The 57,671-nt window shown below is 60.5% G+C and carries 34 protein-coding genes and 28 pseudogenes (2 of these 62 only partly in view); 48 read left to right on the top strand and 14 right to left on the bottom strand.

Going from position 1 to position 57,671, the window contains the following annotated elements; all coding sequences use genetic code 11:
* Together uraH and katG are read left to right on the top strand one after the other, a co-directional pair.
* Positions 1–298, top strand: the 3' portion of a protein-coding gene (gene uraH, locus EIO60_RS06805; protein WP_258576271.1) for a hydroxyisourate hydrolase. Its footprint begins 38 nt before the window's first position; only the last 298 of its 336 coding nucleotides appear in the window; its start codon lies off the left edge, out of view; the stop codon is at positions 296–298.
* 202 nt (positions 299–500) lie between these two features.
* A pseudogene (gene katG / locus EIO60_RS06800) lies at positions 501–2,503 on the top strand (catalase/peroxidase HPI); the annotation flags it as partial.
* 46 nt (positions 2,504–2,549) lie between these two features.
* Here the strand turns inward: katG and EIO60_RS06795 are convergent.
* Positions 2,550–2,873, bottom strand: a pseudogene (locus tag EIO60_RS06795) (carbon-nitrogen hydrolase family protein); the annotation flags it as partial.
* Positions 2,861–3,979: pseudogene (locus tag EIO60_RS06790) on the bottom strand (pyridoxal phosphate-dependent aminotransferase). The pseudogenes EIO60_RS06790 and EIO60_RS06795, both read right to left, overlap by 13 nt.
* A gap of 241 nt (positions 3,980–4,220) precedes the next feature.
* Here EIO60_RS06790 and mtnC point away from each other — a divergent pair.
* Together mtnC and EIO60_RS06780 are read left to right on the top strand one after the other, a co-directional pair.
* Positions 4,221–4,639, top strand: a pseudogene (gene mtnC / locus EIO60_RS06785) (acireductone synthase); the annotation flags it as partial.
* Positions 4,636–5,178, top strand: a pseudogene (locus tag EIO60_RS06780) (1,2-dihydroxy-3-keto-5-methylthiopentene dioxygenase). The pseudogenes mtnC and EIO60_RS06780, both read left to right, overlap by 4 nt.
* 115 nt (positions 5,179–5,293) lie before the next feature.
* On the opposite strand, the pseudogene fadE reads toward EIO60_RS06780, so the two are convergent.
* A pseudogene (fadE, locus tag EIO60_RS06775) lies at positions 5,294–7,715 on the bottom strand (acyl-CoA dehydrogenase FadE).
* A gap of 236 nt (positions 7,716–7,951) precedes the next feature.
* Here fadE and lpcA point away from each other — a divergent pair.
* Together lpcA and EIO60_RS06765 are read left to right on the top strand one after the other, a co-directional pair.
* On the top strand, positions 7,952–8,530 hold the full coding sequence (lpcA, locus tag EIO60_RS06770) for a D-sedoheptulose 7-phosphate isomerase (RefSeq protein WP_258576270.1): 579 nt from the start codon (positions 7,952–7,954) through the stop codon (positions 8,528–8,530).
* A 53-nt stretch (positions 8,531–8,583) separates the two neighbouring features.
* Positions 8,584–9,144, top strand: a pseudogene (locus EIO60_RS06765) (class II glutamine amidotransferase).
* On the opposite strand, the gene dpaA reads toward EIO60_RS06765, so the two are convergent.
* A complete protein-coding gene (gene dpaA / locus EIO60_RS06760) occupies positions 9,115–9,858 on the bottom strand; it encodes a peptidoglycan meso-diaminopimelic acid protein amidase (RefSeq protein ID WP_258576269.1) in 744 nt (247 codons plus the stop codon). The pseudogene EIO60_RS06765 and the gene dpaA overlap by 30 nt on opposite strands.
* 325 nt (positions 9,859–10,183) lie before the next feature.
* Between dpaA and dinB the strand changes: the two are divergent.
* A pseudogene (gene dinB, locus EIO60_RS16625) lies at positions 10,184–11,228 on the top strand (DNA polymerase IV).
* Positions 11,229–11,466: 238 nt separating this feature from the next.
* Here the strand turns inward: dinB and EIO60_RS06745 are convergent.
* From EIO60_RS06745 to mutH, 3 genes and pseudogenes are all read right to left on the bottom strand, one after another.
* Positions 11,467–11,925 (bottom strand): annotated as a pseudogene (locus tag EIO60_RS06745) (aldo/keto reductase); the annotation flags it as partial.
* A gap of 194 nt (positions 11,926–12,119) precedes the next feature.
* Positions 12,120–12,820: pseudogene (locus EIO60_RS06740) on the bottom strand (TerC family protein).
* Between the two features lie 72 nt (positions 12,821–12,892).
* Positions 12,893–13,570, bottom strand: coding sequence for a DNA mismatch repair endonuclease MutH (mutH, locus tag EIO60_RS06735; RefSeq protein WP_374058146.1), 678 nt, complete (start codon positions 13,568–13,570; stop codon positions 12,893–12,895).
* 685 nt (positions 13,571–14,255) lie between these two features.
* Between mutH and rppH the strand changes: the two genes are divergently transcribed.
* The 11 genes and pseudogenes from rppH (at position 14,256) to recD (ending at position 31,415) form a co-directional block, all read left to right on the top strand.
* On the top strand, positions 14,256–14,786 hold the full coding sequence (gene rppH / locus EIO60_RS06730) for an RNA pyrophosphohydrolase (protein ID WP_258576265.1): 531 nt from the start codon (positions 14,256–14,258) through the stop codon (positions 14,784–14,786).
* Between the two features lie 12 nt (positions 14,787–14,798).
* Positions 14,799–16,113, top strand: a pseudogene (locus tag EIO60_RS06725) (putative PEP-binding protein).
* A gap of 118 nt (positions 16,114–16,231) precedes the next feature.
* Positions 16,232–17,113 (top strand): prolipoprotein diacylglyceryl transferase, encoded by an 882-nt coding sequence (gene lgt, locus EIO60_RS06720; protein ID WP_258576310.1) that lies wholly within the window; start codon positions 16,232–16,234, stop codon positions 17,111–17,113.
* Positions 17,110–17,904: a thymidylate synthase gene (gene thyA, locus EIO60_RS06715; RefSeq protein ID WP_258576264.1), complete on the top strand. Its 795-nt coding sequence runs from the start codon at positions 17,110–17,112 to the stop codon at positions 17,902–17,904. The genes lgt and thyA overlap by 4 nt, the downstream gene beginning before the upstream one ends.
* Before the next feature lie 191 nt (positions 17,905–18,095).
* Positions 18,096–18,458 carry a prepilin-type N-terminal cleavage/methylation domain-containing protein gene (locus tag EIO60_RS06710; protein WP_258576263.1) on the top strand — a complete coding sequence of 121 codons (363 nt, stop codon included), beginning with the start codon at positions 18,096–18,098 and terminating at the stop codon, positions 18,456–18,458.
* Positions 18,455–18,980 (top strand): annotated as a pseudogene (locus EIO60_RS06705) (prepilin peptidase-dependent protein). The gene EIO60_RS06710 and the pseudogene EIO60_RS06705 overlap by 4 nt, the downstream one beginning before the upstream one ends.
* 26 nt (positions 18,981–19,006) lie before the next feature.
* Positions 19,007–19,420 (top strand): annotated as a pseudogene (locus EIO60_RS06700) (DUF2509 family protein).
* A 232-nt stretch (positions 19,421–19,652) separates the two neighbouring features.
* The gene (gene recC / locus EIO60_RS06695; protein ID WP_258576262.1) at positions 19,653–23,030 is read left to right on the top strand and encodes an exodeoxyribonuclease V subunit gamma; all 3,378 of its coding nucleotides are present in this window, start codon (positions 19,653–19,655) and stop codon (positions 23,028–23,030) included.
* A gap of 122 nt (positions 23,031–23,152) precedes the next feature.
* Positions 23,153–26,044 (top strand): pitrilysin, encoded by a 2,892-nt coding sequence (gene ptrA / locus EIO60_RS06690; protein WP_258576261.1) that lies wholly within the window; start codon positions 23,153–23,155, stop codon positions 26,042–26,044.
* Entirely contained in the window at positions 26,041–29,577 is a 3,537-nt protein-coding gene (recB, locus tag EIO60_RS06685) for an exodeoxyribonuclease V subunit beta (RefSeq protein ID WP_258576260.1), read from the top strand. Before ptrA ends, recB begins: the two co-directional genes overlap by 4 nt.
* The gene (gene recD / locus EIO60_RS06680; protein WP_258576259.1) at positions 29,574–31,415 is read left to right on the top strand and encodes an exodeoxyribonuclease V subunit alpha; all 1,842 of its coding nucleotides are present in this window, start codon (positions 29,574–29,576) and stop codon (positions 31,413–31,415) included. Before recB ends, recD begins: the two co-directional genes overlap by 4 nt.
* 240 nt (positions 31,416–31,655) lie before the next feature.
* Here recD and argA read toward each other — a convergent pair whose 3' ends face one another.
* Positions 31,656–32,984: an amino-acid N-acetyltransferase gene (gene argA, locus EIO60_RS06675; protein ID WP_258576258.1), complete on the bottom strand. Its 1,329-nt coding sequence runs from the start codon at positions 32,982–32,984 to the stop codon at positions 31,656–31,658.
* A gap of 296 nt (positions 32,985–33,280) precedes the next feature.
* On the opposite strand from argA, the pseudogene EIO60_RS06670 reads away from it, so the two are divergent.
* The 3 genes and pseudogenes from EIO60_RS06670 to EIO60_RS06660 form a co-directional block, all read left to right on the top strand.
* A pseudogene (locus tag EIO60_RS06670) lies at positions 33,281–34,095 on the top strand (AMIN domain-containing protein).
* On the top strand, positions 34,088–35,239 hold the full coding sequence (mltA, locus tag EIO60_RS06665) for a murein transglycosylase A (RefSeq protein WP_258576257.1): 1,152 nt from the start codon (positions 34,088–34,090) through the stop codon (positions 35,237–35,239). The pseudogene EIO60_RS06670 and the gene mltA overlap by 8 nt, the downstream one beginning before the upstream one ends.
* A 65-nt stretch (positions 35,240–35,304) precedes the next feature.
* A pseudogene (locus tag EIO60_RS06660) lies at positions 35,305–35,968 on the top strand (ThiF family adenylyltransferase); the annotation flags it as partial.
* Positions 35,969–36,031: 63 nt separating this feature from the next.
* Here EIO60_RS06660 and EIO60_RS06655 read toward each other — a convergent pair.
* Positions 36,032–36,774, bottom strand: a pseudogene (locus EIO60_RS06655) (aminotransferase class V-fold PLP-dependent enzyme); the annotation flags it as partial.
* A 199-nt stretch (positions 36,775–36,973) separates the two neighbouring features.
* On the opposite strand from EIO60_RS06655, the gene EIO60_RS06650 reads away from it, so the two are divergent.
* The 8 genes and pseudogenes from EIO60_RS06650 to EIO60_RS16600 all read left to right on the top strand — a co-directional run bounded on the left by EIO60_RS06650 (position 36,974) and on the right by EIO60_RS16600 (position 40,006).
* The gene (locus EIO60_RS06650) at positions 36,974–37,195 is read left to right on the top strand and encodes a YgdI/YgdR family lipoprotein (protein WP_258576256.1); all 222 of its coding nucleotides are present in this window, start codon (positions 36,974–36,976) and stop codon (positions 37,193–37,195) included.
* Positions 37,196–37,552: 357 nt separating this feature from the next.
* Positions 37,553–38,463 (top strand): annotated as a pseudogene (locus EIO60_RS06645) (transcriptional regulator GcvA).
* A 50-nt stretch (positions 38,464–38,513) separates the two neighbouring features.
* Positions 38,514–38,909, top strand: coding sequence for a DUF423 domain-containing protein (locus EIO60_RS06640; protein WP_258576255.1), 396 nt, complete (start codon positions 38,514–38,516; stop codon positions 38,907–38,909).
* Positions 38,902–39,108 (top strand): hypothetical protein, encoded by a 207-nt coding sequence (locus EIO60_RS16620; protein ID WP_374058145.1) that lies wholly within the window; start codon positions 38,902–38,904, stop codon positions 39,106–39,108. The genes EIO60_RS06640 and EIO60_RS16620 overlap by 8 nt, the downstream gene beginning before the upstream one ends.
* A complete protein-coding gene (locus EIO60_RS16615) occupies positions 39,109–39,435 on the top strand; it encodes a hypothetical protein (protein ID WP_374058144.1) in 327 nt (108 codons plus the stop codon).
* Positions 39,417–39,575, top strand: coding sequence for a hypothetical protein (locus EIO60_RS16610; RefSeq protein ID WP_374058143.1), 159 nt, complete (start codon positions 39,417–39,419; stop codon positions 39,573–39,575). The genes EIO60_RS16615 and EIO60_RS16610 overlap by 19 nt, the downstream gene beginning before the upstream one ends.
* 70 nt (positions 39,576–39,645) lie before the next feature.
* Positions 39,646–39,777 (top strand): hypothetical protein, encoded by a 132-nt coding sequence (locus EIO60_RS16605; protein ID WP_374058141.1) that lies wholly within the window; start codon positions 39,646–39,648, stop codon positions 39,775–39,777.
* Between the two features lie 7 nt (positions 39,778–39,784).
* Positions 39,785–40,006, top strand: coding sequence for a hypothetical protein (locus EIO60_RS16600; RefSeq protein WP_374058140.1), 222 nt, complete (start codon positions 39,785–39,787; stop codon positions 40,004–40,006).
* A 15-nt stretch (positions 40,007–40,021) separates the two neighbouring features.
* Here EIO60_RS16600 and xni read toward each other — a convergent pair whose 3' ends face one another.
* A complete protein-coding gene (gene xni / locus EIO60_RS06630) occupies positions 40,022–40,789 on the bottom strand; it encodes a flap endonuclease Xni (protein ID WP_258576254.1) in 768 nt (255 codons plus the stop codon).
* A 39-nt stretch (positions 40,790–40,828) separates the two neighbouring features.
* Positions 40,829–42,188 (bottom strand): annotated as a pseudogene (ppnN, locus tag EIO60_RS06625) (nucleotide 5'-monophosphate nucleosidase PpnN).
* Between ppnN and EIO60_RS06620 the strand changes: the two are divergent.
* Complete coding sequence (locus EIO60_RS06620; protein ID WP_258576253.1) at positions 42,177–42,305, top strand: hypothetical protein; 129 nt, start codon at positions 42,177–42,179, stop codon at positions 42,303–42,305. The pseudogene ppnN and the gene EIO60_RS06620 overlap by 12 nt on opposite strands.
* 52 nt (positions 42,306–42,357) lie before the next feature.
* On the opposite strand, the gene queF is transcribed toward EIO60_RS06620, so the two are convergent.
* The gene (queF, locus tag EIO60_RS06615) at positions 42,358–43,203 is read right to left on the bottom strand and encodes an NADPH-dependent 7-cyano-7-deazaguanine reductase QueF (RefSeq protein WP_258576252.1); all 846 of its coding nucleotides are present in this window, start codon (positions 43,201–43,203) and stop codon (positions 42,358–42,360) included.
* A 65-nt stretch (positions 43,204–43,268) separates the two neighbouring features.
* Here queF and syd point away from each other — a divergent pair, with 65 nt between their 5' ends.
* The 4 genes and pseudogenes from syd to EIO60_RS06595 all read left to right on the top strand — a co-directional run.
* Positions 43,269–43,832 carry a SecY-interacting protein gene (gene syd, locus EIO60_RS06610; RefSeq protein ID WP_258576251.1) on the top strand — a complete coding sequence of 188 codons (564 nt, stop codon included), beginning with the start codon at positions 43,269–43,271 and terminating at the stop codon, positions 43,830–43,832.
* A 563-nt stretch (positions 43,833–44,395) separates the two neighbouring features.
* Positions 44,396–44,723: pseudogene (locus tag EIO60_RS06605) on the top strand (YqcC family protein).
* 29 nt (positions 44,724–44,752) lie between these two features.
* Positions 44,753–45,496, top strand: a pseudogene (truC, locus tag EIO60_RS06600) (tRNA pseudouridine(65) synthase TruC).
* Between the two features lie 11 nt (positions 45,497–45,507).
* Positions 45,508–45,861, top strand: a pseudogene (locus EIO60_RS06595) (flavodoxin); the annotation flags it as partial.
* Between the two features lie 4 nt (positions 45,862–45,865).
* Here the strand turns inward: EIO60_RS06595 and garD are convergent.
* A pseudogene (garD, locus tag EIO60_RS06590) lies at positions 45,866–47,370 on the bottom strand (galactarate dehydratase).
* A 327-nt stretch (positions 47,371–47,697) separates the two neighbouring features.
* Between garD and EIO60_RS06585 the strand changes: the two are divergent.
* The 5 pseudogenes from EIO60_RS06585 to EIO60_RS06565 all read left to right on the top strand — a co-directional run.
* Positions 47,698–48,497, top strand: a pseudogene (locus tag EIO60_RS06585) (MFS transporter); the annotation flags it as partial.
* Positions 48,498–48,506: 9 nt separating this feature from the next.
* Positions 48,507–49,659 (top strand): annotated as a pseudogene (locus EIO60_RS06580) (enolase C-terminal domain-like protein).
* Between the two features lie 84 nt (positions 49,660–49,743).
* Positions 49,744–50,476: pseudogene (garL, locus tag EIO60_RS06575) on the top strand (2-dehydro-3-deoxyglucarate aldolase).
* Positions 50,477–50,513: 37 nt separating this feature from the next.
* A pseudogene (locus EIO60_RS06570) lies at positions 50,514–50,588 on the top strand (hypothetical protein); the annotation flags it as partial.
* Positions 50,589–50,723: 135 nt separating this feature from the next.
* Positions 50,724–51,748, top strand: a pseudogene (locus EIO60_RS06565) (glycerate kinase).
* Between the two features lie 115 nt (positions 51,749–51,863).
* On the opposite strand, the gene pepD reads toward EIO60_RS06565, so the two are convergent.
* Entirely contained in the window at positions 51,864–53,318 is a 1,455-nt protein-coding gene (pepD, locus tag EIO60_RS06560) for a beta-Ala-His dipeptidase (protein ID WP_258576249.1), read from the bottom strand.
* A gap of 254 nt (positions 53,319–53,572) precedes the next feature.
* Between pepD and gpt the strand changes: the two genes are divergently transcribed.
* The 9 genes and pseudogenes from gpt to EIO60_RS06515 form a co-directional block, all read left to right on the top strand.
* The gene (gene gpt, locus EIO60_RS06555; protein WP_258576248.1) at positions 53,573–54,034 is read left to right on the top strand and encodes a xanthine phosphoribosyltransferase; all 462 of its coding nucleotides are present in this window, start codon (positions 53,573–53,575) and stop codon (positions 54,032–54,034) included.
* 277 nt (positions 54,035–54,311) lie between these two features.
* Positions 54,312–54,920 (top strand): annotated as a pseudogene (locus tag EIO60_RS06550) (alpha/beta hydrolase); the annotation flags it as partial.
* Between the two features lie 58 nt (positions 54,921–54,978).
* Entirely contained in the window at positions 54,979–55,380 is a 402-nt protein-coding gene (gene crl, locus EIO60_RS06545) for a sigma factor-binding protein Crl (protein WP_258576247.1), read from the top strand.
* A gap of 500 nt (positions 55,381–55,880) precedes the next feature.
* Entirely contained in the window at positions 55,881–56,309 is a 429-nt protein-coding gene (locus EIO60_RS06540; RefSeq protein ID WP_258576246.1) for a hypothetical protein, read from the top strand.
* A gap of 27 nt (positions 56,310–56,336) precedes the next feature.
* Positions 56,337–56,681, top strand: coding sequence for a hypothetical protein (locus tag EIO60_RS06535; protein WP_258576245.1), 345 nt, complete (start codon positions 56,337–56,339; stop codon positions 56,679–56,681).
* Between the two features lie 33 nt (positions 56,682–56,714).
* A complete protein-coding gene (locus EIO60_RS06530; protein WP_258576244.1) occupies positions 56,715–56,900 on the top strand; it encodes a hypothetical protein in 186 nt (61 codons plus the stop codon).
* A gap of 19 nt (positions 56,901–56,919) precedes the next feature.
* On the top strand, positions 56,920–57,072 hold the full coding sequence (locus EIO60_RS06525) for a hypothetical protein (protein WP_258576243.1): 153 nt from the start codon (positions 56,920–56,922) through the stop codon (positions 57,070–57,072).
* A gap of 42 nt (positions 57,073–57,114) precedes the next feature.
* Positions 57,115–57,240 (top strand): hypothetical protein, encoded by a 126-nt coding sequence (locus EIO60_RS06520; protein ID WP_258576242.1) that lies wholly within the window; start codon positions 57,115–57,117, stop codon positions 57,238–57,240.
* Between the two features lie 258 nt (positions 57,241–57,498).
* Positions 57,499–57,671: the 5' portion of a hypothetical protein gene (locus tag EIO60_RS06515; protein WP_258576241.1), read on the top strand. 331 nt of this gene lie beyond the right edge of the window; only the first 173 of its 504 coding nucleotides appear in the window; its start codon is at positions 57,499–57,501; its stop codon lies off the right edge, out of view.

The raw sequence follows: 57,671 nt of genomic DNA, 5'->3' as shown, positions 1-57,671 counted from the left end.
GGGTAAACCGGCGGCCGGCGTGGCCGTCTCGCTGGAGCAGCGCTGCCCGGAAGGCTGGCTGCCGGTGGTGCAGGGCTGCACCGACCGCGACGGCCGGATCGGTGATTTTACGCCAACGCCGCTGGCGCCGGGCCATTACCGCCTGACGGCGGAGATTGGCGACTACTTCGCCGAAGGCGGACGCGACGCGCTCTACGTCTCGGCGCAGATCGACTTTGTTATTCCCGCGACGGGCAGCCATTTTCATCTGCCTTTTCTGATTTCACCCTGGTCATGGTCTACCTATCGCGGCAGCTAATTTTGCAAGGCAACGACTATCAATATCTTCGGTTTATCCAGATCGTGTTTCCTCAAGCGCACCACTATCGTAGCCGAGTAACGTAAAGCCAACGGAGCCGATAATGAGCACACCAGAAAATAACGATAACGCCGCCGCCGCAGGTAAATACCTCTTTAATCACGCCGCACCGGAAGAGACCAGCGGCTACGCTGGTCATGCCAATCACGCTGATGCAGGCAAATGTCCTTTTGGCCACGGCGCGTCAGAGGAAAAAAAGCGTTTTAGCGTGCGGCGCAGGTAGCGGTACCACTAACCGCGACTGGTGGGCCCAATATGCTGCGCGTAGACCTGCTGAACCAGCACTCCAGCCGTTCCAACCCCCTCAGCAACGATTTTGACTACCGCACAGAATTCAGCAAGCTCGACTCAGCGCTGAAGGCGGACATCCGCGCGCTGCTGACCGATTCGCAGTCCTAGTGGCCGGCCGACTGGGGCAGCTATATCGGCCTGTTTTATCCGTATGGCGTGGCACAGCGCAGGCACCTGCCGCACCGTTGACGGTCGCGGCGGCTCTGGTCACGGACAGCAGCGTTTTGCGCCGCTTAACTCCTGGCCGGACAACGTCAGCCTGGATAAAGCGCGTCGCCTGCTGTGGCCGGTGAAACAGAAATATGGTCAGAAAATTTCTTGGGCCGAACTCTACATCCTCGCGGGCAACGTCTCGCTGGAGAACGCCGGCTTCCGCACCTTCGCCTTCGGCGCCGGACGCGAAGACGTCAGGGAACCGGATATGGACGTGGACTGGGGCAACGAAACCGAGTGACTGGCGCACCGCCATCCGGAAAGTCTCGCCAACGCGCCGCTCGGTGCCACCGAGATGGGACTGATCTACGTTAACCCAGAGGGCCCGAAAGCGAGCGGCAACCCGGCGTCGGCCGCGCCGGCCATCCGCGCCACCTTTGGCAACATGGGCATGAACGACGAAGAGATCTTGGCGCTGATCGCCGGCGGCCATACACTGGGCAAAACCCACGGCGCGGGCGCGGCCAGCCACCTCGATGTCGATCCGGAAGCCTTGCCGATTGAGGCGTAGGGTTTCGACTGGCGCAGCAGCTACGGCAGCAGTGTGGGCGCGGACGCGATTACTTCCGACTTGGAAGTGGTCTGGACGAAAACCCCGACCCAGTGGAGCAACTACTTCTTCGAGAACCTGTTCAAATATGAGTGGATGCAGGCACAGTCCGGCAGGCGCGATTCAGTTCGAAGCCAGCAACGCCGACTCGATTATCCCCGACCCCTTCGATCTGGAGAAAAAGCGTAAGCCGACCATGCTGGTCACCGACCTGACTCTGTGCTTCAACCTGGAATTTGAAAAGATTTCGCGCCGCTTCCTTAACGATCCGCAGGCGTTTAACGAAGCCTTTGCCCGCGTGTGGTTCAAGCTGACCCACCGCAATATGAGGCCGAAAGCGCGCTGCCTCGGTCTGGAAGTGCCGAAAGAAGATTTGCTGTGGCAGGATCCGCTGCCGGCGGCGATTCACCAGCCGCAAGTGGCCGACATCAGCGAGCTGAAAGCGCAAATAATAGCTGCATGCGGCCTAAGCGTCAGCCAGCTGGTTTCCGCTGCCTGGGCCTCCGCCTCGACTTTCCGCGGCGGCGACAAGTGCGGCGGTGCGAACGGGCGCGCGTCTGGTGCTGGCGCCGCAGAACACGTGGGCGGTGAACGCCAGCGTGATCCGCGACGTGCTGCCGGTGCTGCAGGATATTCAGCGCGCGTCCGGCAAGGCTTCGCTGGCGGACGTCATCGTACTGGCGGGTAACGTCGGCGTCGAGATGGCTGCCGCAGCGGCAGGTGTCGCGGTGCAGGTGCCCTTTACCCCGGGCCGTGTCGATGCGCGTCAGGATCAGACCGATGTGGACTCTTTCGCGCTGCTGCAGCCGCTGGCGGATGGTTTCCGCAACTACCGTCGCGTACAGGGCGGCTCGTCGACCGAAACGCTGCTGCTGGATAAAGCGCAGCAGCTGACCCTGAGCGCGCCGGAGCTGACGGTGCTGCTGGGCGGTCTGCGCGTGCTAGGCGCCAACTACGACGGCAGTCAGCACGGTCTGTTCACCGATCGTCCTGGCGTGCTGAGCACAGACTTCTTCGTCAATCTGCTCGATATGCGCACTGCCTGGCGCGCCATCGATGAGAGCGTAGAGCTGTTCGAAGGACGCGATCGTTAGAGCGGCGAAATGAAGTACAGCGCGACGCGCGCCGACCTGGTATTAGGGTGACGTCCGGCTCCACCAGCAGAAAGCGGTTCACCGCGCCGTTTTCGGTCTGGATCGCCGCACTGCCGCCCACCAGTGCGTTGCTCGCCGCGGTGTGTTTGTGCAGCCACGCTACTACCTGCGCCTGCGCCTGCGCCTGCGCCTGCGGCAGCGAGCGCTGCGCCGCCTCCATGGCGAAGCCGGTGGTGAACATCTCCGGCAGCAGGATCAGATTGCAGCCGGTTATGCCTGCAAGCACAGCGTCGAAGTGGCACAGGTTCGGCTCGCCATCCATCCAGTGCAGGGTTTCCTGTAAAACCGTGATGTTTAAATCTGACATAAGTGCTCCGCGGCGGCGTCGAGTGTCGCCTCCTGTTTGGCAAAGCAGAGGCGGATTAGCCTGTGCGGGAAGGGGTCGGCGCAGAACACCGACAGCGGGATCGCCGCCACGCCCACCTCTCTGGTCAGCCACTAGCAGAAGCTGACGTCGTCGAGATCGGAGAGGGCGCTGTAGTCCGCCAGCAGAAAGTAGGTGCCTTCGCATGGCAGCACCTTGAAGCGGCTCTTCTTCAGCGCCTGCGCCAGTCGGTCGCGGCGCGTGCGATAAAACGCGGGCAGCTTGCGGTAGTGCGCCCGGCTCATGGCGCAGCATATCGGCGAGCGCCAGCTGCGCGGGGGTGTTGGCCGCAAAGGTCAGATACTGATGCACCTTGCGCAGCTCGGCGCTGATGGCGGCGGGCGCCACGCTGTAGCCGACCTTCCAGCCGGTCATATGAAAGGTTTTGCCGACCGAGGAGACGGCAACGGCGCGCTGGCGCAGCCCGTCTCATCGAAGCAGATATGCTCGTAAACCTCGTCGCTCAGCATGTAAATCTCCCGATCGGCGATCGCCTGCCACAGCGCGGCGAAATCCGCCTGACGCCAGACGGTGGCAGAGGGGTTGTGCGGCGCATTCAGGATCACCAGACGGGTTTTGCTGGAGAGCAGGGCGGCGAATGCCGTCCAGTCGACGCGAAAGCCCGGCGGCTGCAGTGCGATGCGCTTCAGCACACCGCCCGACAGCTCCACGGCGGGCGCATAGCTGTCGTAGCTCGGATCGAAGCAGATCACCTCGTCGCCCTGACGCACCAGCGCGGTGATGGCGGCATAGAGCGCTTCGGTGGCGCCGGCGGTGACGGTGATATCGCTGTTGATGTCGGGACGATAGCCATACAGCTCGGCGGTTTTCTCGGCGATCGCCTCGCGCAGCGGTAGCACGCCGGTCATCGGCGCATACTGGTTCGCGCCTTGGCTGACGTGGTATGCCAGGCGTTCCTGCAGATAGCGCGGGCCGTCGAAGTCGGGGAAGCCCTGCGGCAGGTTGATGGCGTTATGCTGCTGCGCCAGCGCGCTCATCTGGGTGAAGATGGTGGTGCCGAGGGCGGGAAGCTTGCTCTCCGGCGTCAGGTTGTGCTGCGTCATTGTTAATTGCCTTAAGCGCGAATGTCGTTGCGAAGTAACCCTGTGTTGAAGCCACTATAAACAGGATGTTGATACTTGGCAATCTAGACGCTTAGAAGTCTAAAAACACCCTACAGGAAGTTTAAAACGCCACGTCTGAATGCTCTCCGCTCGACCAGCGGGTGGCGACCTGCCGCTGCATCGGCGCCAAAGGCTGGGCGCCCGCCACCGGCCTGAAGGCGCTGCAGGAATGATCTGGCACAACGGCTACCTCAACGGCAGCTTGACCGGCCATCGCTGTCCCGACGTGCTGCCCTCGCTGCCGCCTGGCGCGAGCAGGGTATTGCGCTCTACGTCTATTCTTCCGGTTCGGTTGCGGCGCAAAAACTGTTATTTGGCTACAGGATGAGAGGGATGTTACCGGTCTGTTCAGCGGCTATTTCGCTACCTGCGTCGGCGCCAGGCGCGAGGTCGCTTTATGCCGCAATATCGCCGAAAAAGCCGGCCTGCCCGCTGAGCAGCTGCTGTTCCTCCCCGACATGCGTCAGGAGCTGAATGCGGCAGCGGAAGCCGGATGGCATACCCTGCAGTTAATTCGTGGCCCTGCAGACAAGCAAATGCCACCATCATCAGGTGAACACCTTTTCCGGAGTCGTTTTAGCATGAGTGCATTGACCATTTTTACCGATACCGAAGCCACACTGCCAGTGTGGCACAGTAACGATGCGGAGATGATCCACGAACGGCTAAATGCAAAAAATGTGCGCTTTGAGCGCTGGGCGGCGGATCGCGAGTTAGGGGAAAATCCTGAGCCCGCAGCCGTGATTGAGGCCTATCAGTACGCCATCGATCGGCTGGCATCGGAAAAGGGCTACCAGGGCTGGGACGTCATCAGCATGTGCGCCGACCATCCGCATAAAGCGGTGCTGCGCGAGAAGTTTCTCGCCGAACATACCGACGGTGAAGATGAGGTGCGCTTCTTTGTCGAGGGCACCGGGTTGTTCTGCCTACACCTCGACGGCTAAGTCTATCAGATTCTGTGCAAGAAAAACGATTTGCTCTCAGTGCCAGCGGGCACGCCGCACTGGTTTGATATGGGATCGGCGCCGCACTTCACCGCTATCCGCATCTTTGATAATCAGGAAGGCTGGGTCGCGCACTTCACCGGCGACGCCATGGCCGACGCCTATCCACGCCAGCCTTAACGTCAGCAGGGCGCGCTGAGCGCGCCCGCTACGGCTGAAATATCCGCCTTAAACGACTTTGCGATCGGGCCGTGCCACCCGCATATGCGCCACACGCCTTGCGCAAAGCTTGCTGTTACGCCGCCTCGCTCTCCCGCGCCGCCTTTACCACTGGCACTTCGCCGGTACCGCCAGCGCATCCGCCTCAAAATCATCGACGTTAATGGCGCGCAGACGGCTCGCTTCGGCGCGCGTCAGCACCTCCGTCTCGGCGGCGTCAATCAAGCCCACCTGCAGCGCCCGCTGCACCAGTGCGTCAAACCGGGTGAAAGAGAAGTGCTCTTTCTGCTGTTTGCACAGGCGATCGTGGATCGCTTCCGCCGCCATCACCTCCTGCAGCGCCTGCTCAAGCTGGCCCGCCGGGTTATGCTCGCTCGGTGTCAGATACTGGCCGCGTCCCAGCCGTGTGCGGGTCGCGGAAGGCAGCTGCAGCAGCTTCGCCAGCTTGTGATCCAGACGGTCGCTCGGCGCCGGGCAGTGGTTGCCGCCGGCGAAAATCATCATGCGCAGCGCGCCCGCCGCCAGCCGATTCGGGAAGTTGCGCAGCAGATCCTCAATCGCCTGCTCTGCCTGATGCAGCGCATCCTGCACGCCCCAGTGCAGCAGCGGCAGATCGGCCTCGTGGCGGCCTTCGTCGTCGTAACGCTTCAGCGTCGTAGAGGCGAGATAGAGCTGGCTCAGCACGTCGCCGAGTCGCGCCGAAATACGCTCGCAGCGCTTCAGGCTGCCGCCCAGCACCGCCATCGACACGTCCGACAGCAGCGCGAGGTTGGCGCTCAAGCGGTTGAGGTGCTGGTAGTAGCGGCGCGTGGCGTCGCGCGTCGGCGTCACGCTGGTGCGGCCCGCGGTCAGGACGAGCCACAGGCTGCGCACCGCGTTGCTGCCCACATAGCCGATATGGCTGAACAGCGCCGCGTCAAAGGCGTTGAGGTTCTGTTGCCGCCGCCGACATCTCCTTCAGCACGTACGGATGGCAGCGGATGGCGACCTGACCAAAGATAATCATGCTGCGCGTCAGAATGTTTGCCCCTTCCACCGTAATGGCGATCGGCGCGCCCTGGTAGGTGCGGGCGAGGAAGTTGTTGCGCCCCAGCGTAATGCCTTTGCCGCCGGCGATATCCATGGCGTCGACGATGGCGCGCTGGCCGCAGTGATACTTGACGATCGCCGACAGCACCGCCGGTTTTTCGCCCTGCATAATGCTGGTGGTGATCAGCGTCGCCGCCGCGTCCATTATGTAGGCGTTGCCGGCGATGCGCGCCAGCGGCTCCTCAATGCCCTCCATCTTGCCGATAGATACTTTGAACTGGTGGCGAATATGGGCATAGGCGTCGGTGGCCAGCGCTAGGCTTTTCAGGCTGCCGGTGGAGTTGGAGGGCAGGGTAATGCCGTGGCCCACCGACAGACACTCAACCAGCATGCGCCAGCCCTGACCGGCTATGTGCGGGCCGCCGATAATAAAGTCGATCGGCACGAAGATATCGGTGCCGCGCGTCGGGCCGTTCTGGAACGGTACGCTCAGTGGGAAGTGACGTTTGCCTATCTCCACGCCCGGCGTGCTGGTGGGGATCAGCGCGCAGGTAATGCCCAGCGACGCGGTATCGCCCAGTAGGCGATCGGGATAGGAGAGCTTAAAAGCCAGCCCGAGCACGGTCGCTACAGGCGCCAGCGTAATATAACGCTTGTTCCAGGCCAGGCGCATGCCGAGCACCTGCTCGCCCTGCCATTCGCCCATGCAGACTACGCCGGTATCCGGAATGGGGCCGGCGTCGTAGCCCACTTCCGGGCTGGTCAGCGCAAAGCAAGGGATCTCGTCGCCGCGCGCCAGCCGCGGCAGATAGTGGTTTTTCGCGCGTCGGTGCCGTAGTGCTGCAGCAGTACGCCGGGGCCAAGCTAGTTAGTTACGCCGACAGTGATGGCAAGGATGCCGGAGACGCCCGCCAGCTTTTGTAGCACCCGCACCCGCGCACCTGTGCGTAGACGGGGAACTCCAGCCCGCCATACTCTTTCTTGATAATCATGGCGAAAAAGCGCTGCTCTTTCAGGTAGGCCCAGAGTTCCGGCGGCAGGTCCGCCATTTCATGGGTGATCTCGAAGTCATTGGCCATGCTGCACGCCTCCTCTACCGGGCCGTCGAGAAACGCCCGCTCTTCCGGCGTCAGGCGCGGCTGCGGATAGTTGTGCAGTTTCTGCCAGTCCGGTCGCCCCTGAAACAGATCGCCTGCATACCAGGTGGTGCCAGCCTCTATCGCCTCTTTTTGCGGCATTACCTGTTGGAAGCGTTGCAGCACTGGCTGCGAGAACAGGGAGCTGCACATGCCCGGCAGGTTAAACGGCAGCATTACAATCGCCAGCGGCAGCCAGGACGTCCAGATGTGCTCTGTCGCCTAGACCGCGGTCTACAGCAGTAGCAGCGCGTTGCTTATCGCCAGCGAGACGCGGTGATAAAAGAGGGCGCTGATCAGCACCAGCGTCGCAGGGATCGACACAACCATCATAATCACAGCTCCGTAAGTGATAAGAGGTCTGACCTATCATGGATACATGTGTAAAGCAGCGCGCATGAATTAGCAATTTGTTTACATCGCAATTACAACCTTACTCACAAAATCGGACTGTACGCCGTCGGGCGTCGGCCGAGCCAGGCACCGCGCCGGCGGGACGCGCTTTGCGGCAACCCGACATTCCGTTAAACTTGCGAAGTCACTCTTTTACTAACAAGGACGACATCCCTATGTACCAGGACATCATTCGTTCCGAGCTGAATGAAGCGGCAGATACGCTGAACACCTTTCTCAGCGACGAGGCGAACATTAACGCCATTCAGCATGCGGCGGTGCTGCTGGCCGACAGCTTCAAGGCCGGCGGGAAAGTGCTCTCCTGCGGCAACGGCGGCTCGCACTGCGACGCAATACACTTTGCCGAAGAGCTGACCGGGCGCTATCGCGAAAATCGCCCGGGCTATCCAGCCATCGCCATCTCCGACGTCAGCCATCTCTCCTGCGTCAGCAACGATTTCGGCTACGACTACGTCTTCTCGCGCTATATCGAGGCGGTAGGCCGTCCGGGCGACGTACTGTTGGGGCTCTCTACCTCCGGCAACTCCGCCAATATCATCAAGGCGATTGAGGCGGCGCGTGCGCAGGGCATGAAGGTCATCATCCTGACCGGCAAAGATGGCGGCAAGATGGCGGGCTCGGCGGATATTGAAATCCGTGTGCCGCACTTCGGCTACGCCGACCGCATTCAGGAGATCCACATCAAGGTGATCCATATCCTGATGCTGCTGATTGAAAAAGAGATGGTGAAGTAAGGCCTTGGCCGCCGGGTTAAACGCTGGCGGCGATGCTGACTAAAGCGGTAGCTATGTGCGAATTGCTCGGCATGAGCACTAACGTTCCAACCGATATCTGTTTCAGTTTTACCGGCCTGGTGCAGCGCGGCGGCGGAACCGGACCGCATAAAGATGGCTAGGGCATCACCTTCTATGAGGACAAAGGGTGCCGCACCTTTAAAGATCCCCTGCCGAGCTATAACTCGCCCATTGCGCGGTTGGTGCAGGAGTACCCCATTAAGTCCCATTCGGTGGTGGCGCATATCTGACAGGCGAATCGCGGCCAGGTGTCGCTGGAGAACACCCATCCCTTTACTCGTGAGCTGTGGGGACGCAACTGGACCTACGCCCATAACGGCCAGCTGAAAGGCTATCGCCAGCGGGAAACCGGCCATTTTCGCCCGGTAGGGGAGACCGACAGCGAAAAGGCGTTCTGCTGGATACTGCACAAGCTGGCGACGCGCTACCCGCACACCCCCGCCAACGACGTGGTGACGGTGATCGCGATGCAGCCGCTGACGGGAAATGAAACTTGGCACCGCATCGTGCCAAGTGAGTGGGTGTTATTCTGCCTTGGAGAGCGCCAGGAATGATTTCGAGGCGGCTTCGGGATTGACGACGACCGGGCTGCTGTTCATCAAGTAGCTGCCGCTGGCGACATTCACCGTCGGCGGCTGATGATATTTGGCGAAGTACGCGTAGCCCGGCTGCAACTCGCGCCAGAAGCTGTCGTAGGTCGAGTAGCGGTGGCGCTGCATATTGCTGTCGGTCATGCGGAACGGGAAGATGCTGATGTGCACCTGCGGCTGTCCGTTGCGCAGCGCCGCATTCACGTAGGTAAAGATCTCATCCATATAGGCGTCGGTCATGGCGTAGCAGCCGATGGATTTGCAGTCGCCGTGGATCATCAGGTAGTTACCTGTATAGGCGTGATCGCGATCGTACTGGTTAGGAAACCCCACGTTAATGGCGCGATAAAAGCGGCTGTCCGGCTTGAGCTGATTCAGCTTGACGCTGTAGAACCCCTCCGGGCTTTTAAAATCCCCTTCGCGACGCTTCGGCCCAAGGCTGCCGGAAAAGTTACAGATGCGATAGGTATCGAGCAGGCGAAATTCGTTGCCGATTTTGCCGTACAGCTCCAGCGTGCGTTCTTCCTTGAAAATTTGAATGTAAACCGAAGTGCCAAGTAACTGTTTCTTTAATTCTTTGCTCACCGGCGTCGACTTCTGCTGCGTCGGCTCGGGAGTCATTGCCATGCTGAGGGCTGGCATCAAAGTCATCGCAAACAGAAGTGCGATTTTGCCCATGCCGTGTGTACCTTGAGTGAGGAAGAACAGTGACGCAAGACGTGTCTCAGACTTGCATTATCGGAAAACTCCGCTGCTGCAGCGCAACATTAGCATCGTCTGTTTTTTTATCAAGACGCCGCCTGGTAAATTCGCGTTTTCCCGAAGGTATGACGGCCAGAATTTTGTAAACTTTAGTGGCGGATCTGACAGATGCCTTTTTTTCTTGCTGACCGTCGCGTAAGTCGCTGGCGCTACGCCGCTTTTGCATCTGTACGTCTATACAGTATCATGAAGGGGAGCGAAAACCTGACGGTGGGCAAGGGTGAAAACCATACATGTCGATATGGACTGCTTCTATGCAGCGGTGGAGATGCGCGACAACCCGGCGTTGCGCGACATTCCCATCGCCATTGGCGGTAGCCGTGAGCGACGCGGCGTTATCATCACGGCCAACTACCCGGCGCGCAAATATGGCGTGCGCAGCGCAATGCCCACCGGCATGGCGCTGAAGCTCTGTCCGCATCTCAAGCTGCTGCCGGAGCGCTTTGACGCCTATAAAGAGGCGTCGCAGCAGATCCGCGCCATTTTCCTGCGCTATACGCCGAAGATTGAACCGCTGTCGCTGGATGAAGCCTATCTGGACGTGACCGACAGCCCGCACTGTCACGGCTCCGCCACGCTTATCGCCCGCGATAATTCGCGACACTATCCTGCGCGAGACCGGGCTGACCGCATCGGCGGGCATTGCGCCAATCAAGTTTCTCGCCAAAATCGCCTCTGATATGAATAAGCCGAACGGGCAGTACGTCATCATCCCGCAGGCGATGCCCCAGTATCTGCTGTTGCTGTTGCTGTCGCTGGCGAAAATCCCAGGCGTCGGTAAAGTTGCGACGAAAAAGCTGGAGGAGATAGGGCTTCACACCTGCGGCGACGTGCAAAAGGCGGACGTAGCGCAGCTACTCAAGCGCTTCGGCAAATTTGGCCGCGTTGTGTGGGAGCGCAGCCACGGCATCGACGAGCGCGGCGTGGTGGTGGAGAGCGAACGCAAGTCGGTGGGCGTCGAGCGCACCCTGGCGGAAGATATACACAGCTGGGAAGCGTGCCTGGAAATTATCGACTTTCTGTACGCAGAGCTGGATCGTCGTCTGACGCACGCCAGGTCCGACAAACAGATTGCGCGTCAGGGGGTGAAACTCAAGTTCAGAGATTTCCAGCTCACCACTCAGGAGTATATCTGGCCGATGTTGAATAAAGAGGATCTGATCTCCGTAGCGCGCAAAACCTGGGATGAGCGGCGCGCGGGGCGGGGCGGGGCGTAAGGCTGGTGAGGCTTGCACGTCACGCTGCTGGCTCCGCAGCTGGAGCGGCAACTGCTGCTGGGCCTGTAGCCACAAACGGCAGCCGTTATCAGCTAATCGACGATGCTAAACCAGACAGCAGTCGGCCTTCTTAAAGAGCAAAGCATCCCGCGCCGTTAACCTCAAACGTCACCGATCAACCATTCACAGACCACGCCAAACGTAAAGCGCTGCCAGGCTGGCGGCGCAGGTGTCGGAGCAGCAGACGACGCCACCAAATGCACCGAACCAACAGCCGACGCCAAACCAACCACCGCCCCCACCAAAATCACCAACTCAACAACCTACCCCTGATGCCCTCAAGGCGCGCCGGATAAGTATACCGGCGGTGAATCGCCTCCAGCCCCTCCAGCACCTCGGCGTCCAGCGTCAGATTAAAACTGTCGATATTGATCTTCAGCTGCTCAGGCGTGGTCGCCCCCAGCAGCGTGCTGGCGACAAACGGCTGCTAGCGCACAAAAGCCAATGCCATCTGCGACGGGTCCAACCGATGCTTCTGCGCCAGCGCCACATACTCCGCAATTGCCTGCTGGGACTGCTCGCCGCTGTAGCGGGTAAATCGGCTGAACAGCGTATTGTGCGCGCCGTCAGGTTGTGTGCCGTTCAGATACTTGCCGCTCAGCGTGCCGAAGGCGAGGCTTGAGTAGGCCAGCAGCTCACCCTCTTCATGCTGGCTAATCTCCGCCAGACCTACCTCGAAGCTGCGGTTGAGCAAACTGTAGGGATTCACTCTTTCATCGCCTTTATTCCTCTCACTCCCGTCAGCCTGAAGGTTACGCTGGCCGTGTCGCCCGTCGCCTCCGGTCCGCACAGCATCAGCTGCAAAAAGTTTAGTAATAAATTGTTTTGGCGCGTTGCGTTATCGCATGAATCTGAAAATAAAAGGGCGGCCGCTGGCCGCCCTTGACATTTTTTATGCCCTTACGCCGCGTTTTTCTTGCCGCGCATCAGGTTTAGACACTCGACGGCCATAGAGAAGAACATGGCGAAATAGATGTAGCCCTTCGGCACATGCACGGCAAAGCCTTCCAGAATCAGGGTAAAGCCCACCAGGATCAGGAAAGAGAGCGCCAGCATTTTGATTGAGGGATAACGATCGACGAAATCGCCGATGGCGCGCGCGGCGAACATTATCGTCAGCCGCAATCACGACGGCGGCTATAATAAATAATAAACAGATGGTCGGAGAGGCCAACGGCGGTGATAACCGAATCCAGGCTGAAAATAATATCCAGCAGCATGATCTGCACGATAGCGCCGAGGAAAGAGTGAACATTGGTTTTATGCTCCTCTTCGTTGCCCTCAATCGTTTCATGAATCTCCATGCTCGACTTCCACAGCAGAAAAAGCCCGCCGCCAATCAGGATCAGGTTGCGCTAGGAGAAGTCATGCTCAAACAAGGTAAAGAGCGGATTAGTCAGTCGCACCACCCAGGCGATGGAAGCCAGCAGGCCAAGACGCATAAGCATTGCACCTATCAGGCCGAGGCTACGCGCGCTGGCCTGCTGATGCTTGGGAAGTTTCGCGACGACCAGAGAAAGGAAAATAATACTACCGATGCCCAGAACCACTTCGAGGATGGTCAGCGTACCTAGTGCCAGCCAGGCTTTGGGATCGGTTATCTACTCAAACATGTTTACACTCAATCCTAAACGAAAAGTAAACGACAATTATGCGCATCCGGCTCGAATAACTCACAGTGAAAAATGACGCGCCAGCAGCGGTGCGGTGAAGCTCTTCTTGAGATAGAAGCCGCGCGGCAGCGTCATAATCGGTTCGCCATGCTCGCCGATGCCCTCGGTCAGAGCGCGGCTGTTGGCGGCTTTCGGGCGGATTTGCAGCCAGGCGCCGTGACGCGCGGTGATGTGCTCAACTTGGCCCAGGACGATCATATCCATCAGCTCTTCCCAGTCCTGACGCAGCATCTGCTCTTCCTCTTCATTCGGACGCCACAGCAAGGGCGCGCCGACGCGGCGCTGCGCGAGCGGAATGGCGCGATCGCCCTCAACCGGGATCCAGAGCACGCGCGCCAGTTTGTGCCGCACGTGGCTGGTCTCCCAGGTGATGCCGCTGTTGCCGGTCAGCGGGGCCACGCACACAAAGGTGGTCTCCAGCGGTTTACCCTGCGCGTCCACCGGGATGGTTTTCAATTCGATGCCGAGATGGGCGAAATCCTGCTCCGCCTTGCTGCCCGCGCTGGCGCCCAGATGCCGCTCCAGCAGCATACCGACCCAACCCTTATCGCGTTTAAAATCCGCCGGCATCGGCAGCCTCGCCTGCGCGGCCAGCGCCGCCAGCGTCTGGCCCGCTAGCGCATAGGCGCGTGATAGCAGCATCGTTTCGTTTTCAGGCGGAACAAGCGAGGTATTCACAGCAAAACTCATCTAGTTTAAAAAATAAGCAGAAATTTGCCGGGCGCGGTTTTCCACAGCGTCGATTCGCGCAAAGGCGCTGATAATAGCATGATTCAACATCTGTTTTTAACGACGCGCGCCAGAGCTTGCTGTTGAAAGTGCAAGGGTATCCTGGGATGCGGGCCGCAATGAACAGGATTTTAAACTAAGTTATCCATAGAATGGTGGGATACCCAAGCTGAAGGGAGCTACTGGTTCCATTTACAGGCTTGACTTCCGGGGCTTTGCGCCATTTTTGTCCGCTGATGGCCAAGTTTACTGCATTGTCTGTGGGTAAAGACGACACCGCTCGATCTTTAACCAGTGGCCTCTTTTGCTGGTGCGTTATAGCCGGATTCAGCGCTTTAATTCTGAATAAGAGCTGATTAACAGGCTGTTTTTAAGTGATAAAATTTGTCGATTTATGTTGTTCTCTCGCAGCGTCCCAATCAGTTTATTCAGCTAATTCCCGTGTTCTGCACATAGCTATCCACAGAAAAGGTGAATAAGATCGACGGTTTAACCCTTTTATTGTTTATAACTCTGGATAACCCTGTGAGTTATCTAGGAGTTACCCGGCGTTCCTGCCCATGATCCTGTAGTTTACCGCTTGTGAGGAGTGTGAAACAATCAGGCTATTCAAATTTAGCTTTGAGGTAGTCCAGTGATCGATGATGATGGCTACCGCCCGAATGTTGGTATTGTAATCTGTAACAGGCAAGGACAAGTGTTGTGGGCCAGGCGCTTTGGACAGCACTCCTGGCAGTTTCCTCAGGGAGGCATCAATCCCGGTGAAACCGCAGAACAAGCGATGTATCGCGAACTGCTCGAAGAGGTGGGTTTACACCGTAAAGATGTTCGAATACTTGCATCTACCCGTAACTGGTTGCGCTACAAATTGCCGAAACGTTTGGTGCGTTGGGACACAAAGCAGGTATGTATCGGCCAGAAACAAAAGTGGTTTCTTCTGCAGTTGATGTGCAATGACGCAGATATCAATGTGCAGCACAGCAGCACGCCGGAGTTTGACGGCTGGCGCTGGGTGAGCTTCTGGTATCCGGTGCGTCAGGTAGTCTCCTTCAAGCGTGATGTCTATCGCCGCGTCATGAAGGAATTCGCTGGAGTGGTGATGTCGATGCAGGAGAGTACAGGGCAACAGCGCAGCGCGCCAGCCCATCGACGGAAAAGAGGGTAGGCCACGCCCCTTATGCTCACTCAGTTGAGCGAAATCGTAGAATAAAGTAGCGAGCGCGCCTCGTCTGAACGATGCGCTCAATATTCTTGTCAATGAGATCTGCTTGGCGATGGACACGGAAGTGTGCTCGGTTTACCTCGCCGATCACGAGCACCATTGCTACTACCTGATGGCGACGCGCGGCCTGAAAAAACCGCGCGGGCGCACCGTGACGCTGGCCTTCGGCGAAGGGATTGTCGGGCTGGTGGGACGCCTCGCCGAGCCGATTAACCTCTCAGACGCGTAAAGCCACCCTAGCTTAAAATATATCCCCGCGGTAGTGGTAAAAGAGGAGCGCTACCGCTCCTTCCTCGGCGTGCCGATTATCAGCCGCCGCCAGCTGCTTGGTGTGCTGGTTGTTCAGCAGCACGAACACCGGCAGTTCGACGAGAGCGAAGAGTCATTCCTGGTGACGCTGGCGACGCAGATGGCGACGCTGCTGTCGCAGTCGCAGCTCGGCTAGCTGTTCGGGCAGTTCTGCCAGACGCGGGTGCGCGCCATCGCCGCCGCGCCCGGCGTGGCGGTCGCGCCAGGCTGTGTCGATGAAACCCAGCCGTTGCTCGATCAGGTCTCCGCCGCCTCGACCCTTGACGTTCAGCGCGAACGCGAGCGGCTGGCGCGGCATTCGCCTGACGCTGGATCAGCCGGAGATTTTCCTGGTGCAGGTGCGCGCCATGCTGCGCGCCAACGCCGCCTCCGGCAACCTCAACATTCTGCTGCCGATGATCAGCCACATCTACGAGATCGACGACGCGGTGCGGCTGATCCAGCGCGCCGGACGCGAAGTGGAAGAGATGCTGGGCTACGTGATCCCCAAACCGCGCATCGGGGCGATGATCGAAGTGCCGTCGATGCTGTTTATGATCCCGCACTTGGCGTCGCGCGTCGATTTCGTTTCGGTCGGCACCAACGATCTGACCCAGTATCTGATGGCGGTGGATCGCAACAATTCTCGCGTCGCCAATCTCTACGATCCGCGGCATCCCGCCATGCTGCGCGCCATCGCCAGCGAAGCCCGTCTGGCGAATCTCCAGCTCTGCCTTTGTGGTGAAATGGCTGGCGATCCGATGTATGTGGCGCTGCTGGTAAGGCTTGGCTATCATCACCTCAGCATGAACGGCAAGAGCGTGCCGCGCGTGAAATACTGCTGTGCCATCTGGATAACGAGGAAACGCAAAAGCTGAGCGAGCAGGCGCTCGACGCGCATACCGCCACGGAAGTTCGCCATCTGGTCTCTGCCTTTATGGAGCGTCACGGCCTGGACGGCCTGATCCGCGGCGGGCGCTGATCGATACCCGCGTTTACATTTTCCGTTGCCCCGTAAAAAGCAGGCTGTGCTACTATGAGCAGCCTTTAACATATCCGCCTGGCGCCCTTTTTCAGGGCTGAAAATTGAATGGTGAATGATGAATAACGGCTATATTGCATTTCCGCAGTTCGATCCGGTGATCTTCTCTATCGGACTGGTTTCGCTGCACTGGTACGGTTTGATGTACCTTGTTGGCTTTATTTTTGCCATGTGGCTGGCGGTACGCCGCGCCAACAAACCCGGCAGCGGCTGGAAAAAAGAGGAGGTAGAGAACCTGCTCTACGCCGGCTTCCTCGGCGTCTTCTTCGGCGGCCGCATCGGCTATGTGCTGTTCTATAGCCTGTCACTGTTTCTGGAAAATCCGCTCTATCTGTTCAAAGTCTGGGATGGCGGCATGTCGTTCCACGGCGGCCTGATCGGCGTGATCGTGGTGATGCTGATCTTCGCGCACCGCACGAAGCGCACCTTTTTCCAGGTCTCCGACTTTATCGCGTCGCTGATCCCGTTCGGCCTCGGCGCCGGTCGTCTCGGCAACTTTATCAACGGCGAGCTGTGGGGCCGCGTTGCGCCCGACTTTAAATACGCCATGCTGTTTCCCGGCTCGCGCAGCGAAGACGTGGCGCAGGCGGTAAACAACCCGCAGTATCAGGCGCTGCTGAACACCTACGGCGTGCTGCCGCGTCATCCTTCGCAGCTCTATGAGCTGATGCTGGAAGGGGTGGTACTGTTTATTATTCTTAACCTGTTTATCCGCAAACCGCGCCCGATGGGCAGCGTCTCCGGCCTGTTCCTGATCGGCTACGGCGCGTTTCGCATTATCGTTGAATTTTTCCGTCAGCCGGACGCGCAGCTTGGGCTGTTTGAAGGCGGCATCAGCATGGGGCAGATCCTATCCATTCCGATGATCCTAGCGGGCGTTATTATTATGGTCTGGGCGTATCGTCGTCGCCCGCAGCCGCAAACTCGAGAGGTAAAATGAAACAGTATCTGGACCTGATGCAACACGTGCTGAATGAGGGCACTCCAAAATCGGATCGTACCGGCACCGGCACGCTGTCGATTTTCGGCCACCAGATGCGTTTCAATCTGCAGGACGGCTTTCCGCTGGTGACCACGAAAAAAGTGCACCTGCGCTCTATTATTCACGAGCTGCTGTGGTTCCTGAAGGGCGAGACCAATATCGGCTACCTGACAGAGAACAAGGTCACCATCTGGGACGGGTGGGCCGACGAAAACGGCGAGCTCGGCCCGGTCTACGGCAAGCAGTGGCGCAGCTGGGGCAACGCGCGCGGCGAGGAGATCGACCAGATTGCGAATGTGATCGAGCAGCTGAAGCGCGATCCCGATTCACGCCGCATTATCGTCTCGGCGTGGAACGTCGGTGAGCTGGATGAGATGGCGCTGGCGCCGTGCCACGCCTTCTTCCAGTTCTACGTGGCGGACGGCAAACTCTCCTGCCAGCTTTACCAGCGCTCCTGCGATATCTTCCTCGGTCTACCATTCAATATCGCCAGCTACGCGCTGCTAGTGCATATGGTGGCGCAGCAGTGCGACCTGCAGGTGGGCGATTTTGTTTGGACCGGCGGCGACATCCACCTCTACAGCAACCATCTAGAGCAGGCGCGCCTGCAGCTGACACGCGAGCCGCGCGCGCTGCCGACGCTGGGGATCAAGCGCAAGCCCGACTCCATCTTCGACTACCGCTTCGAGGATTTCGAGATCGAAGGCTACGATCCCCATCCCGCCATCAAGGCGCCGGTCGCGGTATAGCGCGTAGGCCAAACAACAAAGCCCGGCAGCCCCGCTTGCCGGGGCTTTTTTATGCCGCGTCCACCTCTTTGCGCACGGCCTCGCAGGCTGCTGCGACGCGCTACAACCGCTTGCAGCTTTGCTGCGCACCGGCCGCACAGCGCCAGCGGAACAGGGGGGCGTCTGCCCACACGCTGCGCCACAGTCAGCTCATGAAAAGAGACGCGGAGCAGGGATTTACGCTCACCGAGCTGCTGTTGGTGCTGGCGATCGTCGGCCTGCTCAGCCTCGGCGCGATGCAGCGCTGGCAGCAGCGGCAGCAGCTGCGCGACACCGCCCAGCAGCTGCAGGGCTTTCTGCAGGGGTTGCGCGCCGAGGCAAACTGGCAGAACGCGGAGCGGCTGTTCTGGCTGCGCCCGGGTGAGCGCTGGTGCCTGGGCAGCGGGCCTGAGCCTGCCGAGGGCTGCGCGCCGGGCAGCGTGGAACTAAGCAACGAGAGCAGCACGCTGCGGCTGATTATTTCCGCCCGCGCGCGCATTCGGCTCTGTCAGCCGGAGGGGCAGCAGTACGACTGACAAACGGTGGATTCAGCCTGCTGGAGATGCTTCTGGCTGGCCCTCAGCGCCGTGCTGATGCTGAGCGCGGGCCGCTTCCTGCTGCAGCTGCTCGGGGAAACCCTACGCCTGCAGCAGCGGGTTCAGCTGCAGGAGGATCTGCGGCAGCTTATGCAGACGCTGGAGAAAGTGGTGCGGCGCGCCGGTTACTGTAACGGTAGCTGAGGCGCGGGCGCGCTGAACCTCGCCGCGAACTGCCTGCTGCTGCGCTGGGACGACAGCAGTAACGGCCGCTGGGAGGCGCCCGCCCACGGCGAAAGCGACTATTACGGCTTTCGCCTGCGCCAGCAGCAGCTGAAAACCCAGCGCGGCGTCGACAACTGCGCGGGAAGCTGCTGGGAGCGGCTCACCGATCCCGCCTTTCTTGCCATTGAGCACTTCAGCGTAGAGCAGAGTGGCAGGCTGCTGAAACTGCGGCTGACGGGCCGCGACGGGCGCTGGCGGGAAACGCTGGAGAGCCGGGTCGAGGGAGAGAACCTGTGACGCAAAAAGGGAACAGCGCGCTGAGCATGGTGCTGATCGTGCTGCTGATGGGCAGCCTGACGCTGCATGCCAGCCGGGTGCGGCTGGAGCAGGGCCTGACGCTGGTCGCCGACGAGCGGCGCTATTTTCAGGCGTGGCTGGCGGCGCAGTCGGCGCTGAGCTGGGGGCTGACGCTGAGCTGGCCGGCTGCGCACTCTTCGGGCTGCCAGTAGGTGCAGCCGCAGGGCTGGCAAAGCTTTCTACAGAGGATTGACGATGCGCGAGGATTACTTAAAGGCCAGGCGATCGACAGCGAGCTGGCGCTGTGGCGCTGGGTGGCGTGGGAAGGTGACCGCGTCAGACCGCTGCCGCACGGCTGGATCGACTACTGCCCGCTGCCTGTAAGCAGCGCGGCTTCAACCTGCCGGAGGCGCTGTTTGCGCTGCTGCTGCTGGCGATAAGCGTCATCAGCGCGCTGCTTGAGTATCACCGGGCGCTGACGCAGGGCTTCAGCCAGCCTTGGCAGCAGCGCGCTGGAGCGCGCGGAGGCGAGTGGGCCGCAGCAGGCGCATGCCGCGCTGAGCCGTTTACGCTGCTGAGAGGTAAAAGCGCCCGCACACTATAGTAGGCAACCCCGGCAATCCGCGGTAGAGTTAGCTCTCTGCCGCGCTAGAGAGTGCTACAGGAGTATCCATGTTTCACGTTTATAACTCAAACCAGCTCGATGTTCTGAAGATTCTCGCGGCAGCTGTAATAGAACATGACCCCCTCAGCGATCCCTTTTCCGCCGAAACCGTGCTGGTGCAGAGTCCCGGCATGGCACAGTGGCTGCAAATGGAGCTAGCGCAGACTTTTGGCATTGCCGCCAATATCGACTTTCCGCTGCCCGCCTCCTTTCTCTGGGATATGTTCGTGCGCGTACTGCCGGATATTCCTGCCGAGAGCGCCTTTAACAAATCGAGCATGAGCTGGAAGCTGATGCATCGCCTGCCAGATCTGCTGACGCATGAAGCCTTCGCCTCGCTGCGCCACTATCTGCACGACGACAGCGACAAGCGCAAACTCTTCCAGCTCTGTTCGCGCGTCGCCGATCTTTTTGACCAGTATCTGGTCTACCGCGCCGACTGGCTGAACCGCTGGGAGCAGGGGGAGCTGGTCGACGGGCTGGGCGAGGCGCAGCTGTGGCAGTCGGCGCTGTGGCGCGATCTGGTGGCCTATACCGAGGCGCTGGGCCAGCCGAAATGGCACCGTTCCAACCTCTACGCGCGCTTTATCCAGACGCTGGAGCGTGCGGAGCAGACGCCGGCGGCTCTGCCGAAGCGAGTCTTTATTTGCGGCATCTCCGCACTGCCGCCGGTCTACCTACAGGCGCTGCAGGCGCTGGGCCGCCATATCGATATTCATCTGCTGTTCACCAATCCCTGCCGCGATTACTGGGGCGACATTCAGGATTACGCCTTTCTGGTGAAGCTGCAAAGCCGCCAGCGACGGCGTCTCGACAGCGAAGAGGGACGCTACCTGTTCAGCGATCCGCAGGAGGCGCCGACGCGCTTCAACGCCGAAGGCGAACAGCAGCTCAGCAACCCGCTGCTCGCCTCCTGGGGCAAGCTGGGGCGCGACAACCTGTTTCTGCTCAGCCAGATGGACGAGGCGGATGACGTCGACGCCTTCGTCGAGGTAGAGGAGGACAACCTGCTGCATGCTATGCAGCACGACCTGCTGAACCTGCAGGACCACGCGGTGCTGGGGCTGAACGCGGAAGAGCTGGCGTGGAGCGGCAACAAGCGTCTGCTTGATCCCGATGATCAATCCATCAGCGTGCAGATCTGCCACAGCGCTCAGCGCGAAGTAGAGGTGTTGCAGGATCATCTGCTGGCGATGATGGAGGCGGATGCCACGCTCAAGCCGCGCGACATCATTGTGATGGTGGCCGATATCGACAGCTACGCGCCCTTTATTCAGGCGGTGTTCGCCAACGCGCCGGCCGATCGCTATCTGCCGTTCTCGATTTCCGACCGCCGCGTCAGCCAGGCGCATCCAGCGATCTTCGCCTTTCTCAGCCTGCTGGCGCTGCCGGATAGCCGCTTTGCGGCGGAAGACGTGCTGGCGCTGCTGGAGGTGCCGGCGCTGGCGAACCGTTTTTCTGTGGATGAGAGCGGGCTACGCCTGCTGCGCCGCTGGGTGAACGAGTCCGGCGTGCGCTGGGGGCTAGACGACGACACCGCCGAAGCGCTGGCGCTGCCGGTGACCGGCCAGCACACCTGGCGCTTCGGCCTTGAGCGTATGCTGCTCGGCTACGCGATGGAAAGCCATCACGGCGACTGGCAGGGCATTCTGCCCTACGACGAGTCGAGCGGGCTGGTGGGCGAGCTGGCCGGCCACCTGGCGGAGCTGCTGATGCACCTGAACCACTGGCGCGCCCGGCTTGCCGAAGCCCGGCCGCTGGAGCAGTGGCTGCCGCTCTGCCGGGAGATGATCAACAACTTTTTCCACAGTGACGTCGAGGCGGACGCGGCACTGCTGCTGGTGGAAGAGCAGTGGAAGCAGTTGATTGAATATGGCCAGGCGGCGCGCTATCATGCTGCCATTCCGGTGACGCTGTTGCGCGACGACCTGCGCGCGCGCCTCGATCAGCAGAGCATCAGCCAGCACTTTCTCGCCGGGCAGATCAACTTCTGCACCCTGATGCCGATGCGCTCGATCCCCTTCCGCGTGGTCTGCCTGCTCGGCATGAACGACGGCATCTATCCGCGCACGCTGCCGGCGACGGGCTTTGACCTGATGCAGCAGCAGGCGCGAAAGGGCGACCGCAGCCGACGCGACGACGACCGCTATCTGTTTCTTGAGGCACTGCTCTCGGCGCAGGATCGCCTCTATATCAGCTATGTTGGCCGCGCAATTCAGGATAATACGGAACGTTATCCCTCCGTGCTAGTCACAGAGCTGCTGGATTACATTGGCCAGAGCTTTTGCCTGCCCGGCGACGAAGAGCAAGAGCTGGATGAGAGCGCGCGCCGCGTACAGCAGCATATTCAGCATCTGCACAGCCGCATGCCGTTCGCCGCGGAGAACTTCCAGCCGCAGGCGCACTGCCACAGCTTTGCGCGCGAATGGCTGCCGGCGGCGCAGGGCAAAGGCGAGGCACAGCCCGATTTTGTGCAGCCGCTGCCGCTGCCCGCGCTGGAAACGGTCTCCTGCGAGCAGTTCCTGCGCTTCTGGCATCATCCGGTACGCGCCTGGTTCCACCAGCGGCTCGGCGTCGCCTTCTGGCTCGAAGAGACGGAGCTGGCGGACAACGAGCCTTTTGCGCTCGACAGCCTGGAGCGCTATCAGATCAATGCCGAGCTGCTGAACGCGATGGTAGAGGGCGAAGATACGCAGCGGCTCTTCGCGCTGCACCGCGCGGCGGGCGATCTACCCTACGGCGCCTTTGGTGAACTCTTCTGGCAGGCGCAGCAGGAGGAGATGCAGGAGGTGGCGGCGGCGGTGATCGAGCTGCACAGCGAGGGAGAGAGCTGGGAGGTCAATCTGCAGCTTGACGGCGTGGCGCTGACCGGCTGGCTGACCCAGGTACAGCGCGACGGCCTGCTGCGCTGGCGTCCCGGCGTGCTAAATATGAATGACGGCCTGCTGCTCTGGCTGGAGCACCTGATCTACTGCGCGCTGGGCGGCAACGGCGAAAGCCGCATGATGGGCAGAGAAAACAGCCGATGGCGTTTTGCGTCGCTGGCGCAGCCGGAGGCCGAGGCGCTGCTGGCGCGCTATATGCAGGGCTACCGCGAGGGGATGTCGCGCCCGCTGCTGCTGCTCAAAAAAAGCGGCGGCGCCTGGCTGACCGCCAGCTACGACAAAAAAAGCGGGCAGCTGCTGTTGGACGAGGCAACCCAGGTTAAGGCGCGCAACCGCCTGCTGCAGGCCTGGATGGGCGGCTATCAGCAGGAAGGCGAGGGCGGCGATCCCTATCTGCAGCGCCTATGCCGGGTATTGAACGAAGAGCATGTAGCGTACATTACCGAGGCGGCGCAGCGCTGGTATCTGCCGGTGCTGCAAGCCCACCGGGATGATGAATAGCAAGCGATTCGACGGCATCTGACACGTCGACGCAGATAACAAGGTAACGTCAGTTTACACCATTTCCGGCTGCGCCTGCTTGGCAGCGCAGTTTCAAGGGTAACAAAAACAGAGGGGTTTACATGCGTAGATACGCTCGCTGGATAGCGGCGCTGATGCTGAGCCTGGCCACCTGCGCCTCGCTGGCGCAGGTGGCGACGGGCTGGGAGCCGGTCAATGAAACCATTCGCAAAAGCGAAAAAGATCCGTGTCACTACAAGGCGATTAAGCTGGCCAATGACATGACCGTGCTGCTGGTCTCCGACCAGCAGGCGCCAAAGTCGCTGGCGGCGCTGACCTTGCCGATCGGCTCGCTGGACGATCCCGATTCGCAGCTCGGCCTGGCGCACTTTCTTGAGCACATGGTGCTGATGGGATCGCAGCGTTACCCGCAGCCGGACAATCTGGCCGAGTTTCTGAAAAAGCATGGCGGCAGCCATAACGCCAGCACTGCCTCCTACCGCACCGCTTTCTACCTTGAGGTGGAAAACAGTGCGCTGGAGCTGGCGGTAGATCGCATGGCGGACGCCATCGCCGCGCCGCTGCTCGATCCGGTCAACACCGTTCGCGAACGCAACGCCGTTAACGCCGAGCTGACGATGGCGCGCTCGCGCGACGGGCTGCGCATAGCGCAGGTCGGCGCAGAGACGCTGAATCCGGCGCATCCCGGCGCGCGCTTTTCGGGCGGCAATCTCGAGACACTGAAAGACAAGCCGAACAGCAAGCTGTTGGAGGCGCTGGCGACCTTCTACCATACCCACTACTCTGCCAACCTGATGAAGGCGGTGATTTACAGCAACAAGCCGCTGCCGAAGATGGCGCAAATTGCCGCTAACACCTTTGGCCGCATCGCCAACCACCACGCGACGGTGCCCGCTATCGACGCGCCGGTGGTGACCGAGGTGCAGCAGGGGATTGTGATCCACTACGTGCCGGCGCAGCCGCGCAAGCAGCTGAAGATCGAGTTCCTCATCGCCAATAACAGCGACCGCTTCCGCAGCAAAACCGATACGCTGATCGGCTACCTGATCGGCAACCGCAGTAAAAACACCCTGGCGGACTGGCTGCAAAAACGCGGGCTGGCCGACGGCGTCAACGCTGGCGCCGATGCGATGAGCGAGCGCAGCAGTGGCGTCTTCGTCATTACCGCCTCGCTCACCGACAAAGGGCTGGCGCAGCGCGACGAAGTGGTGGCAGCGATTTTCAGCTATATCGCCATGCTGCGCGAGCAGGGCATCGACAAACGCTACTTCGACGAAGTCTCCCGCGTGCTGGCGCTCGATTTCCGTTATCCCTCCTTCACGCGCGATATGGACTATATCGAGTGGCTAGCGGACACCATGCTGCGCGTGCCGGTGGCGCATACGCTGGATGCTCCCTATCTGGCAGATGAGTATGACGCCGCTGCCATCAAGGCGCGTCTGGATGAGATGACGCCGCAGCGCGCGCGCATCTGGTATATCAGCCCGCAGGAGCCGCATAACAAAGAGGCCTACTTTGTTAACGCGCCCTATCAGGTCGACCGCATCAGCGCCGAGACCTTTGCCGACTGGCAGCAGCGCGCCGGGCAGATTCAGCTCTCGATGCCGACGCTGAATCCCTATATTCCGGACGATTTCACCCTGATCCCCGCCGACGGCAAAACCTATACGCACCCGGTTTCCCTGGCGAACGATGTCGGCATGCCGATCTACTGGATGCCCAGCCGCTACTACGCCAGCGAGCCGAAGGCCTCTATCATGCTGGCGCTGCGTAACCAGCACACCATTAGCGACGCGCGGCAGCAGGTGCGATTTGGCCTCAACGACTACCTCTCCAGCCTGGCGCTGGATGAGCTGAACTCGCAGGCGTCGGTAGGCGGTATCAGCTTATCCACCAGCGAAAACGACGGCCTGGTGTTCAGCGCCAGCGGCTTTACCCAGCGGCTGCCGACGCTGCTGAAAAAGCTGGTGGAGGGCTACGCTACCTTCCAGCCGAGCGCGCAGCAGCTGGAGCAGGCGAAATCCTGGTATCTGGATCGGCTCGACGCGGCGGACAAGGGCAAGGCGTTCGAACTGGCGATCCAGCCGATGCAGATGTTGTCGCAGCTGCCCTATACGCAGCGTGAAACGCGGCGCGCGCTGGTGAAAACCATTACCCTCGACGAGGTGGTGGCATATCGCGACAATCTGATCCATCATGCGACGCCTGAACTGCTGGCAGTGGGGAATCTCAGCGCCGACAGCGTGACGCAGCTGGGCCGCGAGCTGAAGCAGCAGATGCAGACCCAGGGCACCCGTCTCTGGCGCAATGACTACGTTTCGTTCGCGCAGCCGGTAAAGGCTAACCTGCAGAAGGTGGGCAGCAGCACCGATTCGGCGCTGGCGACGCTCTATGTGCCGCTCGGCTACGGCGAATATCAGAGCATGGCGAGCAGCTCGCTGCTGAGCCAGATCGTGCATCCCTGGTTCTACAACCAGCTGCGCACCGAAGAGCAGCTGGGCTATGCGGTTTTCGCGTTCCAGATGCCGATTGGCCGTCAGTGGGGCATCGGCTTCCTGCTGCAGAGCAACAGCAAGCAGCCCGACTACCTGCTGCAGCGCTATCAGGCCTTCTATCCGCAGGCGGAGAAGCGGCTGCGCGCCATGCCGAAAAGCGATTTCGCCCAGTATCAGCAGGCGATGATTAACCAGCTCAGGCAGCCTCCGCAGACGCTGGATGAAGAGGCGTTGCACTACAGCCGCGACTTCGACCGCCAGAACTACGCCTTCGATATGGGCGAAAAGGTGATCGCGCAAATTGAGCAGCTGACGCCGGGCGCGCTGGCGGATTTTTTCCACAAAGCGGTAATGCAAAAAGCGGGCATGGCGATGACCTCGCAGATTGCGGGCAACGGCGCGGAAAAAATAGCCTTTGCGTCGCTGCCCGGCTGGAAAACCTGGAATGAGGTGGCGAAACTGCAGCAGTCGCTACCGGTTAAGAGTGGGACACAATGAGTTACCCTGAGTCGCTGAATCCTCTGACGCTGCCGCTACGCGGCGAGCGTCTAATCGAGGCGTCAGCGGGAACCGGCAAAACCTTTACCATCGGCGTGCTCTATCTGCGCCTGCTGTTGGGGCTGGGCGGCGACAAGGCGTACAGCCGTCCGCTGTCGGTTGAGGAAATTCTGGTGGTGACCTTTACCGAGGCCGCCACTGCCGAACTGCGCGGACGCATCCGCGAGAATATTCACGAGCTGCGGCTGGCCTGCGTGCGCGGCGTCAGCGGCAGTCCCATGCTGGCGCAGCTGCTGGCGCAGATTGACGACCTCCCGCAGGCCGCGTCGCTGCTGTTGGCGGCGGAGCGGCAGATGGACGAGGCGGCGATCTTCACCATTCACGGCTTCTGCCAGCGCATGCTGAACCTCAACGCCTTTGAGTCGGGCATGCTATTCGAGCAGGAGCTGATAGAGGATGAGGCGGCGCTGTTCAAACAGGCGGCGGCGGACTTCTGGCGGCGCCACTGCTACCCGCTGACGCTGGAGGTAGCGCGTGCCATTATCGCCGAATGGAACGGCCCGGAGAGCCTGCTGATCACGCTGCGGCCTTGGCTGCAGGGTGAGTCCCCTAGGCTGAAGCGTCCGCCGGCCGACGACGAAACCCTGGCGACGCGCCACGCGGCGAACCTAGCGCGCATCAGGGCGCTCAAGCAGCAGTGGAAGGCGGTCAGCGATGAAGTAGAAGGCATCGTCAGCCAGTCCGGCGTCGACAAGCGCAGCTACAGCAGCAAGTATCTGCCGCTCTGGGTGGCGAAGGTGACGCAGTGGGCCAACAGCGAAACCACCGACTATCTATTTCCCAAAGAGCTGGAGCGTTTCGCCCAGCGCGCGCTGCTGGAGAAAACCAAAAAGGGAGAGCCGCCGCGCCATCCGCTGTTCGAGGCGGTAGAAGCCTTTCTTGCCGAGCCGCTGTCGCTGCGCGACCTGGTGATCGCCCGCGCGCTGGTGGAAGTGCGCGATGCAGTGCGCAAAGAGAAGCGCCTGCGCGCGCTGCTCGGCTTCGACGATTTGCTGAGCCGCCTCGACGAAGCGCTGCAGCAGCCGGGCGGCGCGCTGCTGGCTGACACCATCCGCAGCCGGTTTCCAGTGGCGCTGATCGATGAGTTTCAGGATACCGATCCGCAGCAGTACCGCATTTTCCGCACGCTCTACCTTAACCAGCCCGAGCTGGCGCTGCTGCTGATTGGCGATCCCAAGCAGGCGATCTACGCCTTCCGCGGCGCGGATATCTTCACCTATCTGCGCGCACGCGGAGAAATCAGCACGCACTACACGCTCGACACCAACTGGCGCTCGTCGCCCGGCATGGTGCAGAGCGTCAACCGGCTTTTCGCGCGCATGGCGTCGCCGTTTCTCTTTTCGGCCATTCCGTTTTTGCTGGTCAGCCCTGCCGAACCAAACCAGCAGCTGACGCTGCTGAAGGAGGGGCAGCCGCAGCCGGCGCTGAGCTTCTGGCTACAGCCCGGCGACGGCGTTGGCGTCAGCGACTACCAGCAGTTTATGGCGCAGCAGTGCGCCGCCGACATCAGCCGCTGGCTGGTGGCCGGTCAGCAGGGGCGCGCGCTGCTCGGCAAGGGCGAGAGCCTGCGTCCGGTGCAGGCCTCCGACATCACCGTGCTGGTGCGCAGCCGCAACGAGGCGGGCCTGATCCGCGACGCCCTGAACGGCCTGTCAATTCCGTCGGTCTATCTCTCCAACCGCGACAGCGTCTATACCACGCCCGAAGCGCGCGAGCTGCTGTGGCTGCTGCAGGCGGTGCAGGCGCCGGAGCAGGAGCGTCTGCTGCGCAGCGCGCTGGCCACCTCGATTTTCGCCATCGACGCCGCCGCGCTCGATACGCTGAGTCAGAACGAGCGCGAGTGGGATGAGCTGGTGGAGCAGTTCGTCGCCTGGCAGCAGCTGTGGCATCAGCACGGCGTGCTGCCGATGCTGCGAGACGTGATGAACCAGCGCCAGCTGGCGGAAAACATGCTGGCGTCGGAGAACGGCGAACGGCGGCTGACAGACCTGATGCATCTCGGCGAACTGCTGCAGGAGGCGTCGACGCAGCTCGACAGCCCGCACGCGCTGGTGCGTTACCTCGCTCAGCAGATCGCCAGGCCCAACAGCCAGTCGGCCGATCAGCAGCTGCGGCTGGAGAGCGACCGCCATCTGGTGCAGATCGTCACCATCCACAAATCGAAAGGCCTGCAGTATCCGCTGGTGTGGCTGCCTTTCGCCGCCGGCTTCCGCGAGGCGGCCAGCGCGCTCTACCATGACCGCGAAAGCTTCGCCACGCTGCTCGACGTGCAGGAAGATGAACAGAGCATGGCGCTGGCCGAGCAGGAGCGCCTGGCGGAAGATCTGCGCCTGCTCTACGTCGCCCTGACGCGTTCGGTATTTCACTGCAGCGTCGGCATCGCGCCGCTGTTTAAAGGCGCACGCAAAAAAGAGGGCGACAGCGACCTGCACAAGAGCGCGCTGGGCTATCTGGTGCAGCAGGGCGAGAGCGGCGACGCCGCGCGGCTGCGCGCCGGTCTGGCGGCGCTGGCTGATGGGGACACCGAGGTGATGGAAGAGGCGCTGATTCCGGGCGAAAACTGGCGCGAGCAGACGCCGCCCGACGATGCGCTCAGCAGCCGCCACGTCTCGCGCGATCTGCGCGACTTCTGGCGCGTCACTAGCTACTCCGGCCTGCAGCAGCACAACAGCTCGCCGCTGCTGGAGGCGATGCCCACGTTTGATATCGATGCGGCGGGAGAAGAGGGCGGCGAGGCGGAGAGTGTGCTGACGCCGCACCATTTTCCGCGCGGCGCGGCGCCGGGCACCTTTTTGCACGGCCTGTTTGAATCGATCGATTTCACCCGGCCGCCGGATCGCGCGCTGCTGGAAACCCAGTTGGAGCAGAACTGCTATCCGCCGCACTGGCTGCCGGTGCTGGAGGCGTGGATCGCGCGCGTGCTGCATACGCCGCTTAACCGCGACGGCCTGGCGCTGGGCGCGCTGCAGAACGGCAACCGGCTGGTGGAGATGGCCTTCTATCTGCCGCTGGAGCGCCCTCTCAGCGCCGTCGATCTGGACGCGCTGATACGCCAGCACGACGCGCTGTCGGCGCGCGCGCCGCGGCTGGAGTTTCAGCAGGTGCGGGGCATGCTAAAGGGCTTTATCGATCTGGTGTTTCGCTGGAACGGCCAATATTATCTGCTGGATTACAAATCTAACTGGCTCGGCGACAGCGAAGCAGCCTATACTCCGGAGGCGATGGCGCAGGCGATGGTGGATCACCGCTACGACCTGCAATACCAGCTCTATACCCTGGCGCTGCATCGCTATTTGCAGCATCGCCTGCCCGGCTACGATTATCAGCGCCATTTTGGCGGCGTGTTTTATCTGTTCCTGCGCGGCGTCGACGGCAGCTCGCCGGAAAACGGCATTTTCACCGCGCGGCCGCCGGCGGCGTTTGTCGCCGGGCTGGACGCGCTGTTTCGTCGCTCAGGAGAGGAGGGAGTATGACGGAGATTATGTCATTGCTCGACCAGGCGGTAGAGAAACGTCTGCTGCGGCCGCTTGATCTGCAGTTCGCGCGGCTGCTGGCTGATGCCTCGCAGCCCGCTTGGCTGCTGGCGGCCGCCTGCGTCAGCGCGGAGGCGGGCGACGGCCATGTCTGTTTGCCACTGGCGCATCTCAACGCCGAGCGGCTGTTCGCCGGACGGCATCCGGAGCTGGCGCAGGCGCTGTGGCGCGCCGTCGGCGCGCCTGCCTGCTGGAAAACGGCGCTCTCCGGCTGGCCAGCAATGAGCGACGGCGGCATTGCGACGCCGCTGGTGCTCAATCATGAGCGCCTCTATCTGCATCGCCTATGGCAGAGCGAAGGGCAGGTGGCGCGCTTTTTCACCCTGCGTGCGGAGATGGACGAGATGGACCTGGCCGCCGCGCAGCGCGTGCTGAGCACGCTGTTCGGCGATAGCCCGGACGACTGGCAGAAAATTGCGACGGCGGTGGCACTGACGCGCAAAACGGCGGTGATTTCCGGCGGGCCGGGCACTGGCAAAACCACCACCGTGGCGAAACTGCTGGCGGCGATGATTCGCCTGAGCCATAACAGTCTGCGCATTCAGCTGGCGGCGCCGACCGGCAAAGCGGCGGCGCGCCTGACCGAGTCGCTCGGCAAGGCGCTGCAGGCGCTGTCGGTCAGCGACGAGGAGCGGGCGTGCTTCCCCAGCGAGGCTACCACGCTGCATCGCCTGTTGGGCGCGCAGCCTGACACCCAGCGCCTGCGCTATCACGCGACCAACCGGCTGCACCTCGACGTGCTGGTGGTGGATGAGGCCTCGATGGTCGATCTCTCGATGATGGCTAAGCTGATCGCGGCGCTGTCCGATCATGCGCGGGTGATTTTCCTCGGCGATCGCGATCAGCTGGCGTCGGTAGAGGCGGGCGCGGTGCTGGGCGACATCTGCCGCTGCGCCGAAACGGGCTATAGCCTGGCGCGCGCGCAGCAGCTGGTGGCGCTGACGCAGTGCGCGCTCGACGGCGCCGACAACGAAGGCGCGCCAGACGTGCGCGACAGCATCTGTCTGCTGCGCAAAAGCTATCGCTTCGACGCCGGCTCCGGCATCGGCCAGCTGGCGCGGGCGGCCAACTTGGGCGACGCGCGCGAGGTCGAGGCGGTGTTTAACGCCGCCTTTGAGGATATCGATTTTCAGACGCTGCAGAACGGCAAAGCCTACCAGACGATGCTCGACGCCGTTGCGGAAGGCTATCGCCCTTTCCTGAAGCTGGTGCAGTCGCGCGCGCCCGCAGAGGCGATCCTGCAGGCGTTTAGCCGCTATCAGCTGCTGTGCGCGTTGCGCGACGGACCCTTTGGCGTGCAGGGGCTGAATCAGCGCATTGAGCAGCGGCTGGTGCAGCTGCAGCGCATCCGGCGCCCGACCGTCGGCAGCCGCTGGTATGCGGGACGGCCGGTGATGGTGACCCGCAACGATAGCGTGCTCGGGCTGTTTAACGGCGATATCGGTATTACGCTGCGCGACGCGGGAAATCAGCTGAAGGTCTTTTTCCCGCTGCCCGACGGCTCGATCAAGGCGGTGCAGCCGAGCCGGCTGCCGACCCACGAGACAGCTTGGGCGATGACGGTACATAAGTCGCAGGGATCGGAATTCGACCATACCGCGCTGGTGATGCCGGCGCAGTTTTCGCCGGTGCTGACGCGTGAGCTGGTCTATACCGCCATCACCCGCGCGCGCAAGCGGCTGACGCTCTACAGCGAACCCGCGGTGTTTCAGCGCGCGGTGCAGCTGCAAACCCAGCGGCGCAGCGGACTGGTGGAAAGGCTGAGTCTGGCGGGCTAATGGGCATTAGCGGCAAACCGCTCGGTAGGTTACTGCATGGGCTGCAGGGGCAGTGGAGCAAAGCGTCCCGCGACAGGGACATAAACGCCGGGAGCATTTTAAACGGCGCAGAGCGCTAGCCCGTATACGGGCGCACCTCAGGGATGAGGTATATATCCACGCGGGCCGAGCGTGCAGGGAAGCCTTAAGCGTCTTTGTGGAACAGCCTCTGCTGCCCGCGCCTGCGCGGTTATCTTTGACTCAGGTCAGATCTGCCATCAGCACCTTTGAGCGCCGCTGATAGTTGTACATCTGCTTTTTACTTTCTGGCAGCGACTCGATATCCACCGGCGTAAAGCCGCGCTCTTGGAACCAGTGAATGCTGCGCGTCGTCAGCACAAACAGTCTCTCCAGCCCCATCTGCCGCGCCTGTAGCGCCACGCGCTGCAGCAGCAGCTCGCCGCGTGACGAGCTGCGATAGTCGGGATGCACCGCCACGCAGGCCATTTCACCGATCTTCTCATCCATAAAGGGGTAGAGCGCGGCGCAGGCGATCGTCAGGTTGTCGCGGATAATAATGGTGAACTTGTCGATCTCCATCTCCAGCTGCTCGCGTGAGCGGCGAACCAGAATGCCCTGCTGCTCCAGCGGGCGAATCAGTTCCAGAATGCCGCCGATGTCGTTGATGGTGGCGCGGCGGATCTGCTCGCTCGACTCCATCACGATCTGCGTGCCGATGCCGTCGCGCGAGAACAGCTCCTGCAGCAGCGCGCCATCTTCCTGGTAGCTGATCAGGTGGCTGCGGCGCACGCCGCTGCGGCAAGCCTTAACCGCACCGCGCAGGAAGCGCACCGTGCCGGAGATATAGTCGCCGTCGCTCTCCATCTCGTCGATGCGCGCCTGGGCGTCGTTCGCGAACAACTCGGAGATAATTGCGCCGTCGCGGCTGGTCACGCCCTGCTCAGAGCAGAAGCCGATCATTTTTTCCGCCTTCAGCTTAATCGCCAGCTGGGTCGCCACCTCTTCCGACGTCAGATTAAAGCTCTCGCCGGTCACGGAGACCGCCACCGGACCGAGCAGCACGATGGCGTTGTTATCAAGCTGCCGATGGATCGCCTCTTCGTCGATGCGACGAATGCGCCCGCTGTGGCAGTAGTCGACGCCGTCATCGACCCCCAGCGGCTGCGCGATAATAAAGTTGCCGCTGACCACATTGATATGCGCGCCCTGAAGCGGCGTATTGTTGAGGCTCATCGAGAGGCGCGCCGTGATATCGAGCTGCAAACGGCCCGCAGCCTGCTTCACCAGCTCCAGCGACTGCGCGTCGGTAATGCGCGTGTACTTGTGGTAAACCGGCTCAAGCTGATGTTCCGCTAGGCTGGCGTCAATCTGCGGCCGCGCGCCGTAAACCAACACCAGGCGAATGCCGAGACTGTGCAGCAGGCCGATATCGTTAACGATGCTGGAAAAATTCTCGTGCTCGATGGCTTCGCCGCCCAGCATGATGACAAAGGTTTTGTCCCTGTGGGCATTGATATAGGGAACGGTGTGGCGAAAACCCTGAACCAGCTCAGTACTACGTTCCTTCACGGCAAACCTCAATGAATGATTATTCGTGATTTCTGTATTTTTATTCTCTTGTCGTGGGTTTTGCAAGAATTAAACCTGACGTAAATTTACGTTTTTTCGAGTGCGAATTCTGCTACGAGACTGCATTATTTTGATTTTCCAGCATGACAAGAGTGAGAGAGCTGGGTAAAGTTTTCAGCGCCTTCTATTGAGGCGGCTTCTTTTAGACAGAACAGAGCAACGCAGTTGGAGCGGCATGTCCGGAGCAACCCCCCTTTTTTCCCCGCAGACGATTTTTACAGAGCACAGGCGCATTACTGCTGTTGAGCGTCAGCCGCGCCGGGCTGGCGGCGCGAAACCATATTGTCGCAGTGCGCATCTGGCCCTCATCGACCTATTCCCGCCTGACGCTGGAGTCCAGCGTGCCGCTTCACTATAAGCAGTTCGCGCTCAGCCACCCAGACCGGCTGGTGATCGATATTCAGAACATGCACCTGAACCCGGTGTTAAAAGGGGTCGACAAGCTGGTGCGCGTTAACGATCCCTTTATCAAAAGCGCGCGGGTAGGGCAGTTCGAGGCCAGCACTGTGCGCATCGTGCTGGAGCTGAAGCGCAACGTTGCGCCGAAGACGATCCGCTGCTAGCGCTGCTCAAGGATTACAACCAAGGCGATCTGGAACGCAACGAACCGGCGGCGGTGACGCTGCCCGGGAAGGCGGGGCGCGACCTCGGCGGCGTCAGCAAGAGTGGCGATCGCTATCTCGATCACACCATGTTCGATATGGCGCAGCGCCAGACTATCCACGACAGCTTGAAGTTTGGCAAAAAAGAGGTGCTGCAGCGTATGGGGCATATCAACCACCTGCACAAGCATACCGTGGGTCAGGCGGGCTTCGCCGTACTGAAGGCGCCGGATATTCCGTCGATTCTGGTGGAGACCGCCTTTATCAGAAACATAGAAGAGGAGTGCAAGCTGCGCACCAGCCGCTACCAGCAGCAGGTGGCGGAGGCAATTTTTCACGGCATCAAAGCCTATTTCGACAAGGGCGGGGGCAGACGATTTCATTCTGCTAGGGGCTCTGCTATCGTCGCGGGGCGAACACTCATGGATAAAAGAGAAGGCGATGAATAAAGGACACTGGGCGAAGTATACACTTACTGGCGCACTATTTGCGCTGCTGGCGGGTTGCAGTTCAAAACTGACCGATCGCGGGCAGCAGTATAAAGACGGCAAGCTGGAGCAGTCGCTGGCGCTGGTGAATCAGCCCAATGCCAAGGGCAGGCCGGTGAACGGCAGAGATTTTTGCGAGCAGGTGAGAAACATTCAGTCCGCCTCGTCCGCACTTTATGGCCGCCATACCGGCACCTACAGCGCGGTAGAGAGCTGGCTGATGGCCGGCGCCGACACGCGCCGGCTGCGTCAGTACGGCCTCAACGCCTTCCAGATGGAAGGCACCGACAACTACGGCAACGTGCAGTTTACCGGCTACCATACGCCGGTGGTGCAGGCGCGCTATACGCGTCAGGGCGAGTTCCAGTATCCGATCTACCGCATGCCGCCGCGCAAGCGCGGCGCGAAGCTGCCGAGCCGTGCGTCGATCTACAGCGGCGCGCTGGATGAGCGCTACGTTATCGGCTGGAGCAACTCTCTTATCGATAACTTTATTATGGACGTGCAGGGCAGTGGCTACGTCGACTACGGTGATGGCCGTCCGATGACCTTTTTTGGCTACGGCGGTAAGAACTGCTGGGCCTATCACAGCATTGGCAAAGAGCTAATCGACCGCGGCGAAGTGAAGCGCGAAGATATGTCGATACAGGCGATCCGCGACTGGGCGGCTTCCCACTCCGAGTCGGAAGTGCGCGCGTTGCTGGAAACCAACCCGTCGTTCGTCTTCTTCAAGCCCGAAGCCTTTACCCCGGTGCGCGGCGCCAGCGCGGTGCCGCTGGTGGCGAAAGCCTCTGTCGCCTCGGACCGCTCGCTGATCCCGGCGGGCACCGTTTTGCTGGCGGAAGTGCCGCAGCTGAACGAGAAGGGCAAATTCAACGGCAAATATGAGATGCGCCTGATGGTGGCGCTGGACGTTGGCGGCGCGATCAAGGGGCAACACTTTGATATCTATCAAGGCATCGGCTCCGACGCGGCGCACCTTGCTGGCTTCTACAACCATTACGGGCGCGTCTGGGTGCTGAAAGAGGCGCCGGGCGCAGCCCAGCCGCTGTTCAGCAACCCGCAAAGCGGCAATAATGGCTCGCTGCTTCTGGGCGCAAACTGATTTTTCTCTGCGGGCCGCAAGGCCCGTACGACGTAACAAGGTTAATTATGAGTGTGGTTAACTAGGCCTGGCGTCAGCGTTTTGGCGGCACGGCACGTCTCTATGGGCAGGATGCGCTGATGCGATTCGTGCAGGCGCACTTCTGCGTGATCGGCATTGGCAAAATTACGCTGATTGATATGGATGATGTCTGCATCACCAATACCAATCGGCAGATTCACGCCCTGAGCGGCAACGTCGGCCGGGCGAAAACCGAGGTGATGGCGGAGTGCCTGCGCGCCATCAATCCCGACTGCGAAGTCATCTGTATCGACGACTTCATTACGCCGGACAATACCGCTGAGCTGATGGCGGCGGGCTTCGACTATGTGATTGACTCTATCGACAGCGTTCGCCCCAAGGCGGCGCTGATCTCCTGGTGCCGCCGCAACAAGATCCCGCTGATTACCACCGGTGGCCAAGCTGCGCGAGCGGCTGAAGGCGCTGGGCGTGGTGAAAAACAGCAAGGGCAAGCTGGGCATCGACTGCGTTTTCTCTACCGAAGCGCTGATGTATCCGCAGCCGGACGGCAGCGTTTGCGCCGCGCGCAGCACCGCCGAAGGGCCCAAAAGAATGGACTGCGAGACGGGATTCGGCGCGGCCACTATGGTAACCGCGACCTTTGGCTTTGTCGCTGTCTCACACGCGCTGAAGAAGTTTCTGGCGTGTGCGACGCGTCAGGCGGCGTAAGTTCAGGGCTGCGCCGCGCGCGGCTTGCTGAACCACGCCCGCCACGTTCGGCGTGCCGGCCTAAAACCGCCAGGGCACCGGCTGCGGCGTAAAGCCGCTGAAATCCACCTGCGTCAGCATCTTGCCACCGCCCTGCTACGGCGTCATCTCCTCCAGCAGCGCCGCTTTGCCGTAGAGCGCGCCGATGCCAGTCGGTTCATAGAGCTTATGCGCCGAGAAGGCGTAAAAATCGATATCCATCGCCTGCACGTCGGGCGGGTAGTGCGCTACGCCCTGCGCGCCGTCAACCATCACCTTTGCGCCGACGGCGTGTGCCAGCGCGATAGCCTGGGACAGATCGGGGCAGCCCCCGGTGACGTTGGACATCTGCCCCATGGCCAGCAGGCGGGGGCGCGCGTTAAGCAGCGACGGCAGCTGGGCAATATCGGGCAGGCGATCCTCGCCAATCGGCCACTTCACCACTCTGGCGCCGCGCGCCTGCGCCACCATCAGCCAGGGCACCAGATTGGCATGGTGTTCCGCCTCGCTGACGACAATCTCGTCGCCCGCCTTCAGGCGCGGCAGCAGCCAGCCGTTAGCGACAAGGTTGATCGCCTCCGTGTGCCGCGCGTCCAGACGATCTGCTGGCCGTGAGGCGCATTGAGCAGCCGAGCCACCTGATGCCGCGCCCGCTCATAGCGCTCGGTCAGCTGGCGCGCCGCGGCGTACTGGCTACGGTGCACGGTGCCGGCGCTGTCGAGGTAGACGCCGGCGTCGTTCAGCGCCGGAAACTGCTGGCGGAACAGCGTAGGGTTAAATGCGGTCATGCGTGGCTCTTCATGCTGACAAATAGGCCCAGATCAAAAGCCTGACTCTCTTCTGGCAAAGCTGTAAAAGCGCATTATGCATGATTAATGCAAGGTTTAAACCAAAACCCGCATTAGGAGCAACCCTCTTTAGTCGATTTGACTACCGGTTAGCTGCAGTGGGGAGGTTTGAGGCAATCAATCTGCAAGGAGATAGAAAATGAAAAAACTTTTCGCAGTGCTGGCTATCTGCACTTTGGCTTTTACTCTGGCCGCGTGTTCCAGCAATTATGTTATGCATACCAACGACGGTCGCACCATAGTTTCTGAAGGCAAGCCGACGGTAGACGATGACACCTGTATGATCAGCTATAAAGACGCTAACGGCAACAAGCAACAGATCAACCGCTCTGACGTTAAAGAGATGGTGGAAATGCAGTAAGCGATTTCGCGCATATTGCAGGCAAGAAAAAGCACCGCAATTTGCGGTGCTATTCAAAATCACTATGGACAGACAGGGTAAATCTACAGGAATTAAAAGCTTGATCTGCAATCGTCAGATCAATATGCAAACACAACATTACGACCACAATCCAAAAGCTTTCCGGAAGTCTGCGAACTCACTCACAAATCCTGAAATCTTTTCGTTCCGGCTCAGGAAGTGCCGCAACTATATGTATTTGCTGGAGTTTACTCAACGGACAATTTATAATTTATAATGCCTCGGATTACTAAAACTAATATATGACCGCTTGTTATAAGCGTACGTGTTTTGCCTCCGATTCAAGCATCAATAACCATGTCAAAAAACCTGCCTCCACTTAATGCACTCCGCGTGTTTGACGCTGCGGCGCGCCATCTTAGCTTCACTAAAGCGGCTGAAGAGCCGTTTGTCACTCAGGCGGCCGTAAGCCATCAGATAAAATCTCTGGAAGATTTTCTAGGGGTAAAGCTGTTTCGCCGGAGGAATCGTTCGCTTTTGCTGACGGAAGAGGGGCAAAGCTACTATCTCGATATCAAAGAGATTTTCACCGCCCTCAACGACGCGACGCGCAAGCTGCAGGCGCGTAGCGCGAAAGGCGCACTGACCTGCTGCCCAGCTTCGCTATTCATTGGCTGGTGCCGCGCCTCTCCAGCTTTAATATGGCTTATCCGGGCATCGGCGTGCGCATTCAGGCGGTAGACCGCGATGAGGAGAAGCTGGCTGATGATGTGGACGTGGCTATCTTCTACGGCCGCGGCAACTGGCCAGGGCTGCGGGTAGAAAAACTCTATGCCGAGTATCTGCTGCCGGTCTGTTCGCCGGCGCTAATGGCCGGCGATAACCCATTGAAAGAGCCGGAAGATCTGGCGCGCTTTACCCTGCTGCACGACGCCTCGCGCCGCGACTGGTAATCCTATATTCGTCAGCTAGGCTTGCAGCACATTAATGTGCAGCAGGGGCCAATATTCAGCCACAGCGCCATGGTGCTGCAGGTCGCCATCCACGGTCAGGGCGTGGCGCTGGCGAACAACGTGATGGCGCAGCGTGAGATCGAAGCTGGCCGGCTGATTTGCCCGTTCAACGACGTATTAGTCAGTAAAAATGCTTTTTATCTGGTTTGTCATGACAGCCAGGAAGATCTAGGTAAAATAGCCGCCTTTCGACAGTGGATGCTGGCGAAGGCCGTGAGCGAACAAGAAAAATTTCGCTTTCGCTACGACCACTAAATTATTGATTTCTGTACAGTGAAGTACAGATGCACCTTGAGGATAGTCCGATGTCCAGTCGCGCCATGTTTATCTTTGCCGCCATCAGCGGATTTTTGCTGGTGGCCTTTGGCGCTTTCGGCGCCCACGTGCTCAGCTGTTCGCTTAGCCCGGCGGAAATGGCCTGGATCCATACCGGCCTAGAGTATCAAGCCTACCATACGCTGGCGGTTATCGGCTTAGGCGCCGCGATGTTGCGCCGCGCCAACCTCTGGTTTTACTGGAGCAGCGCCTTTCTCGCCCTCGGCATCGTGCTGTTTAGCGGCAGCCTCTATTCGTTGGCGCTGTCGCATCTGAAGTTTTGGGTTTTTGTTACGCCGGTTGGGGGGCTTTGCTTCCTGGTCGGCTGGTTCCTGATGTTGATTGGCGCGCTGCGTCTGAAACGAAAGGCAGATCGCCATGAATAAAGTTTTACTCTATTGTCGTCCCTCTTTTGAAAAAGAGTGTGCGGAGGAAATCACCGCGAAAGCGGCCGAGCGCGAAATCTACGGCTTCCCGCGCGTCAAGGAGAACAGCGGCTACGTGCTGTTTGAGTGCTACCAGCATGAAGATGCCGATCGCCTGATGCGCGATTTGCCGTTCGACACGCTGGTTTTTGCCCGCTAGATGCTGGTTGTGGGCGAGCTGCTGAAAGATCTGCCGCCGGAGGATCGCATTACGCCGATCGTCGGCATGCTGACCGGCGTGGTGGAGAAGGGCGGCGAGCTGCGCGTTGAGGTGCCGGATACCAACGACGCGAAAGAGCTGACCAAATTTTGCCGCAAGTTTACCGTGCCGCTGCGCGCCAGCCTGTGCGAGGCGGGCATCCTGCTCAACATGAGAGCCCGGAGCGCCCCGTGGTGCACGTTTTCTTTATCGCGCCGGGCGCCTGCTACGTCGGCTACTCCTTCGTCGGCAACAACTCGCCGTTCTATATGGGCATTCCGCGCCTGAAGTTTCCGGCCGACGCGCCGAGCCGCTCAATGCTGAAGCTGGAAGAGGCGTTCCACGTCTTTATTCCCGCCGATGAATGGGATGAGCGCCTCGCGGGTGGCATGCACGCGGTCGATCTCGGCGCCTGCCCGGGCGGCTAGACCTATCTGCTGGTGAAGCGCAGCATGTGGGTGTACGCCGTGAACAACGGCGCCGATGGCGCCGAGCCTGATGGATACCGGGCAGGTCACCCACTGCCGCGAGGACGGCTTCAAGTTTCGTCCAACGAGCCATAACAACGACTGGCTGGTGTGCGACATGGTGGAGAAGCCGGTGCGCGTCGCCAACCTGATGACCGAATGAATGGCTGTTGAATGGCTGGTGCCGCGAAGCGATCTTCAACCTCAAGCTGCCGATGAAAAAGCGCTATGAAGAGGTGACGCAGAACCTAGCGATTATGGACGAGGCGCTCAAGGCGCAGGGCATCAACGCGCAGATCCGCGCGCGTCAGCTCTATCACGATTGCGAAGAGGTCACCATGCAAATCCGCCGCATCTGGGGCGCGATTCCAGGCCGCCGCGACGAGCGTTAATCCGCCGGTCAGACGTTACTGCGACGCCTGGCCCGTATAGTGCAGGGTTGTCAGGTTGCCCCGCAGCGTCAGGTCCTGCTTCAGCGTCGAGACTTGGCGGCTGACCAGGGCCGACGCTTCTCCCGCCACCAGTTTGGCGCGCCATTTCTCCGGCACTTCCTCCAGCCGCGCATAGCTCGCCTCCAGCAAGCCGAAGCTTTGCAGCAGTGTTTTCGCACTTTTCGGGCCAATACCCGGCACGCCGGGAATTTTGCTGCTGCTGACGCCGTACAGTCCCCAGTAATCCGGCAGCCGCTCCGGCGCGACGCCAAATTTACCGTCGATAAAGGGCAGATCAAGCCAGCGTTTTTGACAGTAGTCGCGAATACGGATCTGCGGCGCCAGCAGCTGGTAGTAACCTTTATCGGTGGAGACGATGGTCGCCTGGTGGCCCGCCTGCGTCATTTTCACGGCGAGCGTGGCCGCCAGATCGTCCGCCTCATTCGCTTCCGCCGTCCAGCAGCTGACGCCGATGCGGCGGAGCGCCTCCTGCAGCGCAGGCAGTTCCGCCTGCAGATCCTCCGGCATCGGCGGACGGCCGCTTTTATAGTCGGGCAACAGTTCATGACGGCAGCCCTGATGCCGCCTGTCGCTGTCGAACACCGCCACCGAATGGGTCGGCTGCGTGTGGCCCAGCAGCTGGCGCAGCGCTGCGACGCAGCCCTCGACACAGGGCGAACCCTGCACCGCATGCAGACGACGGATCAGATTAAGGGCGTCAACGATAAGAAGATGAAGTGACATAAGGTAAACGGCAGCCCGTGCGGGCCGCCTTCCTTGCGGTTATTTAACGATTTCGTAGCAAGGGGATATAGGCGGTGCCCGGCAGCTTCATGCGGTGCTGGGCGACGAATCCCTGCAGCAGCTCATCCATGCGACGCATAGTGTCCGCTTCGCCATGCAGCTTATAGGGTCCCTTTTCACGGATTTCGCGGATGCCGATCTCCTTGACGTTTCCGGCGACGATGCCGGAGAAGGCGCGGCGTAGATCGCCGCCAGCTGATCCGCCGGCTGGCTGGTGTAAAGGTTGAGGTTGGCCATTTTCTCATGGGGCGGCAAGAAGGGTCTCTGCAGATCGGACGAGATGCGGATCGACCAGTTGAAGCTGTAGGCGTCGCCCGTTTCGCGGCGGTACTCTTTGACCTGCGGCATCGCTTTTTTCATCAGGCGCGTCACTTCGGCAGCGTCGTCGATGATGATCTGATAGTGTTTGCGCACCGCTTCGCCCAGCATATTGACGATAAAGTCGTCCAGCACGTGGAAATAGTCGGCGCTCTCTTTCGGGCCGGTGAGGATCAGCTGCAGCACCTGATCCTGGTTCTGCGGGTTCATCATGATCCCCAGCAGATAGAGCAGATCTTCCGCCGTGCCCACGCCGCCTGGGAAGATAATGATGCCGTGGGCGATGCGCGCAAAGGCTTCGAGGCGCTTTTCAATATCCGGCGTGATTATGAGCTCGTTCACCAGCGGATTCGGCGGCTCCGCGGCGATAATCGACGGCTCGGTAAGACCGATAAAACGGCTGTCGCGGTAGCGCTGTTGCGTATGGCCCACCGCCGCGCTCTTCATCGGCGCTTCCATCACACCGGGGCCACAGCCGGTACAAATGTTCAGCTCGCGCAGCCCCAGCTGGGTGCCGACGTTGCGGCAGTACTGATACTCCACGGCGTTCATGGAGTGGCCGCCCCAGCACACCACGGTATTGGGAAACTGGCCGACGTGCAGCGCGCGGGCGTTGCGCAGGATCGAGAACACCTGGTTGGTAATATGTGCTGAATCTTCCGGCGCCGCCTCTTCCAGACCGGCAATAGAGAGCTGTCGTTAACAAAGAGGATGTCGCGTAGCACGGCAAACAGGTTGGTCTGCAGCGAGCGGATAATGCGGCCGTCAACAAAGGCCTCTTCCGGCGGATTGATTAGCTCAAGTTTAACGCCGCGCTCGCGGCGCAGCACGTTGATATCGAAATTTTCGAAGCGGGAGAGCAGTTCGTGGCTGCTGTCGGTCTGGCTGCCGGAGTTAATCACGGCGAGCGAGCAATTACGGAACAGCTAGTAAAGGTCACTGCTTGCCGTACGCTTGAGCATGTCCACTTCCAGCTGAGAAACAGATCCATCTAGCCAAGTGGGCTGATATGCGTAATCAAATGAACTCCTTTACACCCGCCTGGGTGACTGATGGCACCGCCGTTGCGGTGGCGATAATCCCTGGTCGGCGATCCTCCGACCGCCGCCTGCACCAGAGTAGCCTTGTCGACCGTTAACGCTCAAGGGAAACGCGCCGCCCGAGCGCAGGCTGTGAGAGGCCTCGCAAAGCTACTGACGCGCTAGACGAGAGAAGCCCGGCGTGAAGGGCACATTGCTGCGCCACGGATTGATGTCCAGCCCGCCGCGTCGGGTATAGCGCGCATAGACCGTCAGCTTTTCCGGCTGGCAGAAGCGCATCACATCGTTAAAGATGCGCTCCACGCACTGCTCGTGAAATTCGTTGTGCTGGCGGAAGGAGATCAGGTAGCGCAGGAGCGCCTCGCGATCGATGCGCGCGCCTTTATAGCGGATCATCACCGAACCCCAGTCGGGCTGATGGGTGATCAGACAGTTGGATTTCAGCAGATGGCTGACCAGCGTCTCCTCGACCACGTCGCCGCTCGCCGCGCTGGCGAGATAGTCGGCGTTGAAGCGGTAGTCGTCGATCTCGATATCCTGCTCGTCGATGCAGTAGCCGCTAAACTGGCCGACAGGCTGGCCTTCTATCTCGCTCTGGCGAAACAGCGCCACGCTGACGTCGCCCTGCGCGCAGGCACCAAGGTCGCGCTCCAGCGTCTGGCGCACCTCGCCCCACTCGGCGAAGCGCGTCTGGTTAAAGCTGTTAAGATAGAGCTTAAAGCTTTTCGACTCGATCAGGTTGTCGCTGGTCGCGTTCAGCACTACCTCGCCTAGCGCCACCTGCGGCACGCCCTTGCTGTTGAGCCAGGAAAGCTCGTAAAGCGTCCAGATATCCGCGCCGGTAAACGGCAGCGCGTCGGACGTCAGGCCGAGCGGCGTGCGGTTCAGGCTGCGCGGCACCGCCTGCAGCAGACTGGGGTCATAGCGATCGTGATAGGCTGTAGGTTTGCCCAGGGTCAGGTTGCTCAGCGGCTGATCCTTTTCATATAAAGGCATAGCGGTTACTCGTAAAACAAGACAAAGTAGATAAGTGTAACCCATCAGACGTGAGAAAAAGAGTCATGCAACGAGCTGCCGACGCCCTGTTCGAATTTACCACCCGCTATTGCGCCGCCTGGCAACAGCACACCGGCCACGCCCCGGCCAGCCAGGCACTTGCTGGTGTGCCTTCCCCCTGCATGGTCGCCACGCAGCGCGACGAAGTGTGGTGGCTGCCGCAGCCGTTCAGCCTGCCTGCCACGCTGGAGGCCATTAAGCGCGCACTGGATATCCAGCTTCAGGCCGATATCACCGCCTTTTACACTACACAGTTTGCCGGCGATATGACGGCGCGCTTTGTGCAGCGTGAGCTGTCGCTGCTGCAGGTATGGAGCGAAGAGGATTTTTTGCGCCTGCAGGAGAACCTGATCGGCCATCTGGTGATGAAGCGTCGCCTGAAACAGACGCCGACGCTGTTTATCGCCACCACCGACTTGGAGCAGGAGATCGTGTCCTTCTGCAACCTGACGGGCGAAATTATTCTTGAACAGCCTGGCAGCAAAAAGCGTGAGACTTTTGCGGAAAATATTCAGATATTTCTTAGGAATTTACAACCGGTTATCGGGGGAGTTGCAGAGATTGGATGAGTGATATGTGAGATATCTCTTATAATACGTGTGAGATATTAGCAATTTCCACAGTAAGCCTTCCAGACGGCTTAAATGTAAAAATATTGTGAATCATTAACTTAATGGCATTATTCCTAATTTTAATCTTTGGATACAGAGCTTGACGTTTTTAGTACCTTGTTTATTCAACGGCGTCTGCCAGAATAGCCAACATTGGTAGGAAGCCAGAGGATTTGAAGATAGCGTCTGGAGACGTCATACCAGGAGGTGGGACCGTAACAGAGCTTACGTCACACAGAAGGCTTCAGGATAAAGCAGGACACTCAGGAAAGAGTCAGGGACACCTCTTCTAGGAAGGAGACGCACATTATGCGTGGCGGGCCAGGAAGCCAAAGGAAAAATCAGGACGATTTGCGCAGGATGGCGCGCAGGAAAAGTTGTCATGGAAGAGCAGGGGGCATCAGCGTAGCGGGAATGCTGCAAACGAACCGGGAGCACTGTTTTAACAGTGCTCTTTTTTTGCGCGCGCGCCCGGCGATGGTATGCTTGCCGCCCACATTTATCTCTCGCGAGGGCGGCCCATGACCCCTTTAGTATCAGAACAGCTGACGCAGCTCGAAACGCTGCTACGCGAGCATCAGCACTGGCAGGAGACGCCGCTGTCGGCCAGCGCCCTTGGCCAGCAAGCCAGCCTTTCTGTCTGGACACGCTGGAGCCGCTGGAGTGGCTGCAGTGGATTTTAATCCCGCGCCTGCGGGCGCTTATCGCCGCGCAGCAGCCGCTGCCGCAAAACTTCGCTATTGCGCCCTATTGTGAAGTCGCACTGTGGCCGCCGCCACGCCGGGCCATGCGTCGATTCTGCGCAGCCTGAGCCAGCTAGACGCGCTGTTTACGGACGATCCCGCCTGATGCTAGAGATTATCTATCAAGATGAATAGCTGGTGGCGGTGAACAAACCCGCCGGCTGGCTGGTGCACTGCAGCTGGCTGGATCGCAAAGAGAAGGTGGTGGTGATGCAGACCGTGCGCGACCAGATCGGCCAGCACGTCTTCACCGCCCATCGCCTAGATCGCCCGACCTCGGGCGTGCTGCTGATGGGCCTGTCCAGCGAGGCGGGGCGCCGCCTGGCGCAGCAGTTCGAGCAGCATCAGATGCAGAAAACCTACCACGCGGTGGTGCGCGACTGGCTGCAGGAAGGCGGCATGCTTGACTATCTGCTGGTGGAGGAGCTGGACAAGATCGCCGACAAGTTCGCCATGGAAACGCGCACGGCGAAGCCGGCGGTGACGGACTATCAGGCGCTCGTCTGGGCAGAGATGGCGGTGGCGATTGGCCGCTACCCGAGCGCGCGCTACAGGCCTGATGCAAGCTCTCTCCCCGCATCGGCCGCAAGCATCAGCTGCGCCGTCATATGGCGCACCTGCGCCACCCGATGATCGGCGACACCACCCATGGCGATCTGCGGCAAAACCGCGGTGCAGCATTTCGGTGCCGACCGGCTGATGCTGCACGCTAGCAGCCTGGCGCTGACGCACCCCTTTACCGGCGAGCCGCTGATTATCCGCGCCGGGCTAGACAGGGTGTGGCAGCAGCTGGCACAGTAGTTTGGCTGGCAGGAGGCGCTGCTTGCCGCAGGACTTGAGTTTGCCGACGCGGCAAGCGAGGAGAGCCTTACCGTTTAAGGAGCAGGCATATGGCGAAGATTGGTATTTTTGTAGGCACGGTATACGGTAACGCGCTGCTGGTGGCGGAAGAGGCGCAGCCGCTTCTGCAGGCGCAGGGGCATGAGGTCGCGGTATTTAACGATGCCACGCTGGCGCAGTGGCAGCCCTACAGCAGCGAGGTGGCGCTGATCGGCACCTCCACTATCGGGCAGGGCGATTTTCCCGACAGCATCACCGGTCTCTATCAGGATGTGAAGGATAAGCTGGGCCACCAGCCGGCGCTGCGCTACGGCGTTATCGCGCTGGGCGACAGCAGCTATGACCACTTCTGCGGCGCGGGCAAAACCTTCGACGCTCTGCTGCAGGAGCATGGCGCGCAGCGCACAGTCAGGTCACCGGTACCGGATTGAACACCACCAGCTGGTTGCGGCTCCCCCAGCGGTCGGACCAGGTTTGCTGCTGACCGCTGGCGATCGCCAGAATCAGTTTGAAAAGCCGCCAGTCCACCTCTTCGATCGTCTCCTCGCCCGTGGCGATAGCGCCCGTGTTGATATCTATCAAATCATGCCAGCGCTCCGCCAGCGCGTTGCGCGTTGCCATCTTAATCACCAGGATCGCCGCCAGGCCGTAGTAGGGGGTACCGCGTCCGGTGGTAAACACCTGCAGGGTAATGCCGGACGCCATCTGCTGCGTGCCGCAGACGAAGTCGCTGGCGGGCGTGGCGGCGTAGATCAGTCCGCGTTGCGTCGGACGCTGGCCTGGCGACAGCACTTCAACAATCTGGCGATGGAGCCAAGCGCTTTTTCCACCACGTTCGCCAGCCCGCCCTTTTTATTGCCGGGCGAGGGGTTGGCGCTGCGGTCGGTCTTGCCCTGATCGATATAGTCGTCATACCACGTCATCTCCTCCAGCAGCCGTTTGCCGACCGCTTCGTTGATAACGCGCGGCGTCAGCAGGTGAACGGCATCGCGCACTTCGGTCACCGCCGAAAACATCACCGTGGCGCCGCAGCGCACCAGTAGATCGGAGGCGAAGCCGACCGCCGGGTTGGCGGTTACGTCGGAAAAGGCGTTGCTGCCGCCGCACTGCATGCCGACGATCAGCTTGGAGGCGGGGCAGGTTTCGCGCTGGCGCTGATTCAGCCGTTCCAGATGCCTTTTCGCTAAGCTGAGGATTGACTCCACCATTGCGCCGAAGCCGATATGGCGCTCGTCCTGCAGGCGCACGATGTCGCCGTCGTCCAGCGAAATTGCCTGCACGTCGTCGGTGCCGGTCAGCAGACGCTCGGGCTGCAGCTTTTCACAGCCGAGGTTAACCACCATGATTTCGCCGCCGAAGTTGGCGTTCAGCGCCAGGTTGTGAATAGTGCGAATAGGTAACATGGCTGCGGGCGTGTTGATGGCGACGCCGCAGCCGTAAAGATGGTTCAGCGCCACCACGCCGTCGACGTTGGGATAGTGCGGAAGTAGCTCGCGTTCGATCATCTGCACCACATAGTCCACCACGCCCGCCACGCAGTGCACGCTGGTGGTAATGCCGAGCAGGTTGCGCGTGCCGACGCTGCCGTCCGCATTGCGGTAGCCTTCGAAGGTATACCCCTCCAGCGGCGGCAGCGGCGCGTCGGGCAGCGCCACCAGCGACTCCTCAATCCAGCTGCCATGCGGGATATCGCGCAGCGCATAGCCGATCACTTCGTCGTAGTGGCGGATCGCGGCGCCGGCGGGAATAGCCTCCAGCGCCGTCTTATGGCCCTACGGCACATGCTCCGTCAGCGTCAGGCCGTCGGGAAATCTGGTGCCCGCCGGCAACCCCTGGTTGTTAATCACGATAGCGACGTTGTCATCTTCGTGGACTTTAATGTAGAGCGGCGGCTCATTCTGCATTCTGTTCATCGCTCACCTTTCTGCTTGCGCGCCGTACATGGCGGCGCGTGAAACGTCTGTCGGTTTGCCAGCTTCAGTATAAGGAGCACACCAGTGCGCCGCATTGTGCAACTGACCGGCATTCGCGCGGGATATCGCCTTTGGTTCGCTTTGCCCAAAGCAAGTGAAGAGTCTCACAAAGCCTCAGGTTATTGCTTATTTATTCATCATTAACGCCGCAAAAAACGGGTTCCGTGAAGCGCGCCGCAGTCTTCTGTGCAACTGCCATATATTTGCCGTTAATCGGGCGAAATTGTCAGGCGTTCATCCAGTGTCACCGCTTTTCGTCATTCCTTTATGGGCTGGCTGGTGGCTGAGGTAGGCTGGGCGCACGTTTTCTGGTTTATGGGCGGCCTCGGCATCATTCTCAGCTTTATCTGGCTGAAGGTGATCCACGATCCCAACGAACATCCCGGCGTGAACAAAGCAGAGCTGGAGTATATGGAGCAGGGCGGCGCGCTGATCAACATAGACGCCAAAAAGGCCGAGCGCAAAGTGAGCTGGGATGAGAAGTGGTTTCAGATCAAGCAGCTGCTCTCGACGCGCATGATGTAGGGCATCTATCTCGGGCAGTACTGCGTCAATGTGCTGACCTACTTCTTTATCACCTGTTTCCAGTCTATCTGGTGCAGGCGAGCGGCATATCGATCCTCAAGGCGGGCATGATCGCCTCGATCCCGGCGATCTGCGGCTTCCTCGGCGGCGTCATCTCCGACTACCTGATGCGCAAAACCCCTATCGTGCTCGGCATGCTGCTCTCCATCAGCATGGTGATGTGCAACTACACCGAAACCGAACGGGTGGTGGTGCTGTTTATGGTGCTGGCCTTCTTCGGTAAAGGCATCGGCGTGCTGGGCTGGGCGGTGATGGCGGATACCGCGCCAAAAGAGATCAGCGGCCTGATCGGCGGCCTGTTCAATATGTTCGGCAACTTCTCCGGCATCGTCACGCCGATCGCTATCGGCCACATCATCGCCACCAGCGGTTCGTTTGAAGGCGCTCTGATCTATGTCGGCATCCACGCCTTCGTCGCCGCATTCAGTTTCCTGGTGATTACCGGCGATATCAAACGTGTCGAACTGAAACCCCGGACATAAGGAGGGAGTATGAATACGCAGAGTACGCTGATAATCACTGAGATGCCGGTGATCCCGGTCGCCGGTTACGACAGCATGCTGCTGAATATCGGCGGCGCGCACAGTGCTTGTTTCACCCGCAATATCGTGGTGCTGACCAACAGCACGGGTCATACCGGCGTCGGCGAGGCGCCGGGCGGCGAGACCATTTATCAGACGCTGGTGGCGGCGATCCCACAGGTAAAAGGCCAGCAGGTGGCGCGCATGAACTGGTTGGCGCAGCAGGTACAAAAAGGCAACCAGACGGCGGATTTCGACACCTTCGGCAAAGTCGCCTGGGCATTTGAGCTGCGCGTTAACGCCGTTGCCGCGCTGGAGGCGGCGCTGCTCGATTTGCTCGGCCAGTGCCTTGGCGTGCCGGTGGCGGAGCTGCTTGGTACCGGCCAGCAGCGCGACGAGGTAACGGTGCTCGGCTTATCTGTTCTATATCGAAGCGGTCATGGCGCTGGCGCAGCGCTTTCCCGAGGCACGCATTACCTTTGATCCCAACGGCGCCTGGTCGCTTAACGAGGCGATCCTGCTTGGCAAGCAGCTGAAAGGGGGGGGGCTGGCCTACGCGGAAGATCCGTGCGGCACAGAGCAGGGCTACTCCGGCCGCGAGGTGATGGCGGAGTTCCGCCGCGCCACCGGGCTGCCTACCGCCACCAATATGATCGCCACCGACTGGCGTCAGATGGACTACACGCTGTCGCTGCAGTCGGTGGATATTCCGCTGGCGGACCCGCACTTCTGGACCATGCAGGGATTGGTGCGCGTGGCGCAGATGTGCCACGACTTCGGCCTCACCTGGGGCTCGCACTCCAATAACTACTTCGACGTCTCGCTGGCGATGTTTACCCACGTCGCGGCCGCCGCGCCGGGCGCCATAACTGCCATCGATACCCACTGGATCTGGCAGGAGGGCAACCAGCTCCTGACCAAAGAGCCGCTGCAGATCAAAGGCGGCATGGTGCTGGTGCCGCAGAAGCCGGGCCTCGGCGTGGAGCTGGATATGGATCAGGTGATGCAGGCCAACGCGCTCTATCAAAAACACGGCCTGGGTGCGCGCGACGATGCGCAGGCGATGCAGTTCCTCGTGCCCAACTGGACCTTCGACAACAAGCGTCCATGCCTGGTGCGCTAACCTTTTGGCTCCCTGCGGGGAGCCGTTGTCACAGGAGAAGAGATTATGAGTAACGCAGCCTAGCCGAACGCGTTTCGCCGTCGCCTGCTGGCAGGAGAGACCCTGATCGGCAGCTGGTGCGCGCTGGCAAACCCCCTGACCACCGAAGTGCTCGGCCTCGCCGGCTTCAACAGGCTGGTGCTGGACGGCGAACACGCACCCAACGACATCACCACCTTTAGTGTCGCAGCTGACGGCGCTGAAAGGCAGCGTCAGCGCGCCGGTGGTGCGGCCGCCGTGCAACGAGCTAGTGATTATCAAGCGCCTGCTGGATATCGGCTTTTACAACTTTCTCATCCCGTTAGTGGAAACCGAAGAGAAGGCGCTGCGCGCCGTGGCCTCGACGCGCTATCCACCTGCAGGCATCCGCGGCGTCTCGGTGTTGCACCGAGGCAATATGTACGGCACGCTGCCGGATTACAACGCCACGGTAAACGACAACATCACGCTGCTGGTGCAGATTGAAACGCAGCAGGCGGTGGACAACATCGACGCTATCGCGGCGGTTGACGGGGGTGATGGCATTTTCGTCAGACCGGGCGATCTCTCCGCCGCGCTGGGCTATCTTGGCCAGCCTGCGCACCCGGGAGTGCTGAAGGTGATTAAGCATATTTTTGAGCGCGCCAAAGCTGCGGGCAAGCCGAGCGGCATTCTCGCGCCGGTGGAAGCGGACGCGCGTCGCTATCTGGAGTAGGGCGTCAGCTTCGTTGCGGTAGGCAGCGATTTAGGCGTATTCCGCAACGCCACCCAGGCGCCGTGCGACAAATTTAAGAAGTAACTGACAGAGAGGGAAGGCAATGAAAATTGGATTTATCGGCCAGGGCAGCGCCGACCACAGCACGCTCGCCTGCTATTATGAAAAGTTAGCGAAAGTTGAGATCACCCGTTAACGCCTTGCGGCGGTCCGGCGCGGCCGCCGTAGCGCGTCATCAAGGATGGTGAATCGTCCAACCACAGCGCTTGGATCCCCTATGAAAATCGTAATCGCACCGGATTAATACTAAGAGAGTTTATCCGCCCTTGGCGTGGCATCAGCGATTGAAACGGGCTTCCGTGAGATCTTTCTTTATGCTACATGCGTAAAAATACCGGTTGCCGACGGTGGCGAGGGCACGGTTGAGGCGATGGTGGCGACAAAAGGAAGTATCGTTAACCTGCGCGTCAGCGGGCCGCCCGACGCCTTTTACGGCCTATCTGGCGACGCGTGCACCGCCTTTATCGAGATGGTGGCCGCCAGCGGGCTAGAGCTGGTGCCCACCGGCCAGCGCGCTCCCCTGACGACAACCTCTTTTGGCACCGGCGAGCTGATTCAGAGCGTGCTGGACAAGGGGGTCGAACATATCATTATCGGCATCGGCGGCAACGCCACCAACGACGGCGGCGCGGGCATGATGCAGGCGCTGGGCGCGCTGCTGCTGCTGCTGCTGGCGCAGATCGATATCAGCGCACTGGACTCGCGCGTGCGGCAGTGCCGCTTCAAGGTCGCCTGCGACGTGACCAACCCGCTGACCGGCCGCGACGGCGCTTCGGCGATTTTCGGCCCGCAAAAGGGAGCGACGCCGGAGCTGGTGGCGCAGCTGGATCGCGCGCTGGCCCACTACGCGGCGATTATTCAGCGCGATCTTGATATTGACGTGCTGCATATTCCCGGCGGCGGGCGGCATGGGCGCGGCGCTGCACGCCTTCTGCCAGGCGGATCTGCGACGCGGCATCGAGCTCGTCACCGAGGCGCTGGGGCTGGCGGAGCCGGTCAAAGACGCCTCGCTGGTGATCACCGGCGAGGGGCGCATCGACAGCCAGACCATCAACGGTAAGGTGCCGATTGGCGTCGCGCAGGTCGCGCAGCAGTTTAATAAGCCGGTTATCGGCATCGCGGGCAGCCTGACGGCGGACGTCGGCATCGGTGCATCAGCACGGCCTGGACGCGGTATTCAGCATGCTGTACAGCATCTGTACTCTGGAAGAGGCGCAGAGAAATGCGGAGACGAATTTACGGCTGGCCGCCAGGAATATCGCGGCCACGCTGAAGCTAGGCGGCGCGCTGCGCTAGCAAAAAAGCGGCCTCTGTTTACCGCAGAGAAGGCGATTCGCCAGTTGTTTTATGCGGGAGCGACAGGCAGCGATAAAAAAACCAGGCCGGAGCCTGGTTTTTTATGCAAAGAGGCTTACTTAGCCGGAATCGCATTCAGCAGAGTGGTGAGCAGCTTCCAGTAGAGGCCAACGCTCTCGATATGCACCTGCTCGTCCGGCGAGTGCGGACCGGTGATGGTCGGGCCGATAGAGACCATATCCATATTTGGGTAGGGTTTCTTGAACAGGCCGCACTCGAGACCGGCGTGGATCACCTGGATGTTCGGCGTCTTGTCGAACAGCGCGATATAGGTCTGACGGGTCAGTGCCATAATCGGCGAGTTGGCGTCAGGCTGCCAGCCCGGATAGCCGCCTTTGGGTTTCGTCTGCGCGCCTGCCAGCTGGCCGAGCGAGGTCAACATCTGCACCACGTAGTCGCGGCCGGTGTCGATCAGTGAGCGGATCAGGCAGTTAATCTCCGCCTTGTCGTGCTCCATGGTCACCACGCCGACGTTGAGCGAGGTTTCCACCACGCCTTTCGCCACGTCTGAGTTGCGGATCACGCCGTTCGGCGTGCTGTTCAGCAGGTTCAGGAAGCGGTCGCGGCTCTCGGCGCTCAGCGCTTTGCCCTGATGCGCCAGCGGCTCAGTGGTGAAGTTGATATTTTTCTCTTTCACGCCATACTCGTTTTGCAGCGCCAGCAGGAAATGCGCCGCCGCCTTCAGCGCGTCGACCTTATGGCTCTCTACCGCCAGCGTGGCGAACGCCTCGCGCGGGATGGCGTTGCGCAGTGTGCCGCCGGCAAAGTCGATCAGGCGCAGGTCGAACTCAGCGGCGTGCGCGGCGAGGAAGCGCGCCAGCAGCTTGTTGGCGTTGCCGAGCCCCATATGGATGTCCGCGCCGGAGTGGCCGCCGCGCAGCCCTTTCAGCGTCAGCTTCAGCGTTTCAAAACCGGCAGGCACCGCTTCGCGCGTCAGCGGCAGGGTAGTGATAAAGTCGATGCCGCCCGCGCAGCCTATGTAGATCTCGCCTTCCTCTTCTGAGTCGGTATTGATCAGGATCTCCGCCTGGAGCCAGTTCGGCTGCAGGCCGAACGCGCCATCCATGCCGCTCTCTTCGGTCATGGTGAGCAGCACTTCCAGCGGGCCATGCGTCAGGCTGCTGTCGGCCAGCACCGCCAGCGCCGAGGCCATGCCGATGCCGTTGTCGGCGCCCAGCGTGGTGCCGCGCGCCTTCACCCATTCGCCGTCGATCCAGGGGTGAATCGGATCTTTGGTGAAGTCATGCACGGTGTCGTTGTTTTTCTGCGGCACCATATCGAGGTGCGCCTGCAGCGCCACCGGGATGCGGTTTTCCATGCCGGCGGTGGCCGGCTTGCGGATCAGGATATTGCCGACCGCGTCGCGCTCGACCCAGAAGCCCTGCTCCTGCGCCCAGCCGACGATGTAGCTGGCCAGCGCTTCTTCATGAAAAGAGGGATGCGGAATAGAGCAGATTTTGGCGAAGAGATCCCACAGCGGTTGGGGAGAAAGCTGAGACAATTCAGACACGACAGGTCTCCTGTGTCAGTGCGCCGGCCAGGCCGGTGTGCGCGAGTTTCCAGTAAGGGGTCGCCGTCAGCGGATCTGACGTGATGGGGCTGAGAATATCACTCTTTAATCGGCAGGTGCGTACTCAGGCGCGCTAAAAAGCCGCAACCGGACGCCTGGATGCTGGTTTTTAGCTCAGAGGATCCTTATAATCTCGCGCAACCTTTTTCCCGTTGCACATTTTTAAGCCGATTAGTTGGCTAGGATCGCTATTCATGAGTGAAAAATACGTCGTTACCTGGGACATGCTGCAGATTCATGCCCGTAAACTGGCTCAGCGCCTGCTTCCTGTTGAACAGTGGAAAGGCATCATCGCGGTCAGCCGCGGCGGCTTAGTGCCTGCCTCGCTGCTGGCGCGCGAGCTGGGCATCCGCTATGTCGATACCGTCTGCATCTCCAGCTATGACCACGATCACCAGCGCGAAATGAAAGTGCTGAAGCGCGCGGAAGGCGATGGCGAAGGCTTTATCGTAATTGACGACTTGGTGGACACCGGCGGCACCGCGCAGGCGATCCGCGAAATGTATCCCAAAGCGCACTTCGTCACTATTTTCGCCAAGCCGGCCGGTCGTCCGCTGGTGGATGACTACGTGGTGGATATCCCGCAGAACACCTGGATTGAGCAGCCGTGGGACATGGGCGTGATGTATATCCCGCCTATCGTGAAGGGCGCTTAATTCGCTACTTCTGACAACGCCTGGCCTGACGGACGTTGTGCTTTTCGGCGCACCAGACGCGCCGCGCCTCTCTCCGCGCCCTGATGAGCGGCGCCGCTCCCTGCCGTGCAGTACACTTAGCCTCTTCCGGGCCGCCAGGAGAACCGCCTATGTCGAGCAAAAATCTCAGCAAAGAGCTGTTTAAGCCGCGCTACAACTATCCCGAAACTTCCTCGCTGGTGCATCGCTAGCACCACGCCGCCGTAGACGTCGAGTCTACGCTGGAGGGAAGCAGCAGTTTCATGACGACCTGGCGCCGCGCGGCATCGCCATGCTGACACTGGATATGCCGTCGGTGGGCTTTCCCGTGAAGTGGCGCCTTAACCAGGACACCAGCTTTCTGCATCAGCAGGTGCTGTGCGATCTGGCGAACGTGCCCTGGATCGATCACCGTCGCGTGGCGGCGTTCGGCTACCGCTTCGGCGCCAACGTCGCGGTGCGTCTCGGCTATCTGGAAGCGCCGCGCCTGCGCGCGGTCGCGACGCTGGGGCCAATGGTGCACAGCCTGCTTACCAGCCCGGCGCGCCAGGAGGCGATCCCCGATATGTATATGGATATGCTCGCCAGCCGCCTCGGCATGGCCTTTACCAGCGACAGCGCGCTGCGTACCGAGCTGAACCGCTACTCGCTCGAGGTGCAGGGGCTGCTGGGCCGCCGCGCCCCGACGCCGATGCTGGCGGGCTACTGGCCGGACGATCCCTTTGGCCCGGAAGAGGATGCGTGCCTGATCGCCAGCTCCTCCGCCGATGGCAAGCTGCTGCAGATTCCTGCCCGACCAGCGCTGGCCAGTTTCGAGCGCGCCCTGAATCAGGTTTGCGACCGGCTGGCAAAGCGGTTACAACAGTAGCTGGCAAATTCACGCTGGTTTGCTTTAATACTAACGGTCAAACTTATGGAGATTTAGCATGACGTTACCGAGTGGTCATCCCCGTAGTCGCCTGCTTAAGCGCTTCACCGATCTGGGACCGTATATTCGCGAAGGAAAATGTGAGGAAACGCGGTTCTTTTTCGACTGCCTGGCTGCTTGCGTCAATGTTAAACTCGCGCCGGAGAGTCGTGAATTCTGGGGCTGGTGGATGGAGCTGGAAGCGCAGGAAGACCATTTTACCTACGTCTACCATATCGGCCTGTTCGATAAAGATGGCGACTGGTCAGTCGCGACTATCAAGGGGAAAGAGAATAATCAAAAGGTGGAAAAGACGCTGCGCAACTTCCACACCCGCCTGAAGGCGATCCTGCAGGAGCTGAATCTGGGGCTGATGCCCGCCAGCGGCTTCGACGAGCAGCCGGTGAAATTCAGCGCCTGAGGCTGCTGAAGGCTGAACGACAGGCATAGCCAGAATGTGGCGGCTATGCCTGTTCTGCCCCTTCTTTTATTTATGCTGTTCATTCGCTGCGCTTGTCTTTTTCCGCCGCGCGTTATCTGAGTGATAATTTGCTATCGCGGCGTTTCGCTACGTTTTTTTCGTCTGCCTTGTTATCCGCCTGCCGAAAATATTTTCTCTGCTTATTTTATTATACTTATTAGCTAAATATTCTTTAGAAACCTTTGCAATCAACGGGCTCAGGCGAAATAATCGATCCAACTTAATCATAGGTTAATCCGGTAAAATTCCGATTCTTATTTTATTGCGGCGCACCTCACTTTCGCTTTATAGACGTTTTCCTGACGAAATGGTGTGATAAGCGCCAGCGCGACCGCCTTTGTCGAGGCTTCTCTTCGTTTGCCATCTCCCCAAAAAGAACGCCAACCTGGACACCCTACAAGTCCGGATGGTCCTGCGCTGTCTCTCTGGAGGAAAACGTTGTGTTTAAATTAAATCCCATATTAATAAGCCTGGCCGCTGCGCCCGGTCTATTTATTCCCGTTGCCTTTACCCATGCCGCCACGTTAAAACCCTTTTCGCCTTTATTAAACGACAATAAAGCGGGCGTATTCTGCGTCTGTAATGGCTCGACGCAAAAGCTGAGCGGTACTCAGCGCTTTTTGCCGGGAGAAGATGGCGGCGGTGTTATTACCATCGGTGAATTGCTGGGAAGCGGACGCATTATCTCGGACGATAATGTCATCGGCGCGGATCGCCTGAGCTTCGGCGCGCAGGATTTGCTGATTGACGTGCCGGACGTCAGCGGCGCCACGCGGAGCGTGGCGGTCTATAACTCCGCCAGCATCAGCATGCTCGACTCGGTGACGCCGGCCAGCGTTCTGCCCAACTATTACAACGTCAACGGGTAGCAATATATCAACACCCGCGTCGCACAGGTGAGCAACGGCACCATCAACGTCGATATCGGCGTCGACGGCGCGGCCACCAGCGCCGCCACCAACGGCTGGAGCATGGCGGCGAAGCAGAGCCAGCTGTTTACCGCAAGCGGCAGCGGCGCAATGAACTGGCAGTCCGCCAACCGCATCGCCTTTACCGGTGCCTATACCGAATACACCTATAACCTCGCCTCCTGGGTGGATAACGTTGCCCGCTACAGCGGCCCGTTTAGCGTCGCCACGCTGGAGGTGGTCGACTCGGACGGTGGCGCGGTGCGCGCCACTAACGGCGCGAAGGCCACCATCGACGGCAAGCTGGCGGCCATCGGGTCGGCGGTCCATTAAAATAGCGCGCTGCGGCTGGCGGGCGCCAGCGGCGTGATCAACGGCGGCTTCTTTAATTATGCCGACGGCAGCGGCGTGGATCCAGCGACGCTGGGCTTCAGCGGCAGCATGGTGCTGGCCACTGGCGGTAGCCGCTTCATCAACAACGGCGTGCTGAACAAGGCCACCACGCAAGGGGGCAGCGCGCTGCAGCTCAACGACGCACAGGGGGATCAATAACGGCGCTATCAACGTCGGCGTGGTCGACGCCAGCGGCGACCAGAGCATCGCCGGCGTCGCGCTCGGCACCAGCGGCGCCAGCTTTATCAACGGCGCGGTCGGCGTTATCTACCTTGGCCGCGCGCCGCAGAAAGCGAAAAGCGATGCCGCCGAGGAGGTGGCGATCAACTAGCGCGGCGGCATCAACGCGATTTCCCAGCTCTACAACTCCACCATGATTAACGACGGGCGCATCGTGCTCGGCAGCAAGGTGCAGAACGCCGTCGGCATGCGCGTCGTGGATGGCCCGGAGGCGGTAGCGCTTAACAACGGCACCATCGACATGAACGGTCGGGCGTAGTTTCGCCCGGCGGAAAACGTCGGCCTGCTGGGCAACAACTGCACCATCAACCTGAACGGCGGCACCGGCATTAAGGTCATCGCCCGCGACGGCAACCGCGCCAGCGCCTTCTCCAGCGGGGCGATCAACGTGTCCGGCCGCGCCGATACCCTGAACGGCAGCTTCAACACCGCGGTGTGGGGCAACGGGTAGGGCAGCGGCGAGGCCGCCGCCACGCTGAGCGGCCCCATCGGCATTCGCGCCGAAGGCTATGCCACGGTGGATATCACCGCCGAGGCGGTGCCACAGATGGGCGGCAGCGGCGAGTATCAGATGGGCCTGCTCGCGATCGGCCCGAACGCGAAGATTAATCTACCGCAGGCGGGCAACTACGCCACCGGCCCTGACGACTGGTACGCCACGATTTTCCGCTATCAGGACGGCGCGGACTT

The organism is Candidatus Pantoea persica, assembly GCF_013753875.1.
Taxonomy (GTDB): Bacteria; Pseudomonadota; Gammaproteobacteria; order Enterobacterales; family Enterobacteriaceae; genus Pantoea; species Pantoea persica.
Note: the sequence above shows the minus strand (reverse complement) of the source record. Positions and strands in the feature narration are given on the sequence as shown.

What these genes read in the sequence shown, in the direction of transcription:
- lpcA (WP_258576270.1), top strand. Translation starts at nt 7,952, where the DNA reads ATGTACCAGGACATCATTCGTTCCGAGCTGAATGAAGCGGCAGATACG.
- dpaA (WP_258576269.1), bottom strand. Translation starts at nt 9,858, where the DNA reads ATGGGCAAAATCGCACTTCTGTTTGCGATGACTTTGATGCCAGCCCTC.
- lgt (WP_258576310.1), top strand. Translation starts at nt 16,232, where the DNA reads ATGAATAACGGCTATATTGCATTTCCGCAGTTCGATCCGGTGATCTTC.
- thyA (WP_258576264.1), top strand. Translation starts at nt 17,110, where the DNA reads ATGAAACAGTATCTGGACCTGATGCAACACGTGCTGAATGAGGGCACT.
- EIO60_RS06710 (WP_258576263.1), top strand. Translation starts at nt 18,096, where the DNA reads ATGAAAAGAGACGCGGAGCAGGGATTTACGCTCACCGAGCTGCTGTTG.
- recC (WP_258576262.1), top strand. Translation starts at nt 19,653, where the DNA reads ATGTTTCACGTTTATAACTCAAACCAGCTCGATGTTCTGAAGATTCTC.
- ptrA (WP_258576261.1), top strand. Translation starts at nt 23,153, where the DNA reads ATGCGTAGATACGCTCGCTGGATAGCGGCGCTGATGCTGAGCCTGGCC.
- recB (WP_258576260.1), top strand. Translation starts at nt 26,041, where the DNA reads ATGAGTTACCCTGAGTCGCTGAATCCTCTGACGCTGCCGCTACGCGGC.
- recD (WP_258576259.1), top strand. Translation starts at nt 29,574, where the DNA reads ATGACGGAGATTATGTCATTGCTCGACCAGGCGGTAGAGAAACGTCTG.
- mltA (WP_258576257.1), top strand. Translation starts at nt 34,088, where the DNA reads ATGAATAAAGGACACTGGGCGAAGTATACACTTACTGGCGCACTATTT.
- EIO60_RS06650 (WP_258576256.1), top strand. Translation starts at nt 36,974, where the DNA reads ATGAAAAAACTTTTCGCAGTGCTGGCTATCTGCACTTTGGCTTTTACT.
- EIO60_RS06640 (WP_258576255.1), top strand. Translation starts at nt 38,514, where the DNA reads ATGTCCAGTCGCGCCATGTTTATCTTTGCCGCCATCAGCGGATTTTTG.
- EIO60_RS16620 (WP_374058145.1), top strand. Translation starts at nt 38,902, where the DNA reads ATGAATAAAGTTTTACTCTATTGTCGTCCCTCTTTTGAAAAAGAGTGT.
- EIO60_RS16615 (WP_374058144.1), top strand. Translation starts at nt 39,109, where the DNA reads ATGCTGGTTGTGGGCGAGCTGCTGAAAGATCTGCCGCCGGAGGATCGC.
- EIO60_RS16610 (WP_374058143.1), top strand. Translation starts at nt 39,417, where the DNA reads ATGGGCATTCCGCGCCTGAAGTTTCCGGCCGACGCGCCGAGCCGCTCA.
- EIO60_RS16605 (WP_374058141.1), top strand. Translation starts at nt 39,646, where the DNA reads ATGGATACCGGGCAGGTCACCCACTGCCGCGAGGACGGCTTCAAGTTT.
- xni (WP_258576254.1), bottom strand. Translation starts at nt 40,789, where the DNA reads ATGTCACTTCATCTTCTTATCGTTGACGCCCTTAATCTGATCCGTCGT.
- EIO60_RS06620 (WP_258576253.1), top strand. Translation starts at nt 42,177, where the DNA reads ATGCGTAATCAAATGAACTCCTTTACACCCGCCTGGGTGACTGATGGC.
- queF (WP_258576252.1), bottom strand. Translation starts at nt 43,203, where the DNA reads ATGCCTTTATATGAAAAGGATCAGCCGCTGAGCAACCTGACCCTGGGC.
- syd (WP_258576251.1), top strand. Translation starts at nt 43,269, where the DNA reads ATGCAACGAGCTGCCGACGCCCTGTTCGAATTTACCACCCGCTATTGC.
- gpt (WP_258576248.1), top strand. Translation starts at nt 53,573, where the DNA reads ATGAGTGAAAAATACGTCGTTACCTGGGACATGCTGCAGATTCATGCC.
- crl (WP_258576247.1), top strand. Translation starts at nt 54,979, where the DNA reads ATGACGTTACCGAGTGGTCATCCCCGTAGTCGCCTGCTTAAGCGCTTC.
- EIO60_RS06520 (WP_258576242.1), top strand. Translation starts at nt 57,115, where the DNA reads ATGATTAACGACGGGCGCATCGTGCTCGGCAGCAAGGTGCAGAACGCC.